This window comes from Synechococcus sp. UW140, from assembly GCF_900474295.1.
In the GTDB taxonomy this organism is placed as follows: Bacteria; Cyanobacteriota; Cyanobacteriia; order PCC-6307; family Cyanobiaceae; genus Synechococcus_C.
Window position 1 is genome coordinate 1 of record NZ_UCOB01000014.1, and the last position, 54,460, is coordinate 54,460.

65 protein-coding genes, 1 pseudogene and 2 riboswitches (1 of these 68 cut by a window edge) are annotated in these 54,460 nt (G+C 55.1%); of the genes and pseudogenes, 26 read left to right on the forward strand and 40 right to left on the reverse strand.

What is annotated here, in order from left to right:
- The first annotated feature begins 525 nt into the window (after positions 1-525).
- The 5 genes and pseudogenes from DXY10_RS04830 (at position 526) to DXY10_RS04840 (ending at position 8,779) form a co-directional block, all read left to right on the forward strand.
- Positions 526-3,966, forward strand: a complete 3,441-nt coding sequence (locus DXY10_RS04830) for an Ig-like domain-containing protein (RefSeq protein WP_115016744.1) — start codon at positions 526-528, stop codon at positions 3,964-3,966.
- A gap of 700 nt (positions 3,967-4,666) precedes the next feature.
- Positions 4,667-4,843 (forward strand): annotated as a pseudogene (locus DXY10_RS15120) (hypothetical protein); the annotation flags it as partial.
- 1,086 nt (positions 4,844-5,929) lie between these two features.
- Positions 5,930-8,170, forward strand: a complete 2,241-nt coding sequence (locus DXY10_RS14840; RefSeq protein ID WP_244281938.1) for a DUF4114 domain-containing protein — start codon at positions 5,930-5,932, stop codon at positions 8,168-8,170.
- 57 nt (positions 8,171-8,227) lie between these two features.
- Entirely contained in the window at positions 8,228-8,380 is a 153-nt protein-coding gene (locus DXY10_RS14465) for a hypothetical protein (protein WP_170955704.1), read from the forward strand.
- Between the two features lie 9 nt (positions 8,381-8,389).
- Complete coding sequence (locus tag DXY10_RS04840; RefSeq protein ID WP_115016748.1) at positions 8,390-8,779, forward strand: putative quinol monooxygenase; 390 nt, start codon at positions 8,390-8,392, stop codon at positions 8,777-8,779.
- Between the two features lie 57 nt (positions 8,780-8,836).
- Here DXY10_RS04840 and DXY10_RS04845 read toward each other — a convergent pair whose 3' ends face one another.
- From DXY10_RS04845 to DXY10_RS04865, 5 genes are all read right to left on the reverse strand, one after another.
- Entirely contained in the window at positions 8,837-9,682 is an 846-nt protein-coding gene (locus DXY10_RS04845; RefSeq protein ID WP_115017316.1) for a metal ABC transporter permease, read from the reverse strand.
- Positions 9,683-9,690: 8 nt separating this feature from the next.
- Entirely contained in the window at positions 9,691-10,443 is a 753-nt protein-coding gene (locus DXY10_RS04850) for a metal ABC transporter ATP-binding protein (RefSeq protein WP_115016750.1), read from the reverse strand.
- A 6-nt stretch (positions 10,444-10,449) separates the two neighbouring features.
- Positions 10,450-11,445, reverse strand: coding sequence for a metal ABC transporter solute-binding protein, Zn/Mn family (locus DXY10_RS04855; RefSeq protein WP_115016752.1), 996 nt, complete (start codon positions 11,443-11,445; stop codon positions 10,450-10,452).
- A 36-nt stretch (positions 11,446-11,481) separates the two neighbouring features.
- Entirely contained in the window at positions 11,482-13,104 is a 1,623-nt protein-coding gene (locus DXY10_RS04860) for an iron uptake porin (RefSeq protein ID WP_115017318.1), read from the reverse strand.
- An 11-nt stretch (positions 13,105-13,115) separates the two neighbouring features.
- Positions 13,116-13,263, reverse strand: a riboswitch (cobalamin riboswitch).
- A gap of 128 nt (positions 13,264-13,391) precedes the next feature.
- Complete coding sequence (locus DXY10_RS04865) at positions 13,392-13,574, reverse strand: hypothetical protein (protein WP_115016754.1); 183 nt, start codon at positions 13,572-13,574, stop codon at positions 13,392-13,394.
- A 630-nt stretch (positions 13,575-14,204) separates the two neighbouring features.
- On the opposite strand from DXY10_RS04865, the gene DXY10_RS04870 reads away from it, so the two are divergent.
- The 6 genes from DXY10_RS04870 to DXY10_RS04900 all read left to right on the forward strand — a co-directional run bounded on the left by DXY10_RS04870 (position 14,205) and on the right by DXY10_RS04900 (position 22,318).
- Positions 14,205-15,512: a YegS/Rv2252/BmrU family lipid kinase gene (locus DXY10_RS04870; RefSeq protein ID WP_115016756.1), complete on the forward strand. Its 1,308-nt coding sequence runs from the start codon at positions 14,205-14,207 to the stop codon at positions 15,510-15,512.
- Positions 15,509-17,053, forward strand: a complete 1,545-nt coding sequence (locus DXY10_RS04875) for a metallophosphoesterase (protein ID WP_244281939.1) — start codon at positions 15,509-15,511, stop codon at positions 17,051-17,053. Before DXY10_RS04870 ends, DXY10_RS04875 begins: the two co-directional genes overlap by 4 nt.
- A gap of 290 nt (positions 17,054-17,343) precedes the next feature.
- Positions 17,344-19,650 (forward strand): hypothetical protein, encoded by a 2,307-nt coding sequence (locus DXY10_RS04880; RefSeq protein WP_115016758.1) that lies wholly within the window; start codon positions 17,344-17,346, stop codon positions 19,648-19,650.
- 351 nt (positions 19,651-20,001) lie between these two features.
- The gene (locus tag DXY10_RS04890; protein ID WP_115016761.1) at positions 20,002-20,790 is read left to right on the forward strand and encodes a GTP-binding protein; all 789 of its coding nucleotides are present in this window, start codon (positions 20,002-20,004) and stop codon (positions 20,788-20,790) included.
- Positions 20,791-20,792: 2 nt separating this feature from the next.
- On the forward strand, positions 20,793-21,608 hold the full coding sequence (locus DXY10_RS04895) for a metallophosphoesterase (protein ID WP_115016762.1): 816 nt from the start codon (positions 20,793-20,795) through the stop codon (positions 21,606-21,608).
- On the forward strand, positions 21,608-22,318 hold the full coding sequence (locus tag DXY10_RS04900; RefSeq protein ID WP_115016764.1) for a phosphoesterase: 711 nt from the start codon (positions 21,608-21,610) through the stop codon (positions 22,316-22,318). Before DXY10_RS04895 ends, DXY10_RS04900 begins: the two co-directional genes overlap by 1 nt.
- 464 nt (positions 22,319-22,782) lie before the next feature.
- Here DXY10_RS04900 and DXY10_RS04910 read toward each other — a convergent pair whose 3' ends face one another.
- From DXY10_RS04910 to DXY10_RS04935, 5 genes are all read right to left on the reverse strand, one after another.
- On the reverse strand, positions 22,783-23,028 hold the full coding sequence (locus DXY10_RS04910) for an RNA-binding protein (protein WP_115017323.1): 246 nt from the start codon (positions 23,026-23,028) through the stop codon (positions 22,783-22,785).
- Between the two features lie 93 nt (positions 23,029-23,121).
- Positions 23,122-23,331, reverse strand: a complete 210-nt coding sequence (locus DXY10_RS04915; RefSeq protein WP_115016768.1) for a hypothetical protein — start codon at positions 23,329-23,331, stop codon at positions 23,122-23,124.
- Positions 23,332-23,748: 417 nt separating this feature from the next.
- The gene (locus tag DXY10_RS04920) at positions 23,749-24,249 is read right to left on the reverse strand and encodes a hypothetical protein (RefSeq protein ID WP_244281940.1); all 501 of its coding nucleotides are present in this window, start codon (positions 24,247-24,249) and stop codon (positions 23,749-23,751) included.
- Between the two features lie 859 nt (positions 24,250-25,108).
- A complete protein-coding gene (locus tag DXY10_RS04925; protein ID WP_115016770.1) occupies positions 25,109-25,744 on the reverse strand; it encodes a HupE/UreJ family protein in 636 nt (211 codons plus the stop codon).
- An 8-nt stretch (positions 25,745-25,752) separates the two neighbouring features.
- Positions 25,753-25,902: riboswitch (cobalamin riboswitch) on the reverse strand.
- A 545-nt stretch (positions 25,903-26,447) separates the two neighbouring features.
- Positions 26,448-26,789 (reverse strand): c-type cytochrome, encoded by a 342-nt coding sequence (locus tag DXY10_RS04935; protein WP_115017334.1) that lies wholly within the window; start codon positions 26,787-26,789, stop codon positions 26,448-26,450.
- 218 nt (positions 26,790-27,007) lie between these two features.
- Between DXY10_RS04935 and DXY10_RS04940 the strand changes: the two genes are divergently transcribed.
- Complete coding sequence (locus DXY10_RS04940) at positions 27,008-27,409, forward strand: hypothetical protein (RefSeq protein ID WP_244281941.1); 402 nt, start codon at positions 27,008-27,010, stop codon at positions 27,407-27,409.
- A 407-nt stretch (positions 27,410-27,816) separates the two neighbouring features.
- On the opposite strand, the gene DXY10_RS04945 is transcribed toward DXY10_RS04940, so the two are convergent.
- Genes DXY10_RS04945 through DXY10_RS04955 form a run of 3 tightly spaced genes read right to left on the reverse strand, consistent with a single transcriptional unit; the run spans position 27,817 to position 29,109 of the window.
- Positions 27,817-28,047: a hypothetical protein gene (locus tag DXY10_RS04945; protein WP_115016776.1), complete on the reverse strand. Its 231-nt coding sequence runs from the start codon at positions 28,045-28,047 to the stop codon at positions 27,817-27,819.
- Positions 28,034-28,360 (reverse strand): hypothetical protein, encoded by a 327-nt coding sequence (locus DXY10_RS04950; RefSeq protein WP_115016778.1) that lies wholly within the window; start codon positions 28,358-28,360, stop codon positions 28,034-28,036. Before DXY10_RS04950 ends, DXY10_RS04945 begins: the two co-directional genes overlap by 14 nt.
- 14 nt (positions 28,361-28,374) lie before the next feature.
- Positions 28,375-29,109 (reverse strand): 16S rRNA (uracil(1498)-N(3))-methyltransferase, encoded by a 735-nt coding sequence (locus DXY10_RS04955; protein WP_115016780.1) that lies wholly within the window; start codon positions 29,107-29,109, stop codon positions 28,375-28,377.
- A gap of 149 nt (positions 29,110-29,258) precedes the next feature.
- Here DXY10_RS04955 and DXY10_RS04960 point away from each other — a divergent pair, with 149 nt between their 5' ends.
- Positions 29,259-29,660, forward strand: a complete 402-nt coding sequence (locus DXY10_RS04960; protein ID WP_115016782.1) for an OsmC family protein — start codon at positions 29,259-29,261, stop codon at positions 29,658-29,660.
- Positions 29,661-29,714: 54 nt separating this feature from the next.
- Here the strand turns inward: DXY10_RS04960 and DXY10_RS04965 are convergent, their stop codons facing one another.
- From DXY10_RS04965 to DXY10_RS04990, 6 genes are all read right to left on the reverse strand, one after another.
- Positions 29,715-30,056 carry a c-type cytochrome gene (locus DXY10_RS04965; RefSeq protein WP_115016784.1) on the reverse strand — a complete coding sequence of 114 codons (342 nt, stop codon included), beginning with the start codon at positions 30,054-30,056 and terminating at the stop codon, positions 29,715-29,717.
- Positions 30,057-30,172: 116 nt separating this feature from the next.
- On the reverse strand, positions 30,173-30,493 hold the full coding sequence (locus DXY10_RS14845; protein ID WP_244281942.1) for a DUF3721 domain-containing protein: 321 nt from the start codon (positions 30,491-30,493) through the stop codon (positions 30,173-30,175).
- 81 nt (positions 30,494-30,574) lie between these two features.
- Positions 30,575-31,414: a metal ABC transporter permease gene (locus DXY10_RS04975; protein ID WP_115017339.1), complete on the reverse strand. Its 840-nt coding sequence runs from the start codon at positions 31,412-31,414 to the stop codon at positions 30,575-30,577.
- A gap of 613 nt (positions 31,415-32,027) precedes the next feature.
- A complete protein-coding gene (locus tag DXY10_RS04980) occupies positions 32,028-32,789 on the reverse strand; it encodes a metal ABC transporter ATP-binding protein (protein WP_115017342.1) in 762 nt (253 codons plus the stop codon).
- Between the two features lie 8 nt (positions 32,790-32,797).
- Positions 32,798-33,706 carry a metal ABC transporter substrate-binding protein gene (locus DXY10_RS04985; protein ID WP_305791062.1) on the reverse strand — a complete coding sequence of 303 codons (909 nt, stop codon included), beginning with the start codon at positions 33,704-33,706 and terminating at the stop codon, positions 32,798-32,800.
- A gap of 249 nt (positions 33,707-33,955) precedes the next feature.
- Positions 33,956-34,624, reverse strand: a complete 669-nt coding sequence (locus DXY10_RS04990) for a hypothetical protein (protein WP_115016786.1) — start codon at positions 34,622-34,624, stop codon at positions 33,956-33,958.
- An 835-nt stretch (positions 34,625-35,459) separates the two neighbouring features.
- On the opposite strand from DXY10_RS04990, the gene DXY10_RS05000 reads away from it, so the two are divergent.
- A complete protein-coding gene (locus DXY10_RS05000) occupies positions 35,460-35,990 on the forward strand; it encodes a hypothetical protein (RefSeq protein ID WP_115017348.1) in 531 nt (176 codons plus the stop codon).
- 40 nt (positions 35,991-36,030) lie between these two features.
- Here the strand turns inward: DXY10_RS05000 and DXY10_RS05005 are convergent, their stop codons facing one another.
- On the reverse strand, positions 36,031-36,675 hold the full coding sequence (locus DXY10_RS05005; protein ID WP_115016790.1) for an SOS response-associated peptidase: 645 nt from the start codon (positions 36,673-36,675) through the stop codon (positions 36,031-36,033).
- 172 nt (positions 36,676-36,847) lie between these two features.
- Here DXY10_RS05005 and DXY10_RS14470 point away from each other — a divergent pair, with 172 nt between their 5' ends.
- Entirely contained in the window at positions 36,848-37,024 is a 177-nt protein-coding gene (locus tag DXY10_RS14470) for a hypothetical protein (protein WP_170953906.1), read from the forward strand.
- Between the two features lie 68 nt (positions 37,025-37,092).
- On the opposite strand, the gene DXY10_RS05010 is transcribed toward DXY10_RS14470, so the two are convergent.
- Together DXY10_RS05010 and DXY10_RS14475 are read right to left on the reverse strand one after the other, a co-directional pair.
- Positions 37,093-37,314 (reverse strand): hypothetical protein, encoded by a 222-nt coding sequence (locus tag DXY10_RS05010; RefSeq protein ID WP_115016792.1) that lies wholly within the window; start codon positions 37,312-37,314, stop codon positions 37,093-37,095.
- Positions 37,314-37,487, reverse strand: coding sequence for a hypothetical protein (locus DXY10_RS14475; RefSeq protein ID WP_170955705.1), 174 nt, complete (start codon positions 37,485-37,487; stop codon positions 37,314-37,316). The genes DXY10_RS05010 and DXY10_RS14475 overlap by 1 nt, the downstream gene beginning before the upstream one ends.
- A gap of 155 nt (positions 37,488-37,642) precedes the next feature.
- On the opposite strand from DXY10_RS14475, the gene DXY10_RS05015 reads away from it, so the two are divergent.
- On the forward strand, positions 37,643-37,870 hold the full coding sequence (locus DXY10_RS05015; RefSeq protein ID WP_115016794.1) for a hypothetical protein: 228 nt from the start codon (positions 37,643-37,645) through the stop codon (positions 37,868-37,870).
- Here the strand turns inward: DXY10_RS05015 and DXY10_RS05020 are convergent.
- Positions 37,867-38,064, reverse strand: coding sequence for a hypothetical protein (locus DXY10_RS05020; RefSeq protein WP_170955706.1), 198 nt, complete (start codon positions 38,062-38,064; stop codon positions 37,867-37,869). The two genes, DXY10_RS05015 and DXY10_RS05020, sit on opposite strands and share 4 nt — an antisense overlap.
- A gap of 24 nt (positions 38,065-38,088) precedes the next feature.
- Positions 38,089-38,496, reverse strand: coding sequence for a hypothetical protein (locus DXY10_RS05025; RefSeq protein WP_244281943.1), 408 nt, complete (start codon positions 38,494-38,496; stop codon positions 38,089-38,091).
- Between the two features lie 111 nt (positions 38,497-38,607).
- Between DXY10_RS05025 and DXY10_RS05030 the strand changes: the two genes are divergently transcribed.
- A complete protein-coding gene (locus DXY10_RS05030) occupies positions 38,608-38,910 on the forward strand; it encodes a thioredoxin family protein (RefSeq protein WP_115016796.1) in 303 nt (100 codons plus the stop codon).
- Positions 38,911-38,991: 81 nt separating this feature from the next.
- On the opposite strand, the gene DXY10_RS05035 is transcribed toward DXY10_RS05030, so the two are convergent.
- The 5 genes from DXY10_RS05035 to DXY10_RS14480 all read right to left on the reverse strand — a co-directional run bounded on the left by DXY10_RS05035 (position 38,992) and on the right by DXY10_RS14480 (position 41,570).
- Positions 38,992-39,474 (reverse strand): hypothetical protein, encoded by a 483-nt coding sequence (locus tag DXY10_RS05035; protein ID WP_244281944.1) that lies wholly within the window; start codon positions 39,472-39,474, stop codon positions 38,992-38,994.
- A gap of 144 nt (positions 39,475-39,618) precedes the next feature.
- On the reverse strand, positions 39,619-39,828 hold the full coding sequence (locus DXY10_RS05040) for a Nif11-like leader peptide family natural product precursor (protein ID WP_115016800.1): 210 nt from the start codon (positions 39,826-39,828) through the stop codon (positions 39,619-39,621).
- 58 nt (positions 39,829-39,886) lie between these two features.
- Complete coding sequence (locus DXY10_RS05045) at positions 39,887-40,240, reverse strand: hypothetical protein (RefSeq protein ID WP_115016802.1); 354 nt, start codon at positions 40,238-40,240, stop codon at positions 39,887-39,889.
- Between the two features lie 165 nt (positions 40,241-40,405).
- Positions 40,406-41,290, reverse strand: coding sequence for a GNAT family N-acetyltransferase (locus tag DXY10_RS05050; protein ID WP_115016805.1), 885 nt, complete (start codon positions 41,288-41,290; stop codon positions 40,406-40,408).
- A 139-nt stretch (positions 41,291-41,429) separates the two neighbouring features.
- On the reverse strand, positions 41,430-41,570 hold the full coding sequence (locus DXY10_RS14480) for a hypothetical protein (RefSeq protein WP_170955707.1): 141 nt from the start codon (positions 41,568-41,570) through the stop codon (positions 41,430-41,432).
- A gap of 56 nt (positions 41,571-41,626) precedes the next feature.
- On the opposite strand from DXY10_RS14480, the gene DXY10_RS14485 reads away from it, so the two are divergent.
- Complete coding sequence (locus tag DXY10_RS14485) at positions 41,627-41,782, forward strand: hypothetical protein (RefSeq protein ID WP_170955708.1); 156 nt, start codon at positions 41,627-41,629, stop codon at positions 41,780-41,782.
- A 57-nt stretch (positions 41,783-41,839) separates the two neighbouring features.
- Here DXY10_RS14485 and DXY10_RS05060 read toward each other — a convergent pair whose 3' ends face one another.
- The 4 genes from DXY10_RS05060 to DXY10_RS05075 form a co-directional block, all read right to left on the reverse strand.
- Positions 41,840-42,022, reverse strand: a complete 183-nt coding sequence (locus DXY10_RS05060) for a hypothetical protein (RefSeq protein ID WP_115016809.1) — start codon at positions 42,020-42,022, stop codon at positions 41,840-41,842.
- A 144-nt stretch (positions 42,023-42,166) separates the two neighbouring features.
- Positions 42,167-42,805 carry an alpha/beta fold hydrolase gene (locus tag DXY10_RS05065; RefSeq protein ID WP_115016811.1) on the reverse strand — a complete coding sequence of 213 codons (639 nt, stop codon included), beginning with the start codon at positions 42,803-42,805 and terminating at the stop codon, positions 42,167-42,169.
- 50 nt (positions 42,806-42,855) lie between these two features.
- Positions 42,856-43,101 carry a DUF1830 domain-containing protein gene (locus DXY10_RS05070; protein ID WP_115016813.1) on the reverse strand — a complete coding sequence of 82 codons (246 nt, stop codon included), beginning with the start codon at positions 43,099-43,101 and terminating at the stop codon, positions 42,856-42,858.
- 121 nt (positions 43,102-43,222) lie between these two features.
- Positions 43,223-43,642: a nuclear transport factor 2 family protein gene (locus DXY10_RS05075; protein ID WP_371411119.1), complete on the reverse strand. Its 420-nt coding sequence runs from the start codon at positions 43,640-43,642 to the stop codon at positions 43,223-43,225.
- A gap of 86 nt (positions 43,643-43,728) precedes the next feature.
- Between DXY10_RS05075 and DXY10_RS05080 the strand changes: the two genes are divergently transcribed.
- A complete protein-coding gene (locus DXY10_RS05080; protein WP_115017355.1) occupies positions 43,729-43,947 on the forward strand; it encodes a chlorophyll a/b-binding protein in 219 nt (72 codons plus the stop codon).
- A 553-nt stretch (positions 43,948-44,500) separates the two neighbouring features.
- Here DXY10_RS05080 and DXY10_RS05085 read toward each other — a convergent pair.
- The 3 genes from DXY10_RS05085 to DXY10_RS05095 all read right to left on the reverse strand — a co-directional run bounded on the left by DXY10_RS05085 (position 44,501) and on the right by DXY10_RS05095 (position 47,103).
- Positions 44,501-45,385 carry an NAD(P)-dependent oxidoreductase gene (locus tag DXY10_RS05085; protein WP_115016817.1) on the reverse strand — a complete coding sequence of 295 codons (885 nt, stop codon included), beginning with the start codon at positions 45,383-45,385 and terminating at the stop codon, positions 44,501-44,503.
- A gap of 70 nt (positions 45,386-45,455) precedes the next feature.
- Complete coding sequence (locus DXY10_RS05090) at positions 45,456-45,773, reverse strand: hypothetical protein (RefSeq protein ID WP_115016819.1); 318 nt, start codon at positions 45,771-45,773, stop codon at positions 45,456-45,458.
- Positions 45,774-45,855: 82 nt separating this feature from the next.
- Entirely contained in the window at positions 45,856-47,103 is a 1,248-nt protein-coding gene (locus DXY10_RS05095) for a glutathione S-transferase family protein (RefSeq protein ID WP_115017357.1), read from the reverse strand.
- A gap of 214 nt (positions 47,104-47,317) precedes the next feature.
- On the opposite strand from DXY10_RS05095, the gene DXY10_RS05100 reads away from it, so the two are divergent.
- Positions 47,318-47,566 carry a DUF1651 domain-containing protein gene (locus DXY10_RS05100; RefSeq protein WP_115016821.1) on the forward strand — a complete coding sequence of 83 codons (249 nt, stop codon included), beginning with the start codon at positions 47,318-47,320 and terminating at the stop codon, positions 47,564-47,566.
- A 15-nt stretch (positions 47,567-47,581) separates the two neighbouring features.
- Here the strand turns inward: DXY10_RS05100 and DXY10_RS05105 are convergent, their stop codons facing one another.
- Together DXY10_RS05105 and DXY10_RS05110 are read right to left on the reverse strand one after the other, a co-directional pair.
- Positions 47,582-47,887 carry a cupin domain-containing protein gene (locus DXY10_RS05105; RefSeq protein ID WP_115016823.1) on the reverse strand — a complete coding sequence of 102 codons (306 nt, stop codon included), beginning with the start codon at positions 47,885-47,887 and terminating at the stop codon, positions 47,582-47,584.
- Positions 47,874-49,151, reverse strand: a complete 1,278-nt coding sequence (locus tag DXY10_RS05110; protein ID WP_371411120.1) for a Rieske 2Fe-2S domain-containing protein — start codon at positions 49,149-49,151, stop codon at positions 47,874-47,876. Before DXY10_RS05110 ends, DXY10_RS05105 begins: the two co-directional genes overlap by 14 nt.
- 1,146 nt (positions 49,152-50,297) lie before the next feature.
- On the opposite strand from DXY10_RS05110, the gene DXY10_RS05120 reads away from it, so the two are divergent.
- Both DXY10_RS05120 and DXY10_RS05125 read left to right on the forward strand, forming a co-directional pair.
- Positions 50,298-50,654, forward strand: coding sequence for a hypothetical protein (locus DXY10_RS05120; RefSeq protein WP_115016827.1), 357 nt, complete (start codon positions 50,298-50,300; stop codon positions 50,652-50,654).
- The gene (locus tag DXY10_RS05125) at positions 50,654-50,932 is read left to right on the forward strand and encodes a hypothetical protein (RefSeq protein ID WP_115016829.1); all 279 of its coding nucleotides are present in this window, start codon (positions 50,654-50,656) and stop codon (positions 50,930-50,932) included. Before DXY10_RS05120 ends, DXY10_RS05125 begins: the two co-directional genes overlap by 1 nt.
- A 78-nt stretch (positions 50,933-51,010) precedes the next feature.
- Here the strand turns inward: DXY10_RS05125 and DXY10_RS05130 are convergent, their stop codons facing one another.
- Positions 51,011-51,310, reverse strand: coding sequence for a hypothetical protein (locus tag DXY10_RS05130; protein WP_206749691.1), 300 nt, complete (start codon positions 51,308-51,310; stop codon positions 51,011-51,013).
- 250 nt (positions 51,311-51,560) lie between these two features.
- Between DXY10_RS05130 and DXY10_RS14490 the strand changes: the two genes are divergently transcribed.
- From DXY10_RS14490 to DXY10_RS05140, 3 genes are all read left to right on the forward strand, one after another.
- Positions 51,561-51,758 (forward strand): hypothetical protein, encoded by a 198-nt coding sequence (locus DXY10_RS14490; RefSeq protein ID WP_170955709.1) that lies wholly within the window; start codon positions 51,561-51,563, stop codon positions 51,756-51,758.
- 359 nt (positions 51,759-52,117) lie between these two features.
- The gene (locus DXY10_RS05135) at positions 52,118-52,618 is read left to right on the forward strand and encodes a hypothetical protein (protein ID WP_115016832.1); all 501 of its coding nucleotides are present in this window, start codon (positions 52,118-52,120) and stop codon (positions 52,616-52,618) included.
- 16 nt (positions 52,619-52,634) lie between these two features.
- Complete coding sequence (locus DXY10_RS05140) at positions 52,635-53,570, forward strand: bestrophin family ion channel (protein WP_115016834.1); 936 nt, start codon at positions 52,635-52,637, stop codon at positions 53,568-53,570.
- An 11-nt stretch (positions 53,571-53,581) separates the two neighbouring features.
- On the opposite strand, the gene DXY10_RS05145 is transcribed toward DXY10_RS05140, so the two are convergent.
- Entirely contained in the window at positions 53,582-54,271 is a 690-nt protein-coding gene (locus DXY10_RS05145) for a peroxiredoxin-like family protein (protein WP_115017362.1), read from the reverse strand.
- 56 nt (positions 54,272-54,327) lie between these two features.
- Here DXY10_RS05145 and DXY10_RS05150 point away from each other — a divergent pair, with 56 nt between their 5' ends.
- Positions 54,328-54,460, forward strand: partial view of a DUF1499 domain-containing protein gene (locus DXY10_RS05150; RefSeq protein ID WP_115016837.1) — the beginning only. 275 nt of this gene lie beyond the right edge of the window; 133 of the gene's 408 nt are visible here — the first part of the coding sequence; the start codon lies at positions 54,328-54,330; its stop codon lies off the right edge, out of view.

Genomic DNA, 54,460 nt, shown 5'->3' on the forward strand with positions numbered 1-54,460 from the left:
CTCACGCGTCCTTCCCTCTACGCCAGCAACCTTCTGGCCCATCCCAGTTGCACACAAGCCGCTCCACTTGCACAAAAAAGCAGGGACAGCTCAGGGACCACCCACTCAAACTCATTGCAATTAAACACTCCTGAGTGGCAGCAGCGGCCACCAGGGCCAGCTCTGATCCTCAGATTGGATGCTGCTCGCAGCCACGCAATTCAGGTTCCGTACCCACGATTCTGCCTAGATGCGGTGCGTGCAGCTGCCGGTTTGAAACCGCCCGGCAGCCAGTGGCATCGAACAGACCTCTAAAGCCGGAATCAAATCGTGCACCAATGGAACCACATGCCAGTAGCTGCATTGCGATGCCGCTTCGATAATGATTGAAAGATCAAGCCTCCACTTGCTTATTCCCTCGCGCGCATTGACAAGGCGAATCCCTTGGAACAGGGAGTTTAACGCTGGCGTCTGGGCAGTTCCAGTGGAGCCTGGTAGCTGGCTCAATTTGAGAGATCAGCACGCTCATCCGGCTGAGTCGTAGCGGTGGCATGGCCTCAGAAGACCAACGGAGTGCTGACAAGTGCGGGGTTGAGCGTCAGCACGCCGTGGGCCTCAGGCTCCAAAAGACGCGTTGATCATGCTGGTGGTCTTGAAGGCAAAGAGCTGCTTGTCGCCGATGGGTCATGCCCCCACATCCGCGAGTTGCTGGCAACGTGCCGCGTTCCGGTGTTGTGGCTCACAGGCCAACAAGACCCGCTGATCGTTGTTGGTCGAGCCTTAGCCCAAAGAAGAGCAGAAGGAACGCCCGTTCAAACACTCCACTGGGTCAGCCATGGAGCGCCTGGTGCTGTTTTTGTTGGCCCAAAAAAGATCAACACAACGGCTTTGCTGAATGCCCAGCAGGAGCTCGCTGCTTGGCAACTCAAAACAATCAATCTTTGGAGCTGCTCAACTGGGGCAGACCAGGATTTTGTCAGTGTTTTAGAAGAACTTTCTGGCGCCTCAGTATGGGCCAGTCCTGGGATATTGGGCCGTCAGGCTGATGGCAGCAGTCATTGGCAGCTCACAAAACCATCAAAAAACAAGAGGCCTGATTTACCCATCAACAAAAGCCAAAAACTGGCATGGAATTATTCACTCGTTGCAGGAGCAGATTTTGAGGGTCCCCAGTCGCTATCAGGAACGGTTGCCACTGGCCGCGCCTGGTACTCATTAGAAGAGACAATCAGCTCAGGAGAACGTCTTCTTCTTAACCAAGATTTCTTTGGCAGCGTCTTCGCCGCCATGGGCAACGGTGATACTGTCCACATCGGAGTCAAATCCAGTAATTGGGCCAGTTCTGACAACCCATTCACAGCTGATTCTGCAGCAGGGTTCGCAGGAAACTTCGCAATCAGACTTACAACAGAGCGATCTGGGCAATGGACTGGAACAAAACGGAGCCGTATCTATAAAGATGGCGCAGAAGTTGCCAGATCATATGGATACAGTCGTGGAACCACATGGGGACCTCAATATTTTTTAGAGCTATCACATGACGGCGACAATGTACGTATTGCCCAAAGTAAATCGGGCAGCTCCGAGCGGGCGCTGCACATATCAACAACGCCGTATTCCTGGTGGGATGTTGATGGGATCATAACAAACAAAGATCAAACAGGCGATCAAAATTTTAACTTTACGTCGACTGACATTCTTCTCCATTGGAACGGCTGGGATGCAAACAGCACCTTTGATTATGCAACAGTCGATTGGTCAGAGCTGACTGAATCTGCTGTTCCGACTGATGAAACTGCTCCCATTTTCTCTTCAGCTGCCACATCCACCGACGGCACCAAAGTTGTCCTCACCTACAACGAGTCACTCTCTGTAACCACCCCCTACGGAGATAGCGCCGTAAATTGGACGCGCTTCACGGTCACAACGGATGGTGACGCAAATGCCGTCACTGGCGTCTCCGTCTCTGGGGCAACGGTCGAGCTCACGCTCACCAACACCGTCAAAAACGATCAGACCGTCACCGTTGCTTACACCGATAGCACCAACGACAACGACTACATCGCTATTCAAGATTTGGGTGGCTGTGACGCTGCATCGCTGAGCAGCACTGCAGCCATCAATAACTCCAGCATTGCTGGTACTCCTCCCACCATCGCCGTTAGCTCCGATGTCGCCTCCCTAAAAGCAGGAGAGACCGCATCCCTCAGCTTTGCACTCTCAGAAGCATCCTCCAACTTCGCTGAATCCGACGTCACCTTCTCCGGCGGTGCTCTCTCCAACTGGAATGCGGCATCCGCAACCTCCTATTCCGCCACCTTCACTCCAACAGCGGACAGCACCACCAACGCTGTGATCTCCGTTGCCTCCTCCAAGTTCTCCGACGCCGCAGGCAATACCAACAACGACGGTTCTGATGACAACAACTCCGTCACCCTCTCCGTCGACACCGTCAGGCCCACCATTGCCGTCAGCTCTGATGTCGCCTCTCTCAAAGCTGGAGAAACGGCAAGCCTCACTTTCACACTCTCAGAGGCCTCCTCCAACTTCGTTCAATCCGACGTTTCCGTTTCCGGCGGCACTCTCTCCAACTGGAGCACAGCATCGGCAACCTCCTATTCCGCCACCTTCACACCAACAGCTGACAGCACCACCAACGGTGTGATCTCTGTTGCCTCCTCCAAGTTCTCCGATTCCGCAGGCAATACCAACGCCGACGGGTCCGATAGCAACAACTCCGTCACCCTCTCCGTCGACACCGTCAGGCCCACCTTCCAATCCGCTGCCACCAACAAAAGCGGCACCAAAATCATCCTCACCTACAGCGAAACACTCTCCTCCACAACCGCTGCCATCGGCACCTTCTCTGCCACCACTGCTTCTAAAAACAACCCCATCACCGACGTTGCCATCGCTGGCTCCACCGCTGAACTCACACTCACCAACACCATCAAAAGCGGTCAAGCCGTCACCGTTGCTTACACAGACCCATCCAGCTCCGACGATGCCAATGCCATCCAAGATTCAACTGGCAATGACGCCGCATCACTGAGCAGCACCTCTGTCACCAACAACTCCACCGTTGCCTCTGACTCCTCAGACAAGGGCTCCTCAGACACCAACGCCCTCGTTCTCAACAGCGACAACTCCTTCATCGTCACCGATGGTGACACCAAAGGCCTCTGGCTCAAATTCAACGTCAAGGCAGCCAGCACCAAACGCCAAAACTGCCTCAAAATCCTCGATCAACATGGTTCCGTCCTCGGTGCCATTGGCGCCACGCAAAACTCCAAAAACCTCGGTAGCCACGCCATCTTTATCCCAGAAGGCTCAACCATTGCCTTCCATCAGTTCAGCAACAACCAAGCCATCAACAGCTCGCCGCAGCTCAACATCATCGAGCAAGCTGACGGCAGCTTCCAGCTAAAACTCAACGATGGAGCCGATGACAGCGATCACGACGATCTCACCATCGACATCACCGCATTCTCAAGCTCTCCCAACGCAAGCGCAACCTCCATCGCAACAGAGCAAACCGGCATCCATGACTCCATCCTGGATCTCTCCTCCATCCCCGCAGCTGGCAAAACACTCCAACTCACCATCAACAGCGATTGCTCCTTTAACAACCGCATCGCCATGGTCAAACTCACAGAGGAAACAGACGGCAGCTTCTCCGTCAACGGAAAGACCAATGCCGATGCCACAGCCTTTGATCAAGCCGTCAAAGACCACCTCATCAACCCAAACGGCACCTCCATCACGGCCACTGGGGTACAAACACAAACCATTGACTGGACCCTCGCCTCAGCAGATGCCGGCTTCTACTCGCCCGTTCTGATCAACCCCGACGGTGAGCTCTACACCTACGGCTCTAGCTACGTCAAAATCCTCGGCTGCAACTTTTTTAGCTTTGAGGACACCCACCAAAACAACAGCTCAGACTTCGATTACAACGACGTCTCCATCCTCTTTCAAGTGATCTAAACCGCGCTCGCAGCACAAGCAGGGCAACAGACACGGGTGCTCTGAATGATCAGGCCTCAACAAAGCAGCCAAACGTCGCGGCAGAGCTGATCACACCACTGAGCCGCAAAAGATCTCGCTCGTTCTTGGCAGCGAACAATCATCGGCTCCAGTTGCACATAAGCCGCTCCACTTGCACAAAAAAGCAGGGACAACTCAGGGACGAGCCCCTCAGACCCATTCCCGTAACTAGAAGCTCAGTGGCAGCAGCGGCCACCAGGGCCAGCTTTGCTCCTTTGACGAGATGCCCTCAGTTGCACTCAGATCGCCTGCCATTACTCAAGTCAGCTGTTCCAGGGACTCCTTTTGTGCAGGTGGGAAAACCTTGTGCGAGTGGTTTTAGGGTCATTTCAGGGATGAAATTGGCATGCATGGCAGCAATCGCTGAACTCATGTTGGTCGCTCTAAACCAATACGCACACCAACCCTGATCAATGTCTAGATCTGACCGGTGTCCTTAGCGTGCGTGCAGCAAAGGACGGTTTGAACGCGATGTTTCGGGACCGACAAAGGCTCTTTAACGGGGTCTGCGCTGCGGCGATTTTCTGCTTTGCCACGGTACCCCTCGCCATGCCCACTGAGGCGGCACCGTCCATGGTGAGCTGCAGCCGCAGATCGAGGCGGTCAAACTAGCACCTACTCAAATTGCTGAATGAGTCTGATGCCAGTCACACTCCATGCGAAAGGATCCACTGGCCAAGACTTAATTCCCAAAGCCTACCGGGCTTCTGTATTTCAGTATGCATCAAAAACCTATGCCGTCGTTACAAAAAATCAAACAGATCAGACCTCAGGAGGATTTGTTGTTGTTGACATCTCTAATCCGAGCAACCCAACTAAAATTGCCGAAAAAACTGATGTAGAGACAGGTGATAATGACAACCCTGACAGTAACTGGGAATTATTAAACGGTTCATTTGATGTCGCAACGGCGATTGTAGACACCGTCCCCTATGCCGTTATTTCTCAGAATCTTGGTACGACTAACAGCCCAGGTGGAATCACGATTGTCAAGCTTACGAACAACGATGGAAATATAACGTCCACATCACCCAGCGTCGTTCGGCAGATTCAGGATGGGGATGATTCTTTTCACGGTTCTGACAAAACACAATTTAAAAACGCGAGAGGACTCTCTCTACAGCAGTTAGGCGAAAAAACGTATTTATTTACAACTGGTAGTCGCAATACTGACGACAAAGGCTTCCTACAAGTTTACGACTTCGATAATCTCATTGATGGCAATAATGGCAACGATATATCTGCGCTGGTTTCCGAGATTGAGGATAGCACTTCTGCAACATTGGGCGAGTCTTGGGACATCAAAACATTCTCTGAGAGTGGCAAGGCCTATGCTCTTATTACATCTCAAGAAGTTGAAAGTTATGGCGGTGGAAATTCAACATTTCATGATGCTTTTGAATTTAATCCTTCAGAAAATTCACTTCAAAAAGTACAAAATCCAGTTTATTGGCTTGGTCGTGTAACTTCAGGCGTTGCTGTTGGAACCTTAGGCGCAAAGCGGTATGTGGCTGTTGTCTCAAAAGATGATGACCCCGGTCACACACAATCCCAACCTGTCGTTGCAATTTATGACTATACGGACCCTTCCAATCCTTCTCAATATCTAGATGCTTTGTTGCCGGATGACAGCAGCTCGTTCCTTGAAGGGGTGAGTCAGATTGCGTTAACTGAGGTTGATGGCAAATATTACGTGATTCTACCCAACAGCAAAAGTGGATCGAATCGCGTTGAATTCATCGAATTCAAGCCAACAGAATTGAATCCTGACACAGGGCGATTAGGGAAATTTTATTATGACAGCAGCATTGTTGATGGCAGTATTGATTCAGAGGGCGCAACTTTTTCAAGACTTGCCACAGCAGTTGATGCAATTCCTTTCACAATTGATTCAAAATCGTATGTGCTAATCACCTCCAATGCAGATCAAGACATCCAAATCATAAAGCTATCTAACCCACCCACACTCACCTCCGCCACCTACAACGCTTCCAACGGTGCACTCGTTATCACGGGGACCAACCTTCCGGCTAATTCCGCAGCAACGAACGATATTGACATCTCCAAACTCACCCTCACCGGTGAAGGCAGCAGCACTTATACCCTAACCTCCGATGACGTTGAACTCACCTCTTCAACTGAGTTCTCGCTCAACCTCAATGCGGCCGATCAACTCCAACTGGCTGGCCTCTTAAATAAAAACGGCACCTCCTCTGGCGGAGGTACCACCTACAACATTGCCGCAGCAGAGGACTGGGCGCCGGGGGCTGATGCATCCACCGATATCGCTGACCTCACCGGCAACGCCATCACCGTCTCCAACGTCGCCGCTCCAACCCTCAGCTCCGCCACGTACAACAACTCCACAGGGGTTCTCACCCTCAGCGGCAGCAACCTGCCCGCCCATCCCGGCTCCAGCAACGACATCGACGTCTCCAAGCTCACCATCACCGGTGGCTCCGGCAGCACCTACACCCTCACCACTGGTGACGTTGAACTGACATCGGCGACGGCTGTGAGCATCACCCTCAACAGCACCGACCAGAGCAATCTCGACTCCCTGCTCAATAAAAACGGCACTGCCTCCAGCCAAGGCACCACATACAACATCGCCGCTGCAGATGACTGGGCACCCGGTGCAGACAGCAGCACCGACATTGCCGATCTCACCGGTAACGCCATCACCGTCTCCAACGTAGTGGCCACAGAAGACCTCCTTCTCTATCTCCAATCCAAGCTCAAAAAAACGCAGGTCACGGCCTCTCTCACCCTCGCTGCTGACACCCTCTCCCAATCCATACGCTCAAACCTCAACAGCAAAGGCATCAGTCTCGCCAGCAAAGTTCTTGAACTCACCCAGAGCCTTCCTGAGAAACAAACAGAAGCCAACCTCAACCTCAAACTCGCCACCGTTGCGCCCAACCTCAACCTTGCCGGCAGCAATGGCGAACGCAGCAAAGATAAAAAGTTCCTCTACTACAACATCGACGATCAAGGCGCTCTCTCCTCCTTTAACTACAACCCCATCACCAGAACTGGGGCTCGCCTTTACGACACCGATGGTGATGGCCTTGGTGATCTCGTCTCCGTCGCACACCGTGATGGCCAAACAGGTGACCTCGATGGCAAAAGCAATGGCTCCCTCAGCCTGAAAACCACCGCTGCAACCATCGACCTCAATCCTGTCTTCTCAGGCCAAGACAACGGCTTGCTTACTCTCGCTGATCCAACTGACAGCACCACGGCTGCTGCTCTCAACCTCCAGGCCTCACTGAGCTCCAGCAGCAATGCCGCCAACGCCATCGGCTACATCATCCTCTCCGCTGAGGAAGCCGCTGATGCAGACACCATCCTCAAAGACCTTGATCAGCTCAAGCAACGTGCCGTCAGTCTCTTCTCCAGCCTCGAGGCCTCCGATGTCACTCTCCACGACGCCTTTCGCTTTAGCCGTTCACTCCAACTGCTCAACGGCCAATCCATTCGCTTCTTCTCAACAGCTGATTCAATTCTCAGTGATCTCACCAGCCTCAGTGATTCACGCTTCTCCTGGCTTGATCACACCATCAACTCTGATGGCAGCCTCGCCGTCTCAGGCAACAACAACATCGCCTTCTCCCTCTCACAGCAAGACACCGATCCAGGTTTAGCTGCACTCATCGCTCAACAGCAGCACATCGCAGCCAGCCTCGATTTCTCCGCCTTTACAGAAGGGCAAACCGTCTCTGGCACTCTCTACACCGCCAGAGAAGCAAGCTTTGATTCACTCACCGGCTTCTATCGCACCGTTGACAGCCAAGGCAGGGTTCTTGCTGCTGATGGCTCCCTCATCGCTCCAGGGGAAGCCGGTTACACCAAAGCTGCCTTACTCGACTCCAATCGCGTCACTGCACTCGACAATCTCTCCGTTGACGACAACAAAACCAAAGACGCCGACGTCTCACTCACTGAATTCTGTTGTCTTGCTCCCTTTGCAAAAGTGAACGACAACACCTTCTTTGCCTTTGATGCGGCCAATGCTGATGGGCTCTCACACTTCCAAGCTTTAGGCGACAACCTCTTTGGCCTAGAAGACACCCTCGGTGGTGGTGATCTCGATTACGACGACTTCATCCTCGGCTTTAATTTCAAAGCCCTCACCACCTGAGCTCGGGTCGTAGATCGCAGCTCTTAAGAGGCCAACGCAAGATTGCGTTCCAGCGTCATGGCGATCAAACAGGCACTCCGGGGCTACGCACAAGCCCTGGTTTTGATTTGGAGCGAGATGGGCTGGGCTCCCGATGGCGACAAGACAACTGTTGAGCTGCACTGCTCAATAGACATGCAGGCAGATGCACGCCATAGTCAGACCGTTTAGCAGCTCGGAATGGCAACCTTCAACACAACCACCCCGTTCATGCTCTTGGCACGCATTCATGTGAAGCCAGACTGTGTGGATCAGTATCTGGAGCTTGCGCGCGTGACTGATGCGGCTGTTCAAGCATCCGAGCCAGGCATGCTCCATCACACTTTTGATCAAGATCCCGAGGACCCTCAAGCTTTTGTTTGGTCAGAGGTCTATGCCAATGACGCAGCATTTGCCGCCCATGTATCCAACCCTCCGGTTCTGGAGTATCTCGAAAAGCATGCCGAGCTTGGTGATGGCTTCAGCATCGAGGTCTATGGCACGGTTGGCGATGAGTGCCGCTCGCTGATGCAATCCTTCGGGCTGCCACTCAAGATCTTCGAAACAAAGCTCGGATACAGCAGGGTTTAACGGATCCAGGCAAACAGTGAAGGCACCATCATTCGACCTGGATCGAGATGACTGGTCTCAAGTGCGGCTGGAAAGCCTGGGCGTTTGAGCAAGCCAACAACGACCGAGCAATGCCAACAGGAAGCCAATGAACTGGATAATCACCACTGAGGGACCTGAAGGCAGATTGATCGCTCCCGAGACCAATATTCCACCCAAAGCACATCCACCACCGAGGGCTGCCGATAGAGCCACATAGGCAGGAAAACTGCGGCTGAGAAGACGACCAGCACAAGCGGGAATGACAACAAAAGCCGAAATGAGAAGGACACCAACGGCCTTGATCGAGACCGCCACAACAACAGCCAGCAACAGAGTGAATCCCAAGCGATGCAAGCGCGTGTTAACACCAACCGCACCAGCCAAGTCTTGATTCAAGGTGAGCAGCACTTGGGCACGCAAACTGATACCCAAATAAATTAAAGTTGTCACGAGCAGCCCTCCAATCACAACAAGATCAAGGGAACTAATGCCAAGGATGTCACCGAAAAGCAACTGCTGAATACCACCCCGATAGGATTTAACTTGGCTGAGCAAAAGTATCGCCGCAGCGAGCGAACTTGAGTAGACAATATTGAGCAACGCATCGGTAGGTAGAGAACTGCGCTCAACCAGATAGCTCACCAGAAGAGCAAAGAGAACGGCAAATGGGATCAGTACCAAAATGGGATTCACGCCGATAATGATGCCAAAGCTGATACCGAGCAAGGCAGAATGCCCCAAGGCATCACTGAAAAAAGAAAGCTTGCGTAGCACGGCAAAACTGCCAAGCACGCCGCCTAGAGCACCAGTCAACATCCCACCAAGCAGTGCGCGCTGCATAAACGGTTCTGCCAAAAGACTCATCAGGGAAGCTTCAGTCATGGCGGCAATCACTGGGCAATGATGTTGGGGCCGTAAAGCTCAACAAGCCGTTCAGGCCTCAGCATCTGTTCAGGACTGCCGCTGCAACGTAATCGTCGATTCAGACAAAGCACCTGGTCGCTGCTGCGGCGGACCATCTCCAAATCATGCGAAACCTGAAGCACGGTCCAACCCTCCTGACGACGTAGATCCAGCAGCAACTGCTGAAACTGCTCAGTGGATGGAGCATCGAGACCCGCCTGTGCCTCATCCAGCACCAACAACCGACGTGGACGCACCAGACAAAACGCCAACAGAACACGTTTGAGCTGACCGCCAGACAATTCGCTCAACAAACGCCGGCGCAGATCAGCACAATTGGTTCGCTCTAGGGCGATCTCAACGGCTTGACGTCGTTGTTGCCAGCCATGCCACGGCAGACAAAGGCCTGGCCGATCGAAACCGAGATCAACGAACTCAGCAACACTGAGAGGGAAAAGACCTTGGAACATCAAGGTCTGGGGAACGTAGGCAATCTGAGAACGCAGCGATCGGGGCAGGCGACCGTCGGCGCTCATGGGCTGGCCAAGAAGCTTGATCTGCCCGGAACAACGGGGCAACAAGCCCAGTACCGCTGCCACAAGAGTGCTCTTGCCAGCCCCGTTGGGACCGACAAGAGCGGTGTCACTTTCAGGCTGGAGAACAAAAGAAACGTCCTCAACGGCCAGGCGTCCGCCACGCTCCACGCTGAGATCGTGAATTTGCAAGACGGACTGTTCCATCAGTCGTCAGCCTCCGAACGCCCGAAGGAGCGCCACCACATTGCGGCGCATCACCTCTAGATAGGTCTCAGGGTTCTGTGCTGCTTGCTCAGATCCGGTTTCCAGGGGGTCGAATGGAATCACAGTCACCCCAAGATCCTCAGCCAGAGCATTGAACGAGCTTGCACCCTCCTGAGGCTCGCTCAATAAGGCCTTCAGTTGAGTGCGCTTGACCTTGTCAGAAACACGCTGTAAATCCGCTGGGGTGGGATTGATCTCCGGCACATCCACTACGTAATCAGCCTTGAGGTCATAACGCTCGGCGAAGTAAGGCGCAAAGTCGTGGAAGGCGATAAAGGTCTTGCCTTGGTAAGGCTTGAGTTGATCAGCGATCTCGCTGTTCAGTTGCTTGAGTTGGGTCGTGTAGGCCGCCGCCCTCGAGGTGTAGCCCTCTTTGCAACTGGGGTCAGCAGCCACGAGCCCGTCGCGAATCGTCTCAACCTGTTGGACGGCCCGTAGAGGATCAAGCCAAATGTGGGGATTCACGTCTCCATAATCGTGCCCCTCACTTTGGCCATGATCTTCATGATGGTCGTCGTGGTGATCGTCATGGTGATCGTCTTCCTCATCAGATTCGATCACAGCAATGCCAGCACTGGAATCGATGATGGTTAGGTCGTCATTGCCTGCAGACTCGGTCAATTTGGCGAGAAAGTACTCCATCTCCAAGCCATTTTTGACCAGCACAGAAGCCTTGCTGAGCATGGCGATATCTCCAGGTCGGGCCTGAAAATCGTGAGGGCCAAGATTCGGAGGGATGAGCGCCGTCACGGTGGCGCACTCACCAGCGACAGCCCTGGTGAACAAGGTGATCGGCAGGAACGTAGTCACAACGTTGAGGTTCGCTACTGCACTACCACTGGATTCTGCTTGCGGTCGAGGAGAACCACAGGCCACAAGCGCAGCTGTGAGCAGGATGGCGCCGGGGAGACGGCACATTGATTGGAGGCGAAAGTTGTTCATGGGGGACAACAAAAGACTAAATAGATCGCAGCCTGATCAGAAGCTGAATGAAGTCTTCACAAGGGCACCCAACTGACTAAAACTCTTACCTTCCGATGTTTCCTGACCCAAAGGTCGGCTCAAATAGAACAATCCAGGGGTGACACTGATATTATCTGAGACCATAAACTGATACCACCATTCCCAGACATAATTGCCATCGCGAGGAACAGAATCATCAACAAGAGCGGTCGCAAAGATAGGCTGCCCCACCGCCATGCCGGCATGATTACCCTGAAGGAACACATCACTCCAGTTCAGACCAACACTCCACGACTGGCTGGTGCTAACCAACAGATCGGCAGCAATCTTCTTATCTTGATAAACACTCTTATCATAGGTTGTTTGATTGATTCCCCATCCCAAACTGATGGAAGGAATCAAGCCGCTTTCTTCTGGTTGCCAATAACCACTGAGCCCAAACGCTGAAGTTGATCCGGCATGCTCGTAGCTATCACTCACAAACTGCGTGCCGGAGGCGATAAGACCGTTGGCCTCACCCTTACCGTTGGTGTTTTGAATCGAGGAATAGATCGCCGCGATCCCCCACTGCTCCTGCTCAAAACCGAGCTGAACAGTGCCACTACCGGCAGAACCATCTGTGGCCATTCCTCCCTCGCGTGCATTGGAAGAATTGCCATTGGCGGCGACGTAATTGGCGGTCACACTGACCCCTCCCCGACTCCAAGTGAGGCCAGCACCAGCGCCAAGAGTCTTGTTGTATGCACCGGGCGCGCCATTCAAAGTGAGCACATCAAGAATGGGATCACTGGGATAAACACTGGGCCAAAAACCCAGCATGTCCTCCTGCCCCACAAGACCACCTGCTGTAACAACGAAGTCGCTGCCAATCGGGAACGTATAAAAGAGCTTATTGATCACCAGATAGTTCGGCGTCTCACCTTCCTGAAAGGCTGTTTCCAGTGTCGAGACGGGCAGGAAGGCTCCACCAAATGCATTCAGATCGCCGTCAAAGTTGCCAGACCGCAAAACGGCAATCAGATTGTCTTTGCCAGTAAAACTGGTGTTGAGTGCCAATAAAGCATCGTAGTTGAAGGTCGTTGCTCCATATTCGCGATTGGCATTGTCAACATTCGGCCTGGCAGCCAAGGCTTGATCGTTACCGCCAAACCTGTTGGCACCAATCACAAAAGTGACCAGACCTTCGAGCTTGGTGGTGGTGGCGAACTGGGTGGCTTCCAGTTCGCCAACGCGGGCTTCCAAACCGTCAACACGGCCCTTGAGGATGGCGAGTTCAGGCTCGAACTCTTTCATCAGGCGCTTCAGTTCGTCGGTCACTTCAGTGATCCGGTCGAGGCAAGCATTCAGTAGTGCGGCCGCTTCAAAGCGGGTCATCGCACGGTTGCCGCGGTAGGTGCCGTTCGGGTAGCCGGCGACGCAGCCGTAGCGCTCGATCAGGTTCGACAGAGCCTGATAGGCCCAGTCAGTCGGAACCACATCCGAGAACTGGGTGATGCTGGTGACCTGCTCGCCACTGCTTAAATAAGAGTGAGCTGCGTAGTCAGAGACGCCAGTAATGCTGAGCGGATTGGCATAGACGCCAACAGCCAGTGAGCCAATGCCAGCGGGAGCCAGCAGAAGCCGCTTGAAAAGCTTCAAGAGTTCGATCCTCGTCGAGTTGTAGGCCTGGCGGGCGTTCTGACTGACTCTTCAAAACGAAGAGCTTCACAGCTGCGGGACAGCGTCGGAATTACACCGATCTTTCCCCGTTTCCTTCAGCGGCTGATCCCCGCTGAAACCAGAGCGCAACACTACAGGCACTCACGAGCATTCACCACACGCAGGATCAATTGATACGGCGCCGTGAGCGGACATCACCTCCCCTCAGGGCCGATTGCCACCTTGAGCAGGATCATCGGAGCGAGCAGAGCCCAGCTTGCAGCTGCTTAAGACTCCTCAGCCTCAGCGATGCAATTCTCCTCAGAGTCCGTCGCTTGGTCGTCATCAGCCACCGCTTCATCGCAGTCTTGCTCGATTTGCGCCACAACGAAATCGGGAGCAACTGGAGCCGCGAAAGCCACAAAAGGGGCTGCCAGGGCAACAACAAGTGCAGCGAGTGTTGTTTTCATTGGATGGGTAGAGCACTCTCAAGGTTTAGCCATCAGGTAAACGCTTGTCAGCGGCTGATCAAACTCTTGCAAGGCGATCCAATCATCAGGCTGATTGCAATAAGATGAATGCAGCTCAAATAAAGACTGCCGCAACAGCAAGAGTCAGTCTTCAGCCAGGCCTGGTTGGAAAATCATCTCAAGAGAAGCTGATGTAGAGCGCACAGGCGTGGAACACAAATAGCCGAGAGAGGAACTGCTAAATCAACGAAACAGGCCGAAAGTCCTGATCAGATGCAAGCACCATCAAGGTATGCAGCTAAAGCAATTTAAACGGATGCAATTCCCGTAGATGGACAAACAGGTTCACCTGCATCTTTAGAGACGATGAAGGAAGCTGACGTCATCAACGATGGCACTCCAGCCAGGCAGAGAATGCCAACCCAGGGAAAAAGGTATGCCCATGAAAGAGAAACAAATTTTGGCCTGGCTGACAATCACCACATGAACCACTAACAAGAAGAAGGGAACCCACGGTTGACCGAGCATCGGGGAATCCAGCCAACTGCATCAGGAGTGCTGGGACGCCGAACGCCGGGATGTCAGTGGCTTCACTCAGTGGCTTCACTTTCGCGCTTTCCCTCTGCCGCAATGCCATCCACCCTGGTTCTCAACGCCGACCCTGGTGTGTGCCCAGCCTTACGCACCTGGATCGAGAACAACGCAGACCTTCTCGTTGGCTTCAGTTTGCAGGTGGCGGAGGATGTCGAAGCCGAACTCGAGCTGCGCCACACAGCGCTGGCCCTGAATATCTCATCGAGCCGAGCCATCAAAGAGGGAGGCGACATCGCCTTAGCGTCGGCAATCCTCCAGGGTGAAATCAGTGGTCTGATTCACTTTCCATCACCCACCAGTGAACGTTCAGCCTCAGTGCTCTCCGAGCCTTTGGTGCGGGCCGCCCTGCTCAGCGATCTTCCCATCGCCCTCAACCCAGCATCAGCGTCCGCACTGGTGCGAGGGATCAAGGGCAGCCGACGCGGGTATCTGATTTTTAACCCCGTTGCAGGCCAGGGCAATTCAGAAGCGGAGCTGGCAGAGATCCGCGCCTATCTGGAACCGCAGATCATGCTGCAGATCTGGATGACCAAACAAGGTGTTGATCCTGCTGAGCAAGCTCGGGATCTGATCAAAGAGATCAAGGCGTTCGATCAAACTGGAGACGGGGAATCCATTGTGATCGCCTCGGGTGGCGATGGAACCGTCGGCGCCGTGGCCAGTGCCCTCCAGGGCAGTGGGATTCCGCTTGGCATCATCCCCAGGGGGACAGCCAATGCCTTTTCCGTGGCCCTCGGCATCCCAACCAGCGTCAAAGCCGCCTGCACAAACCTCTTACTCGGCAACACCCGTCGGGTGGATGTGGCGCTGTGCAACAACAAACCGATGATCCTGCTCAGCGGCCTTGGCTTTGAGGCAGGGATGGTGAATAAAGCAAGCAGAGAACTGAAAAACATTCTGGGCCCGATGGCTTACATCTTTTCGGGTGCACGCCAGATGGTGGACCAAAAGCCCTTCTCGGCCACCTTGCGCATGGAAGGCAAGGAACACAAAGTCGAGGCCAGTGCTATCACCGTGGCCAATGCTGCGCCAGCCACGTCAGTGATGGCTCAGGGATTTGGTCAGGTCATCCCAGACGATGGTCTATTGGAGGTGATTGTTGCGTCCCCAAAAGACAGAATTGGGGGTTTGTCCGTGCTCACAAGTCTGGCTTGGTCGGCCATCCTCAATAATGCATCCCACCATGACAACATCGTCTGTTTTCGAACCAAGGCTCTGGACGTGGAGCTGAATGAAAACCAGAAATTGGTGGTGGATGGAGAAATCACTGAAACGCGCTCCCTTTCGATCTCCGTAGAACCGGGTGCGCTGGTCGTCGTGGCACCGATCCGGCTCAATCCTTGAATCTCGCCAGCGATCCTTCCATCCAAATCAAAATCCAACGGATGCAAGAACGGATCCGTTGGGGGCAACCCGCCCTGCAGGCACGCGGCATCGACCAAACCCAGTTCGTACTGGACCACGACCAGCAGCCATCAGAACAAGACGGGGCGTTTCATTTTCTTGTCGTTGGCGACAGCGGAACCGGTCGTCATCGCCTTCACAGCCCGCCGCGTCGCATCGCTGAACGGCTACTGGAGCACAAACAGGATGCCGCCTTTCTGCTGCATACCGGTGATGTCGTGTATTTGGTGGGCGCAACGGCCCAGTACCAACGCAATTTCATCCGCCCCTATCGCGAGTGGTTGGTGGACGGAATGCAGTGGGAAACCGTCAGCCCGAAACAGCTGACCTTCAATCAGCCCTTCCTGCCTGTTCCCGGCAATCATGATTACTACGATCTGGCCTTTCCGATCAGACTGGTCGCAGGTTTAACGCTCCCGTTTCGCCAGCATCTGCAATGGTTCCATGATGTGGATGCCGGTTGGCGTGGCTCCCGTCAGGGAGAGGCGTATGCCCGCGCGTTTCTGGATGTGCTTCACGACATTCCGGCAGCGAGGTTGGCACACCATTTAGACAAGGTTTACAGCGCCGAGTGGAACGGACGGCGCTGCCTTCGCTACCGGCCGGGAGTTCAGACGTCTCTTCCCAACCGCTACTACCGCTTCCGCCATGCAGGAGTGGATGTTTTTGCCATCGACTCCAACACACTGATCGCTCCACTGAAGCAGTCTGGAAATCACCCGGAGCTCATCAAGGAACTGAAAGCCCTGAAGCAGGAACAAGCCCAACGCTTCCAGGAACTGGCGAGTCTCCGCAATGAAGAATCGCGAGATGGGGTGATGGACGAACTCGAAACACTTCAGGAGGAGTTACTGGATCGTCAGCGACGGCTGAACACACAGGCAACGGTCGACCACGAACAATTGCAGTGGCTGCGGGATGGGTTGATCGAATCACACCAAGACCCATCCAGCCGAGGACGAATTGCCATGCTTCACCACCCGCCCTACGTCAGCGAAAAAACGAAATGGAATCAGGCCGACACCCAGGCGATCCGCCACCGCCTGCGAGAGGTGCTCGACGATGTGGCCAAGACCATCGGCCAAACCACGCAACCCCTGATCGATGTGGTGATGAGCGGCCATGCCCATTGCCTGGAAGTGCTGCGTAGCCATGAAACGGGTCATGCCGATCGCAACCTCCATTGGGTGATCTGCGGAGGAAGCGGCTATGGACTCAGGCCCCAACGTCGCGACGGAGCAGTACTGGAAGAGCGCAATCGATCAGATCAGCTGAGGCCTGTTGCCAGCAGCGAACTGTTCATCGGCAGGAACTGGAGGAATGGAATGAGTGCTTACAGCGGACTTCGCGTTGACGTCTCAGCAGGTCGACCACTCCGGATTCAATTAACACCACTGGTGTCCTACCGAGACAACGGCTGCTGGCACGATGCCGAGCTGGCCACGATTAATTTACCGATGCACTCAAACAGAACCAACTAAAAGCACCGCCAAAAGGCACAACCAAAAGGCATCAGCAAAAGGTATCGCCATTCATTGCGACAAGACATTCTCACATTGGCGGACAAGGAAAGATTAATTGGCGCCGATAGAAGCAGGGCCCGTCAATTCCACAAAGGGAAGCAACACAAAACAGACAAAGATTAACAATCATCAAATTCATTCTCGATTCCAGCAAACAGCGACCGACCAACAGACACACGCAGAAGCGGCCATCTCAACTTGCAAATGTCTCCCTATCGAGTAGAAGCCAAGAAGCAGCAAAATGAAACATGGCTTTCCCGATCAGCCACGGTGGAACCGAAAACGACAATGGACAAGACGTTACATTTTTACCGGATGGCTCTGCGGCTCTGTTTGGCCATTTCCAAGGAAAGATCAGTTTTGGTGGCACAACGATAACGAGCAAGGGAGAAGACGACGGGTTCATCCTCAAAAGCGATCAAGATGGTAATCGCGAATGGGGGTTGCATTTATCCAACTCTGCCGATATTTACACCAACGCAATTGAGAGCCTGCCAGACGGGTCAATCATTGTTTATGGCGAGTACGAACAAACACTCAAGATAGGAGGCACGACGCTAAAAACTGGAGCAAAAGACAGCGATTCTGATGACGATATATTCGTCGCTCGTGTCAGCAGCGAAGGCAAAGTTGTATGGGCGAAAAGCTTTGGAGGTCTTGGCGACATTGACTCTGGTGACCTTGGCGTTTCCTATGACGAGGATACCGATAAGGCCCATGTTGTCATCGTAGGTGCCTTCGAAAAGTCGATCACATTTGGCAAAACAACATTAACAAGCAAAGGTGATGATGACGCCTTCACAGCCAAGCTCGATGTTGATACAGGGGAAGCAGTCTGGGCCAAAAGATTGGGCGGAGATGAAGAAGATGATCACTATGGGGTGGCCGTGCTTGAAGATGGCTCATCTGTTGTTTTTGGAGAGTTCTCCAAAGAGATTGACATTCAGGGATATAGCAAAAAGCTCACCACAAGAGGGTATGCAGACGAAGACGACGAAGACGACGACGACCTTTTAGTCATTCGATACGACGCTGACGGAAAGGTTGAGCAGGTTAAAACCTTTGGATTCCATAAGGACTCTGATGCCAAAGCAATCGCAGCAACTGAGGATGGTTCTGCTATTTATCTCGCGGGCCATTTTGTAGACATCCTCGAAGACGAGGATGGCAATCGTCTGACACGAGACAGTGAAGCGGGAGACGGTAGCAGGGATGCTTTCCTCATCAAGCTTGATCAGTCTCTTGACTTGAATTGGTGGAGAGCATATGGCAATAACAGAGATCAACAAATCAACTCAGTGGCTCTGCTGGATGATGGATCTCCAATTATCCTCGGTGATTTCGCTGAAACGATCAGACTAGGTTCAGTCACCCTCACCAGCACAGGGGATCAATTGCCAGGCGATGCCGACGAAGGCGATGATCCCGCAGACACAGAAGATACTTTCATAGCCAAGCTCAACTCGAATGGAGTTGTGCAATGGGTCAAACACATCAAAACAACCAGCGACTCAGATGCAGAAAATATTGCGATATCCAATAACGGAGAAATAGTATTCACCGGCGAGAGTTACGGCGACATCACAATGGGAGGAAAGACTTTTAAAAACAAAGGCGAACAAGACATCTTTTTGGGATTACTTGATTCCAACGGCAATTGGCTTTCACAGTTAAACATAGAGGAAGACAATGAGCTTACCCTCAACGACGACAACTCCTTCAATATCACAGACGGCCTACATGACGGCCTGTGGCTTCAATTCAATGTGACCGGAGCCAACACAAAGTTTCAGAATAGCCTTAAGATAGTAGATTCTAATAACAATATTCTTGGCTCGATTGGCGCAACGAGCTTTTCAAAAAACCTAGGCAACCTAATGGTATTCATCCCAGAAGGCACAACATTTTCATTCCAGCAATACAGCAACAACCAAAGAGACATCACATCACCAGATCTCACAATTTCAGAACTAGAAGATGGCGGCTTCCGGCTCAACCTCAACGACAGCGGTTACGACACAGATCAGAATGATCTAATAATCGACATCACCACGTCAATAACGTCGCCAAACGCAGAAGCCACAACAATGGCAGTGGAGCAACAAGATATCCACGACGCCATTCTGGACCTCTCCTCAATCTCCGCTGATGGCCAACAACTCAAACTAACAATCAACTGTGATTGCGCCTTTGAAAACCGTGTGGCCATGGTCAAACTCACAGAAGAAACCGATGGCAGTTTTAGCGTCAACGGCTTCACTGAATCTGCAGGTGCAGAGTTTGATCAAGCCGTCAAAGACAACCTCATCAACCCTGGCGATGCCACGATCCAGGCAACTGGAGTCACACAACAAACCGTGAATTGGACACTCTCAGAATCTGATGCGGGCTACTACGCACCCGTCGTCATCAATCCCTCTGGCGATGTGTTTTCCGTTGGATCAATGTACGTGAAGAACCTGGGCACGAACTTCTTTACCTTTGAAGACAAGCACACAACCGACAACTCCGACTGGGATTACAACGACGTGAGCCTTCTTGTGGAAATGGTCTGATCGACAGCCAATCAGATCCATTGGCCTATCGAGCTGGCGATCCCAATCCCCAGCTCGATAGGTTGAAAGGCTGATGCAAGACGAAAGAGGTCAGCCACGCGCTGAAGCATCGGCGACCACGTCGCCATCAGCCTCGGAGCCCCTGAGTGTCATTCCCGTCACTGGAGTGGACAGCCAGCAACCCACAGGCTCAGAATGAGAATGATTCCCGCTTGCGACTCGAAGCTGTTCCAGCTGTCGATCAAAGGGGCGGAGTGAATCGCAGTGCCTTTCTGGGCAGGAGGTTGGACCAAACGCCATGACCAACAAGCCAATCCCGTGCGCAGGCCTGATGGCCTGCCTCCCAGCACCATGAGCCAGACCTGGTTGATCTCAGGCCCTCCAGGCTGTGGAAAAACCAGTTGGATTCTGACGACGATCCGGAGCCACCCGGGTTCCTGTGGCTACTTACGCCTCTCAGGACTGTCAGAAGACGGGCTGGAGCAGGGCCACGATGCAGGCATCGATCTGGCCTGGCTGAAGGATCAGTGCCCACAGCTGCAAGACCTTTCCAAACCAGATCAGCAGTGTGCAGACCGCATAGACGACCAACTCAATCTGATTGAGCTGCAGCAATATCGCCCACCGGCTCATCCTGGTGTCGATGAAATCGATCCACGCATCAGCAACCAACTCAAAGCGCTTCAGCTCCAACCTGATCGCGCCCTCCACTTCGGGAGGGAACCAGAACTTCCTGAACAGGACACCTTGGAGTTCAACAGACTGGAAGCGTGGAGTGTCAGTCTTCACGACAGCGTCTGGGACCCCAACAGCCTCAGCAGCTTCTGGTTTGAGTTGGTCAATGGAGCCTACGGAGATGTTTATCGCGCCAAAGCGCTGATGAACCTCCCGGATGGTCGTGCCTTTTTCTGCAATTGGATCGTCAGTCAACAGGGATCGCAGTTCTTGCCTCTCGAGGTTGTGGAACCGCCAACGGGACGCCCCAATCGAGCCTCAGAACTTGTTGTTCAAGGCAAGGCTCTTGATGGCATGGGGATGCAATCCACCATCAATGACTGTCTGCTGAGTGATGCAGTTTTAGACATGCATCAAGCCCCGCTCCGAGAACAACAACCAGACCTATCCCAAGCCAAGAGGTAACCATGGCTCACGCGGTCATTTCCTGTCTCCACGCCAACCTTGCAGCCGTTGAGGCTGTGCTGGCTGATATTGACCAGCAAGGAATTAACACCATCACATGCCTCGGTGACCTCGTGGGCTATGGCCCCCAACCCAACGAAGTCGTTGAGCTAATGCGCCAACGCGCCATCCCCACCTGCCAAGGCTGCTGGGATGAAGACATCATCGATGGCCTCAATGCATGCGAATGCAGCTATCCCTCACAACTGGCAGAGCGGCGCGGCCATCTGGCCCACCAATGGACTGACGCCGAAATGACAGCTGAAAACAAGCGCTTTCTGGCCAGCCTGCCGACCTCACTACGGCGAGACAAACTGCTGTTCGTTCATGGCAGCCCCAACAGTCAGCACGAATATCTCTTGCCTGACATGAATGCATTTGCTGCCTTGGAACGGGTTGAAACAGCAGGTGCAGAAACCCTGTTTTGCGGCCATACCCATCAGCCCTATGTGCGTGAACTGCGGGGCGGCTCCATTCGGGTGCGCGTGCAACACAACGACAGCAGCAGCTCAGAGGAGCAGGACATGACGCTGCCAATGCGACGGATCGTCAATGCAGGATCGGTGGGCGAGCCACGCCACGGAAACACCCAAGCCACCTACGTCATTCACGATGAAGCAACGAACGATTTGACAATCAGAGAGGTGAGCTACGACGTGGCAAAAACATGCCAGGCCATCATCGATGCCGGCTTGCCTGAAGTGTTTGCCTGGCGATTAAGCCACGGCTTTGAATATGCAGAACGGGCTGACGATGCCAGCCATGTGTGTGAGCGCTGATGGAACGCTGGGCACTGGTGAGTGGATTGGGCGGAGACCTCGAGGTCTACGAACAGATCCAACGTGAGCTGAAAACCAAACGCGGGCTGGATCGTCTGTTTGTGCTTGGAGATCTAATCGGACCAAAGCACAACAATGATGCGCTGCTTAAGAGACTGCAGCAGCCACAACGTGGCGATTTGCCGCCGGAATGCATCTACGGATGGTGGGAGGAGCAATTACTGGCCGAACGGGGATACCGCGGTGACAGAACAGCAGAGGCACTACGCATCAACCATGGCAATGATGCGGTCGAGGCGTTATTAGCGTCGGTGGATACAGGCCACATGGCCTGGCTGGCATCGCTGCAGTTCGGTTTTATTGAGCTGGATTGTGCTCTATTACACGGCAGCTCAGCCGACGTGGGCGACGAGCTGATGCCATCCAGCTCTCCGTTAATCCTGCTCGATCGCCTCACCCGTTTGGATGTCAACCGATTGTTCACTGCGAGGAGCACGCAGCAGTTTCGTCTTGATCTGAATGGGGGAGCAATCGATTCCCACATCAAGGATCTCAATGGTGAACACAATCAGCAACAGGAGGTACCCAAACGAAGCGTGATCGGAATCGGTTCTGGCGAGATGTTCAGCTTGTATGCCCCAGGCAGTGATCACATTGAATTCGTAAAAGTCGGCGTTAAACCAGTGTCACGCGGGCTGGGTTTCGGCTGAGAGAGAAGATCTTGCCATGAACCAATCAGCGGCTTTCCATCCTGCACCCTGTCGAAAAGGCCAGGACAGAACAGTGCAATCGACCGGCCTTGGCGAGCGGCAACAAGCCTTCGCCAGGGTTGGATGCAGACAGACAGCGTTGCTGTGCTGCCTGCTCAACGAAGCAAGCCACTTGACTGCACTGAAATGGTGTGGCGACAGCGCAGCGATGCCCTGAAGGCTGGGGTGATAGGCCTCCAAGGTCAGGAGCCAGTTCAGCCGCTCCGCCGTCTCTTGAGAGGCTCAACCGGCTCCCTGAAGCTGCTCGCAGCACATCGAGACACCATCTAGGCGAGCATCAGATCCGGCGCACTAGACATGGTGCACGCAAGCTGCGCACGCGATGCCCAAAGGTCCCCAGTCGATCCTTGAAGGGGGATGGGCCTCTCAACCGGCCGAGGGCCTGGTTGAGACTGTCAATCAAGTCAACGGCGGGGTTCGGCCTTGCGCACACCGATCTGGCGGCCCATCCACTCAACGTCTTGCAGATCGTTGATGGCGGCCTGTTCGTCGGCCTCATTACGCATGTCCACGAAACCGAAACCACGCTTACGGCCTGTCTCGCGATCCAGGGGTAATGAGCACTTGGTCACCTCGCCGTACTGGGAGAAGAGATCCTCAAGGTCTTCCCGTTCAGCATCCCAAGAGAGGTTCCCGATGAAAATCGTCAAAAAACTGGCCCGTTTGAGTTCCTGAGAAGCCTGCCACAGCATCGATACCGCTGTGGCAGTGCCCAGCAGATGAACAGGCAACGCAACAACCCACTACCCCTTCGCATCGGGCAAGACACTCTCTTCTGCGTTCGGATGCATGGTTTTGGCCAGCATCAGAAGGGCAGAAGCCATACTGTGATCGCCCTCTTGGCTCAGCAGTTGGCTGAGAAGAAGTAAATCGGCGTAATCGGCGGTGGCGGTGCCATTGAGCAAACCCCGTGCAGTGCCACGGGCCACAATCAATTCCAGGGTCATACTCATGGGGTCAAGCTGACACCGGTGAGGATGTAACCGCCAAAACAGCAGAGTTTTACTCGCTATTGGCGGCAAGGCGTCAGCGCATCAACAAAATTGGCCTTTTGGGTTTAGGACTAAAGCACCAGGCTTCAGGGCATTGCGTGGTCTACAGGGAGCTGTGGGCAACACAGCAAAGCCATAAAACAGTGCCCACCTTAGATCAAACATACTGACATCAGAACTTAATCAAGCAGCCCCAAAACAGTCAACCATTCTTACTAAAATTCGACGATAACAAGAGTTTAAGATTGAAAGAAAAATCACGACAAGCCCCCTATAGGCTTGAACTTGTCGTGATTTGAACACGCATCAACTTGAGAACCAGTAACGGCAATCACCGCCAAGTTCTCTGCAAATAATCAGCATCAAATAAAACAATAATCAAAAGCCTGAGAAGGGCAGGGAAGAGTGGTGGAGAATGATGCGGAGCGATCCATCATCATCACGCACATAACCAAATGTTTTGTCGACCATGCTCTTCGACCCATCAGCAGCCACAAAATGGACCCACCCCATCGCATTGGCCGTATTGCCGAAGGATTGAATCACAACAATCTCTGGCGTGCACTCCACCCAAGGGCTGCGTTGGCTATTCGGGAATCCGATTGCAAAGCCAGGGTCAGCGAAAGCACTATCGTCACCGACGAAATAAGACAATGCCCCCGAACGTGTTTCGCGGAAGGTGGTGTCACCTTTCGTCCAAGTAGGCTTGAAGGACACAGGTCCAAACTGGTAGCCATAGGCCGCATCAATCACCTCACCAGCTAAAGGCTTCGATTTTTCGATCCCCCCCTCAGTATGGGCCTTGCTGATGGCAAGAAGAGCATCACACCAACCTTGTTGCGCTGCCTGAACCTCACTGATCTGAATGGTTTCATTCATCACGGCAGGCTTGGCCTCAGCCGCCAATGGAGCGATACAACAAACAGCTGCAGAAAGCGAACCAGCAAGAGCAAAGGATCGAAACATAATCAAAAGATGCATCGACTTGTCTATAGCAAGCAGCAGGCATCGGAACAGTAAAAATATGCAACTCCTCACCAAGGAAAGTGCAGGGTGAACAGTTGACCAAAAAGATCTTCAAGCGAAGCCTCCAATCAATCTGACGGAACTCCACACCAAGATGGAAACAGGGGGAAAACATAATTAGAGCAAGTGATCTGATCTTGGAAGCGCGGTCGAACCTTATCGGCAATGAACAGAGCAGAAGAAGCGACACCATCGCATCAGAGTGAACTGTCCAAGGAATAAAGAAACAGTCCACAGGCAGAATGGGAAGCACCTTCAGCCTGAGGCAAGGCATGAATGGCAACCAGCTGTAAGTATCCCTTCCCAACAATCAGAACCAGACGCTCGATGACAGACAACCGAGCAGCTGGTTGAACCTTTCAGCTGTTGGGGTGGTCTGACCGTAAGGAGGAGACAACGAGAAAAGGGCTGGCGCCACACTGATTTGTTCGTTTCCTGGAACTAATACCACCAATCCAAGGCAGAGTTGCCATCGTGTGGCGCTCCTCCATTCTTGAGGCTACTAGCGAGCAATTCTAAGGCCAGTGTTGGTATTGACGCTCAACGTAGCGGCAGCAGAAACCCCTAAAACTATTGAAGCGATTGCGCAACAAAAGGCACTACAAAGCCCAATTTATTTGAATTCACACCAATAAAAAAGGCGGAATTGAATTCCGCCACAAAAGAAACTTTTAACGAGTCTTTTCAATCAGCATCAACCGGCAAGGGTTTCTCAATCAACGAGGGCGACCCAAGCAAAAGCGAGGCCAATCCCAATCCAAATTCCAGCACCCACGCGCTGGCCCTGTTCACCCAACCAGTTGATCACACCTTTGGACGCCGTTGTGACAAGCAGCAGCAATGCACCCTGGCCAATCAGGAGGCCCAAGAAATAAGTAGCAAGGGGTGTGGGTTCGGCACCAACAATGGTGTTTCCCAGAAGGAAACCATGCAGGCCAATCAAAGGAAGCAGCCACTGCACCGGTACCAGCGCCAGGGCCATCAGCCCCTCGACCACCAGCGAGAGTGAAACGAGAGCTTCCGCCCAAGGGGCGATGGCATCGGGCAGGGGAATGAACTGGGAGAGGGCACTACCGGCCAAGCCCACAGACAGCAAAGGGAGCACCCAGTTGAGCGGACGACGCAGGCCAATGAAGGCGATCGCGACCAGGAACAAAAGATGGTCTGGGCCCAGCAGTGGATGTCCGATACCGCTCAGCAGTCCTTGCCATGCCGTCAGGCCGGTGCTTTCGCCCATCCCAAAGGGATGGTGGGCATAGGCAGGAACGGCAATGGAAGCCGCCACAACCAGGGGTGCCGACAAGAGCCCAGCCTTCTGCACGGCCAGCAAGGGTCGTGATGACGTCATAATCGATCCTCGTCGAGTGGAAACCTGGCGGGCGTTCTGACTGGCACCATCAAGGAAGAGGTGCATCACAGCTGCGGGACAGCGACGGATTCGCACCGTTCTTTCCCCGTTTCCTTCAGTGGCTGATCCCAACTGAAACCAGGTGATCAACTTATCAAATCACGGCCTTTTCCTAACCAAGGCACACCAGCCCTGCTTGTGACCATTCACCGCTGCCAGACAAGTGATCAAAGATTCAAGATGGACTGCCAGAGTGAGTTGGTGATCCTTAAGCCAAGGCAGCCAAATACCTTAAGAGCAAACTCAGAATGATATTGATTAGCCTAGAAATGTGCCATCCAAACTGATCGACGAATCAGAACAAAACTGAGCTGAACCACTGACACACAGCTGGTATTTTGATATTGATTAACTGATCAAACTGAAACCTAAATCAATCCATCAATCAATCCATCAATCTCAAGATAACGCACAAGTCTGTGATGGCATTCCCCAATTGATCGCGATTGGCATGGCATCCAGAGGGATCTTGCAGGCCGAGGGTTCGTGGCCATTGGCATCGTGGCGATGGGGTACTGGTGTTCAGCTCATGGGCCTTTAAAACCAAGGGCGATGAGACATCAAAAAGCCCCTGACCAACGATCAGGGGCATCATGCTGAGAAGGATCGATCATCGCCAAGGGCGACGCAGATCAATCAAGAATCAAGCCCAACCCTTGGAGGACTGTGACTCAACATAAGCTGCAACATCAGCAATATCGTCAGCACTCAGCTTGCCGCCAAAAGCAGGCATACCGTTCTTGCCGTTGGTCACCTGATAAGCGATGGCTTCTTCGTGGCCCTCGTTGTAGCTGGTGAGATAAGACTTGAGGTCGTCTTGCTGAAGGGTGCGCTGGCCGTTAACGACGTTGCCTCCACCAATGTGGCAAGCAGCGCAGTTAGCCGAGAAGATCTGCTGTCCATGAGCAGCATCGGCAGCCATTGCAAAAGAAGGCGCCACAAGAGCGATCAGAGCAGCAAGGGCGATCGAGAACAGGTGTCTCATCATCTAGGTAGGAAGACCTACCTTCTTTAATCGCCAATGTCCCAAAAAGCACAACCACCACTCGCATTCTTTACTTTCCTTTTGTGTCAAAAGAGCAAGCCTGCACCAGACTGAGGGGTCAATGAACTGCACCAACCGTGAAGTGGCTCCATGCAGTTCTGATCGGGATTTTTGCCTTTGCCCTGATCTGCTGGCCAGCTCAAAGGGTTGAGGCATGCGTGGAGGGCCTTTCCTGGGGCATGCCCTTGGAACAAGTACGTGACCACCTCGGCCCTAGCCAACCAGTCGATGACGAGCAGACCCATCGCTTTGTTGCCAGCAATGTGCTGCTTGATCGTCTTCCCGTCTCCAGCGTCACGTTTGACCTCGACGAGACCCATGGCCTGCAGTCCCTGGCCTACGAGTTCGCCATTGATGACATGAGCGAAGTGTTGGCTGGTCTTCGCGCAAGGCATGGCCAACCGCTCAGCACCAGTTCAGAAGACCAAGACCAAAGCGATCAGGTCTGGGTCTGGAATACAGGCGAAGACCTGATCACAGCCGTCAAGCACAGAAGTGCAGAACAGGAAAAGTTCCTGATCTCGTACCGACAAAGCAGGCTTCGCCCAGAAACGCTCTAAAGCCACCATTGCTAATGCAAAGCAAGTGATGCTGCCCAGCAAGCATCGATAGGTCGAACAAGATGCCTCAAGCGCATGGCAATCATGCTGATAGGCAGCAACAAATCCGCAGGAGCACACCAAACAGGGGTATCGGCATTGCGTCTGTGATGTCGATCAACGATTGATCACTGTTCCAATGGAGATTTCGAAGCCAACCGCGAAAACTCCTAGTTCAATAGATTGAGACTAAATACAGTCAACACGAAGTGATTAGGCAGGGATGCCAACACAACTCAAGACCAAGTCATCAGGCGCCAGTGCACCATTGCAGTACACTGGGATTCTGCAAGTGGCCCAGACTTGATCCACGTGAAGTTGACGAGCCGGATCCCACCTCCCTCTTCTGATTTGCACCAATCAGGACATCAATCCAAAAGAGGTTTCGCCTGGAAATTCCAGTGTTCCTCATCCTCAAGCCAAAGCTCCCACACAAATTGTTTGCCCCTGCGGGTGGAAAGCTTGCCGCCGAAACCAGCAGGAGAGGCGCAATAGAGATCGGTGATGGCGTTAGCAGGCTCACCCTCTCGGGTGAACAGGTCAGTCACCCGATGCCCTAACCGTTCGGATAGATCGGCTTTGAGGTCATCCAACGTCATCAGGTTTTACCGAAAAATCCAGAATGAGATCACCGTGGTCATCCCGGCTGATCACAAAGCCGAAACCATCGAGACTGCCACTCCATACACCCTGGTCAGGGTCGCAATCAAGCCCCTGCTGTTGCTCCACGGTGTGATCAAACAGCTGTTGAAAACAATGGCCGGCAACAACCGCCGCCTGCTGCTCATCCATCTCGTCAAGCTCGTGTGACGCGACCGAACACCCCTCCAGGAGCTCGGCATCAATCACATTGCCAACGCCCAAATCGGCAACGAGGGCCTCCAGGGCTGCGAGGTTCTTCGTTTCAAGCATGGGTTAATCATCGCTTAGCGGCAGCCACAAACGCGACCAGGAAGCACCTGGGCAAGCACCGTGGTGAGCGCAGTATCCACACTGAAGGTGCGAACACCAAGGTGAACTGGCTTGGCCACCACCGATTGGGCGAGGTCAAGCTCAAAAGGCACAAATCCACCTTCGGGGCCGATCATCACAACCGCCGGTTGAGCCAAGTGATCTGCCAGAGAGATTGGAGCCCCCATCTCAGCGATCCAACAGGGGCGGCCTGCACACAGATCCACCAGTTCATCTTCCACAAAGGGGCGGAAACGCTGATGCAAATGCACCCGAGGGGGCTGGGTGTCACGTGCGCGTTCCAAGCCAGACAGCAACGCCTGTTCGATTTTTTTAGGCCTCAACAGTGGGCTTTGCCAGTAACTCTTATCCACCCTGGCGCTGTTGATCAGATGCAGGTTCTCCACCCCAAACTCGGCAACCGTGCGAAGGATTCGTCGCAACATCTTCGGCCTGGGCAACGCCAGAACAATGTCGAAACAATGACGTGGCGGGGGTAACCCTTCGAGCTGCACCGTCAAGATCACGGCGTTCTGCTCAATGGACTGAACCACAGCCTCGCCGACCCGCCCATCTAGAATGCCAACCCTGAAGGCATCACCAACGCTGGCCCTGAGCACACCAATCAGATGGGCAGCGCGATGATCAGAAATCAGCACCCGCTCGGCGTCGAGCCAATGGTCTCGCTGATGCAGCAGAACAATGTTCATGCGAGCACGAGAAGACTGCTGGGAGCAGCAGCCAGGCTAGGTGGCCTCGATGCTTGCTCGAACTAAAACCAAGGTCAAACCTGGACGCAATCGAAGCTGGCTGGCGAGGGGCCAACGACACTGAAGAGAGCCCCTCAAAGCCAAGGCGCATGACCACAATCGAATGCCGCTATACCGGCAATCTGCATTGCGATGCCCGACACGGCCCATCAGGCCAGCAGCTGCAGACCGATGCACCAAAGGATCACGACGGCCTGGGGCAAACGTTTTCTCCCACGGACTTGTTGGCCACAGCCTTGGGAACTTGCGTGCTCACGGTGATCGGCATCACCGCGAAACGTCGTCAATGGAATGTGGAGGGAGCTAGCGCCAGGGTGACCAAAATGATGACCTCAGAGGGGCCGCGCAAGATTGCATGCCTCAAGGTCGACGTGCACCTACCCCAGCATTGTTCCCCGGATCAACGTCGATTGATGATGCGCATGGCCGAAGACTGTCCGGTCAAACGCAATCTGGAGGGAGCGCTGAACATCGAGCTGAACTGGACTTGACCAGCACTCCATCATCGGCATTGGCTTGATCCCAATGGCTCTGAAGGCAAGCCGTCAGCTCCAGCCGTTGCTGGCCTGATCTTCTACGTAAGCCGCCACATCCGAGATCTGGTTCTCGGTGAGGGTGTCGATGAAGGCAGGCATTTCGTTCAGGCCGTAGGTGACCTGAGCCACAATGGCGCTCTCATGGCCGTTGTTGTATTGAGCGAGATACGACTTGAGGTCTTCCTGCTTCAGGGTGTGCTCAGCATTAATAATGTTGCCGCCGCCAGCGTGACAAGCGGCGCAATTGGCTGAAAACACTCTGGCCCCACTCGCAGCATCACCAGCGAAGGCATACGTGGGTGCCCAGATCAAAACGAAAAGAGCAGCGACGACAGACAAAAGAGCTCGCATCGGCAACTTTTAATCACACGATCCATTCTCATCGTCATCGGCGATTGGAGTCAGCCTGGCGTGCAGATCGTCATATCCCCCTTGCATCAGCCAAGAGGACCCTGCTTCGGATCAGATCAGTGACTGGTGTGGCTCCCATGATTGTGGGCCGAACAAGGCATCCACTGATCACCCATCTGATGCGCACCTTTGCAGCCGAAGTGAACAGCCGCGGCCTCCGCTTCTTCACGGGTGGGATACATGGCCTTGATACCGGTGGCAGAGGGGCTCACCTCAGCCTGGGGATCCATGGAAAGCTCCACACCACTGTGGTCGTCACCGGAAACGTGATGGGCGAATGCCCCACCACCGAGAGCGGACAGTGCTGTTAAGGCCGCAACACAGCCCAAATGCTTCCAGGTGGTTCGATTGAGGAAAACAGGCACAGATCGATCCACGTTGATAGAAGGTGATAGCGGCGGTCATGCTGACTGCCAGGGCCCAGAGGCCACCGATATCCACATTCTAATGGCGCAGCCTCAACCTGGCAAAGAGGGCTGACGGCGAAGAATGCCGTGATGCGGTGCGAACAGAAAAGCCAGCACAAACAAACCGGTCTGAACCAGCACGATGCATCCCGCTGGAGAACGATCGCTCCAATAGCTAACGAACACTCCCACAACACTGGAAATCACACTGCTGGCAACGGCCAAAAGCGTCATGCGATCGAAGCGATCAGTGAGCAGATAGGCGGTGGCGCCTGGTGTTACGAGCATGGCCACCACAAGGATGATCCCGACTGTTTGCAGACCTGCGACCGCCGCCAGAGACAGAATGGACAACAACAGGTAGTGAAGCAAGCCGGTATTGATCCCAATGGAGCGCGCATGGGTGGGATCAAAACAAAACATCAGCAGATCTCGACGGAACAGCAGCAACACCGCAAACACCACCATCGAAATCAGCAGGGTCTGCTGAATGTCGGCATTGGAAATACCCAGCACGTTGCCGAACAGGATGTGGAAGAGGTCGATATTGCTCCGCACGTTTGACACCAAGACGAGTCCGAGCGCGAAGAAACCGGTAAAGACAAGGCCGATCACGGTGTCTTCCTTGATGCGCGATTTCTGTTGGACAAAGCCGATTGTGGCCACAGAGCCCACCCCGAACACAAACGCCCCTAGGGAGAAGGGAAGCCCAAGGGCATAGGCCAGCACCACCCCAGGAAGCACCGCATGGGAGACGGCATCACCCATGAGGGCCCACCCCTTCAGGGTCATGTAGCAGGAGAGCAAGCCGCACACCGAGCCAACCAAGGCACTGATGCACAGGGCACGCACCATGAATTCATGGCGGAGAGGCTCCAGCACCCAATCGATCAGCACCCACCACTCCAGGACACCTGGCAAGTCTCTCAGGACGAAGCAACAATGCCGTCAAGCAATAGCGACAAGCAATGGCAGGGCGACAAACCCGCCACAGCTCGAACCAATCAGTCGGCCACGCCCACCGAGCCGCGCTCTGTTGCAGGCCTGAAATCGGGCCGCTGGCGACGCTGCTCAACGCAGCCGCAGCCAAGAGATTCAGAAAGGAGTCATCACGCAATACGAGCAAGAGCTCCGCTCACCACGGGCCTCATCATTCCGAACTGCACAACAGCAGAACATCGCAACGCGAAAAAAGACAAGCCACTAGCACGCATCAAGCAACCTTGAATGAGTACTTTGACCTAACTTTGGACGCCTAACGAAATTTCATGAAGTTGTGTGCTTTTATATTTAAGCCGTCCGCCTATGCATCAATGATCTTCTTTGCGGGAACTTTAGTAGCCACAACTACCGTCGCATTTGTATTTGTCATGCGCTCGATTTTAAAAGAGCTTGATATAAAGCTTTCTCTTCCATCCCTTCCTTCAATCAGCCTTCCTTTCACGAAGCGTTCAGTTCAGTCCGCCAATATCTGAGCAGCCCATCCCCACGCCATCAGTTCTATCTAAGGACGACTATCAGAGTCAGCCTTGCTGTTGCCGGTGAGCAGATCAGGGGGAACACCACCAAAGGTGAGTGAGAGATTTTCGGAGGTAAAAACCTCCGAAGTCTCGCCGTAGGCAAGAACGGTTTTGTTGATCAACACCACCAGATCACAAAACTCACGCACATGGCTGAGGTCATGGGTGGAGATCAGAATGGTGCGCCCCTCACTGCGAAACTGCAGGAAAAGATCAGCCATCAACTTCTCGGTGCGCACATCCACGCCGTTGAAGGGCTCATCAAGCAGGAGCACCGAGGCCCCCTGAGCGATGGCACGGGCAAGAAACGCTCGCTTGCGCTGACCACCAGACAACGCCCCGATGGGACGATCACGGAGAGGGAGCAAGTCCACTTGGGAGAGGGCCTCCCGCACGGCAACGCGGTCCGCACGGGCTGGAATCCGCAGCAGATTCATGGCGCCATAGCGACCCATCATCACAACGTCCCACACCGAGACCGGGAAGTTGTTATCGATGCCTTCGCTCTGAGGAACGTAGGCAACGGCCTGCTCCCGCTGAGCCTCCGCCACAGTCAAGCCATTGATGCGAATTCGACCACGGGATGGGCGCACGAATCCTGTCAGTGCCTTGAACAAGGTGGATTTACCTGAACCATTCATTCCCACCAAGCCACAGATGCAACCGGCGGGCAGCACCAGCGACGCGTCGTGAAGCGCCACCGTGGCGTTGTAGTTCACGCAAAGGTGGTCGGCCTCGATTCGCATCGTCATGGCTACTGACCCTGCGGACTGAGACCCTTGCGGATGAGTCTCACATTGTGCCGCTGCAATTCCAGCAGCGTGGGGGCCGGTCCGTTGTGTTCCGAAAGAGAGTCGACGTAAAAGGTGCCTCCGAAGCGGACTCCGGCAGCGGACGCAACCTGCCGCTGAACTTTGTCGCTGACAGTGCTTTCACAGAACACCGCAGGCACCTCGGACGTCCGCACCGTTTCGATCAGCCTGGCCATGCGCTTGGGAGTGGCCTGGGTCTCGGCATTAACGGGCCAGAGATAGGCCTCTTCCAGGCCATAGTCTTTGGCCAGATAACTAAAGGCGCCTTCACAGGTCACCAGCAAACGTTGACGCTCGGGCAGTGCATCTAAGGAGGATCGCAGCTCGCGATCAAGCTGTTGCAACTGCTGCTTATAGACCTCACCATTGCGACGGAAGCTCTCTTCCCCGGCGGGATCCAATCCGGAAAAGGCGGCAACAATCCGATCCACGTACTGCTGGGCCCGTTGGGGAGACATCCAGGCGTGGGGATTGGGACGACCTGCATAGGCATCCCCTTCAATCAACAAGGGCTCAATCCCCTGGGTGAGCGTGACGGTGGGAACATCTCCAGCGGCGGCGGTGAATCGTTTGGCCCAAAGTTCAAGACCCAAACCATTCTCGAGAATCAGCTGCGCTGAAGCTGCCTTCTCCAGATCACTGGGAGTGGGTTCATAGCCATGAATTTCAGCACCCTGCTTGGTGATGGAATGCACCTGCAGTCGGTCTCCGGCCACATTGCGGGCCATGTCGGCAAGAACGGTGAACGTGGTCAGCACCACCGGCCGGCTATCAGCAGGTCCACTCTGCTGACCCTGAGGAGAGCGGCAAGCGGTAGTGACCAGAAAGGCCAGCAGCGAAAGAGCCGTCAACGACCTCGCAAACCTCAGAGCAGGGATGGTTAGCACCGAGTCCAAAATGGATACTAGAAGACCGAGAACCGCTTGGCGAGCGCGGACGAGACGCTTACGACACGGATTCGTAACGCAATAGTGTTACAACCGTGCCACTATTGCAAACCTCAGGCCAGGCCTGGCCTGAGGTTTGCGAGTCGGAGGAGGTTTGCGAGTCGGAGACGGTCATCAAGGCTTGAGTTTCAAGTTGAGATCGCGCTTCGGATCTCAGCCTTGCCCAGCCTCACCGGACTGCTTCAGCAATTGCTGATAGGCGGCCGCCACCATGCAATAACCAGCTGGAACCGACACAAATCCACCCACCAGACAAGCCAAATAGCCCAGAGCGATCACCCCTGCCACAACGAGCAGAAACAGGGTCACATCAAACCAATGGGGCGTGACCAAGCGTCGACTGAGATTGAGCGCATCCGGGAAGGAGCGCGGCCCGTCGACCAGGGCCACACCCGAGAACACATAGGCCACCGCCAGATAAAGACCTGGGATGAAAAAAGCCATCAATCCCAACAGCACCGCCAATGCCGCAAACAGCTGCAGTCCAATCAGGTTGGGTACTTCGCCCACCTTGGCAAACAGATCCCCCAGCGACACCGACTCACCCCGCACGGAACGAAGGCCGCCATCCAGCAAAGCGATCGAGACCACAAGCCCAAGAATGGCGTGAAGAATGAGCAGGCCCAGCAGCAGCAGCAAAACTCCGGCCGAGGCTTCCTGATCGGACGTGGCAGATAGGAGCCCAGCCTGAAGGGCACTAAGCAAGGCCCAGACAAGGGCTGCCAGAACCGTAAATCCGACAAGGGTTCCTGCGTTGCGACTAAAGCCCTGCCATCCTTCGCGCAAGGCCAGACCAGCGTGAAATGGTGCTCGAGTTGACATCAACTTGAAGCCGTTGAACCAACCCTAGAACGAACTCAGAATCAACACACAAGCTTTGATCGGCCCCTCTCCATCACGTCCAAACAGAGCTCCGAACAGGCCCCCAAAGAGACAATCGATCTTGATCGCATTGACGTTGAATCCTGTTGATCATTGACGCTGCTCATTGGCACCACAACTGCAATCGCATCTCGCCCACAATGAACGCGAACGAGCTGAGGCACGCCAATCGCAACCACCAACTGACCCCGCAGCCGCCCTTTCAGCGATGAGACTGGCCAGTCAAGGAAGCGTCCTACCTCAACTGGCACAGTGCCAGTTGAGGCGCGATTGTTCCATTGTGTGAGGAGAAGGATCAAGAGACGGAGTCGAAACAAGGACAGACGCCCGTCTCTCTGATCTGAATCCCAACTCCGCCCTCGGCGGAGTTTTTTTTTGGCAAAGCAAAAACTTCCCCGGCGCACACACACCAGATCTGGTGGCCACACATGCGCCAAAGTCACCGCAAAACAAAATCAGCGGCGACTGCTGATTTCGGCGCCAAACCACGCCATATCTGGGACTTGCGCCAGAGCAACCACCCCGACTATCTCTAAGCCAAGGCCGGGTGATGGGGACAATCACCGGCCGCAACACAGCCCTGGCCCGAGCGTCGGGGCTTTTTCATCGCTGAGAGGCAGTTCTTGAGGGGTCGTTCCTGAACAGATTCGAGCCCAGCGCCACCGATCCGCAATCAACCACCAGACTGGTGTGGCTTGATGCTGAGCGATGGGCTTCCACAAGTCCTGCCAGCAAGGGCCAAGACACCACCACTGTTCAGACACATGAGCCGCTGATGGAGAAGCGCCGCATCCAGGCTCTGGTCAAAGAGTGTTCAGCAGGACTATTTGAGCTCGCATGCCAGGTGAGTGCATATCGAGACTGGGATCTCAACCTTCCCGTGGGCGTGATCGACGCCCGTCATGACAAAGCCAATCTGATCGTGACCTCCGTCGGCACGATCAACTCCGTGCTTCGCAGCTCGTCCACGATCGGCAACCCTCTCATGAAGCGTTTTTTCGAACGTTTCAGCCGTGTTGGCTTGGAGCAAGCAAGACAGGAGTTCAGCCATGGCGATCAGGCGGAGGCCTTTGCCGAACTCTGGGAGACCTACCTCGAGGAACGTCGCAGCGGCGGCCAGCCAATGTGGAGCGTCGAAGACTCCACCGCCTTTGTGATGCAGAGTCGGTGCAGCCATCGCGACCGGGAGGTGGCCTGTGTGGCTGTCCTGTGCGGCGATCCCCACGCCATCGTCACCTTCAGTGTTCCAATTCGGTTTCTCACCTCTGCGGCGGAAGATGATGGCAGCGCAGGCTCCTCTGTCTGAGTCACGACGTGACAGAGAGAAGCCAGCAACGCGGCTGCAACTAAAACAACGAGTCTTGGCGCACCACTGAGGGAGCCACTGAGGGAGCGGGGCCTTCATGCCACCAACCGTCGCTGAGCCACGGCAGCAGAAGCCCCTCCAACGCCTGAAGCTCGGCACCATGCACTGAAGCGAGCCAGGCCTCCTCAAGACCATCAGGAATCAGCACTGGCATCCGTGGATGCCAAGGAGCGACAAGCGAGTTTGCTGACGTGGTCAACACAGCACAGGTCTCCACTTCACTGCCATCAGCCCCCAGCCAGCGCTCCCAGATCCCACCCATCCAGAACGGTCGTCGGTCATCACGACCAAAACGATGCCGGCCTTCGAAAAAGGCGGTGGCAGGGATCAGGCAGCGACGGTGGCGCCAGGCACCACGAAAACTGGGTTTCACTGCAACCGTTTCCGAACGGGCATTGATCGGTCGCGGGCCTGGGCCGGGATCCTTGACCCAGCCAGGCAGAAAACCCCAAAGCATCAAGGCCTCCTTGCGCGCCCCCTCCTCCTGGACCAGGGCCAAAAGAGGCTCAGAAGGCCGAACTAGAGGTCGAGGCCGATAGTGAAGGCGATGCTCATCGGACAACGCGGCCTGCAAAGGAAGAGGCAGTTGGTCCGCTGTGCAATCCAGGCAGAAACGACCACACATCGGCAGATCAGCGCTGCCTCAGAGGATGGCGCACCCCCAGCCAGGAGCCAAATGACAGTTTGGTAGCAACAGCTACAGAAATGCCCTATAGTGAAAGCACGTTGAGCCCCATCTGGGGCTGCAGTTCGAGCTACGCCAAGCAACGGGGGCGTAGGCACTGTGGAGTTCAACCATGAACACCCTCGAAATCACCCGCAACCGGATGCGCAAGCAGGCTGCCCTGAGCGAAGCTCAGCGGCTGATGGCCAAGGCCTATCGCGGCGTTGAATACATCGACGCCCATCACACCGCCCTCAAGCCCGAAAAGGCCACGGAACTGCGCTATCGCGGCATCCGTTACAGCATCTGATCGCCCAAGCGAAAAGAGGCACCAGGCCCCGCAAGGGGCTTTTTCATGCAGAAAACTGGCCGAAGCGGTTAGGACCCATCCGCCAACTGACGGCTCCAGCGACGCTCAACCTGCACAAACAAGAGCCAAGCCAGAGAGGCACTCACCCCTCCAGCCCAATCCGAGCGCAGCAACTCGACAAGAGCAATGGTGCTGGCAGCAATGCGCAGACCAGCCAAAGCGAACTTGACCCATCGTCTCCAGCTCTCTGAGCCAGGCGATGGAACACCAGATCCAGCCTGATCAGCCATCAGCAGTCGGAGCAGGAGAACTGCTGCTGCAAGCGATTCTCCAGTTCCACCAGATCTTCAGCCAGCATCAGCAGTGCCATTCCCATCAGACACAGGCTTCCAGCCAGGTCTGCATCCCCATGCACCTCAAGGGTGCGCGCTGCCTGCAAGTGCTGAGCCCAGGTCAACCGCATGAAGAAGTGGATGCTTAGCTTCAATCTGAATGAGGCCCAGGGCAGCAGCGAACAGAGTTACAACTTGAAATACTGACACAACGCCTCAGCGGTAGAGATCGCTACAACCCCAAGGATTCAGGCCGATACCTTCACTGCATCTTCTGGAGGGATTCATGTCGTCAGGAATCGAACTGAGCACAGAACAGCTCTTCCACCTGGAACATTTCAATCGCGCTCTCGACGCCACCAGCGACCCTGCCCAGCTGCGGCATCTGGCCAAGCAGCTGCTTCAGGCATGGCAGACCCAGAAAGCAGCAACCAAGTGGATCATCCACCAACGCAGCTTTGAACCGGCCCGTGCGACCGAAATGATCAAAAGCCTGCCTGATCCTGAGCCTTAAAGCTGTCCTCGCAGGGATTCAGGAGCACAGTGGTGAAGCTCCATCTCCCGAACCATCTCACCGGCCAACCACAGACCAACAACCTCCGCACACCGATGGTCGCCATCGCAGACCCGATAGCGACCATCACCAAGGGCTTCGATCGACGAGCCCATCGGCGTCGACACCACTGACTGAACAGGCACGAGTCTCATGCGTCCAGGACCAGTTCTATCAGGTCAAATCCCCTCGAAGCGAATGTTGAGATTGACCCGGTCCGGACCCAAAGCCGTTGCCTGAGTGACAAGGACAGCCGTCTTCCCTGATGGCGTGGCATCAACGCTGATACCGGCAGGGACTGCCCAAGTAGCGGAAAAACCCCAACCAGCTTTGGTCGTACGAATCGGTTGTTCGCTGTAACCAGCTTTGACCAATGCCTGTTTGACCACCGAGAAGACGGAGTCGGGAGTTCCCTGAAGCTGGCCATTCAAACCGGCCTGACCAATGGCATTGCCGCTGAACAGGGGAGAAAGTCCTGTTTTCACGGCTTTCGGCAAAGCGCCCAAAAGCTCAGCAGCCGGCTCGGCCATGGCCGCTGGCGACAACGCCGACAGCGCAATCGCAGCGGCGATCAACAACCCACGCATGCGTTCCAGATAGAGCTTCTTTGGTCTTACTCGACCCCTTCTCAACCGACAACATCCTCCGGAACCACCCGTCCATCTCTGGCTAGCTTTGTGCTGCAAAGCAGGATCAGAATGCATCTTCTCAAGTTCAGCTCAGAAGATTGCGGCACGTGTCATCGCATGAGCCATTACGACGCCAAAGTGGCTGAAGAGCTTGGCTGTGATTTCGTTTCGGTGATGCTGCAAGACACGGACGCTTATCGCAAATATCGCAAAGTGCTGCTGGCTCAATATCCAAATAAGGAAGGAATGGGATGGCCGACCTATTTACTCGTGAGCAATCCAGAGGCGGATTTCACGATTCACGGAGAACTCAAAGGCGGCATGCCAAAGGGTGACTTTCGAACCAAACTGCAGGCCTTACTGGACGCATGAAGAGGTTCCTCACCTGGTGACCTTTGAGCCGAACGGCAACAAGGTGAAAAGCAAGGAGGAGCGACCCGTAGCGGATCCAGCTCAAAGAGCGTTGATCCCCGGGTCCTCGATGTCCATCACCTGTTTCTCGAGGGGCAACAACTCGTCCTCGTCGGCAGCGCGGGTGCGCACCGGCGCACCAAAGCCTCGGGCACGGGCATTGGAGACCTCAAAGGGGCCTGGGGTTCCTGACGGGACCGCAAGGCGCAAGGCAAAGGGATGGACTCCAGGCTCGACATCTCCAATCGATCCCACCCGGGTACGGTTCTGAAGCACCGGCTCACCGCTGGCATCGAGAATGCGGGCATAGACATCGGTGTCATACACAAAACGTCGACCCGGATTGGTCACCATGCCGGAGAGCACATAACAGCTGGCACCGGCAGTACGACTCACCCCGGAACGTCGTGGATCTCCACTTGGCGCAGGCTGGGCGCCAGGGTCGGCCTGATCACAAGCAGCAAGGGCGACTGACGTGAGCTTCAGATCGGCGGCCCAGGCAGGCTGCACAGGGGCGGCCAGCATCGCCAAGACGAGGATCACACTGAACAACAAGCGCACCATTCGCAAGCCTCAAACCGACGCGTCAAATCACATTCTGATCGATTTCAGTCCCGTGCAGTGATGGGAGCCGGTGCTTGCAGTACTGCTTCAACTACCTGGTTGTAGTCACAAGACCAAGAGCTGATCATCGCCCTTGCGTTGTTCAAGTTGCTCCTCCTCTAAGGCCAATTGCAGATCAATCCGTGTGATGCGATAGCCAAGCCTGCGAGCAGCAAGCACGAATTCATGACGGGAGCGGCAGCATTTCATCGCCCGTCGAATCACCCCATCAGTTTCAACATCGCTCACCAAACGCTCGAGCTCATGCCAGCTCATGGTTGTGCATTGCCTGAACGCCCACCATGCCCTGGGGGCAACAGCTCCGCCAGCCCCCTCAGAAGAAAAGCATCACCAACCAGAACACCAGCAGAGCGGAGAGTCCAAGCACCGCCAACACCAAAACGGTTGCGCCTAAGCCAGCCGCCACAAACAGCCTCGATGCACTTCGGGGAAAAAGCAGATAAAGGGTGAGGGCGAAGGCAACCGGCCAAAGAGGCGGAATTAGAAGGCAAACGACGGTGACGACCCCGAGCCGGATCCGCAAGGAAGTCTGAAGTTTGTGCTGCGCAAGGCTTTCTCGTTCGGCCTGAGCTTCAGCATCGCGTTCCTCATCAGACTGCCAGCGGCCGAGCTCCTGAGCTTTAGCCAGCTCTTGTTCAATTTTGAGTCGGCTGGCAGAGTCGCTCATACCCCAGCTTAATCAGCCCGAAACAGGCTCTAGAGGTGCTACCCAGCATGGGGGCCAACAAGAACTGAGGGCGCCCATTCATGCCAAAAACCTGGTAATGGTCGACTGGATCTGAACAGTGAACGGGCAGCGACCAAGCTTTTAAGCGTGATGGACTAAGCGCCTTTAGCCCAGCTCAAGGCAAGCCAGACCATACACATCCTCCAAACCTTGATTAGGGATGCACCCCCGATACATGCGAAGCGTACGGGCGAAGGGTTCAAACCCAATCCGTTCCATCAACGGAGATGCGAACGGATTGCCCCCCGGCGAATCGATGATCACAACACCAGGATGATCTTGGAGTAACGCGCGGATGAGCAACTCCGCGAGTTCTGGCGAATCGGCCAGCAACGGGCCGATTCGCCAGCCTTCGCCGTCAATCAGCAGACAGGGACGGATCCGAGCAAAGCCATGACAAGCCTGATGCTGATCAAGCAAGGCCACAACGGAGCCGGCTGGGTGGTGCAACCAGTCCGAGAGAAAATGCGGCCTCGGGCTCAGCTCCCGCTGAGCGTCATAGAGCTGGAGGGCTGGCTCAGGGATCGCATCTCCACTGAACAGTCGCAAGCCATCAGGCATCGGTAGGACTGGGCTGTTCCCATGCGTTGGCGCCGCGGTGGTGCGCCAACGCATGGTTGGCGAAGCCGCCTTAAAACCCCAGCGGGAGTAATCATCAATGCGATCCTCCGCCGCTTCTAGACCGACACAGGCCACACTCTCAAGGTGATCCAGAGCGTGCTGCCAGAGCTCCTTGCCGTAGCCCTGCCCCCTGTGATCAGGCCGAACGATATAAAGCCCGATGAAGCCATAAACAAGGTTGTAGCGAACGCCGGCAATGCAGCCGATCGGCTCACCGCCGAGGCATCCCACCCAGAGGCCCTGGCGATCCGTATGCCGATAAATCCCAACATCACCCTTGCCTGGAGCAAAGCCCTCCTGTCTCGCCCAGCTGGTTATCACCGGCACATCGGCCCGATTGATGGTGCGGATCTTGAGAAAAGACGCCATCTCTTCAGGCTGAAGTCAGGCCAACCTGTCGGCAAGCCATACAGCGGCCTTCCACACAACAGTGTGATGATCAGACCAGGGGTAGACGCGATCCGAACCAGCCTTTTCGAAGAGGCTTTGGAACGATGCGGTTCAAGTGTTAATGGACGACGTGGGCCCTGAGAAGATCAGCCAACGTGTTGGGCTGATGGCGTCGCAATCGCACTCCGATCCACCAGATCAGCAGCATGGCAATAAGCCCGATGGTGACCAGCACGCTGAACGTGGCTGAATTCGGCATCAAAGCAGCTGGTAAGACGCAGGATCGTGCAGGATGAGATCTCCTGTCGAGCCGCCGTGAAAAATGTCAGCCTGGTTGAGATCCTGCTGCGCAACATCGCCAAGGTGGCGGCTGGCTCAGGCATTGCGGCACTGCTGCTCTGGCTCACCTACGTGATGCTTGATGTGCAACATATGCAGAGTAGTTTCACCCTGCCCCAGAGCAGCTATTGAGCTCCACGAGCAATGACTGCCAGCGAGCCATGGCTGAACAGCTGAACAACACTCAACTCATTCCTTCTTCCTGAGCACGCACCCAGCGACACCGCAAACCACTTCATAGGCTTCTTCGGTTGTTTCGGTGATCACCCGCTTGGTGTAATCGCGCTTGGTCTCGCCAGCGGATCGGTCAGGAAGGGCATTCAGCAACCCCTTCTTGATCAACCGCACAGCCTCCTGCAGGCTGCTAGCCATCGCTCCTCCTGGCGTAAGCCCCCGTTTGCTGCAATCTCCTTCGGCAAGGGCACCACTAGCGAGTCGGGCAACCGTGACTGAAACAAAAAAAGGGGAAATCTTCTTGTCTCGTTACCCCAAACCGTCAGCCAACCAGGGTTGGGCTCAAGCCAGCAGCTGCTTGGCGAAGCCATCCATCCGATCAATCGCCATTGCAAGATTCTGCTCGAGCGAGCGTCCTGAGCTTTTCCTCGGTTTGAAGCTGTGGTCACCATCTGGAATCCAGGCAACGCTGATCGCGGCGGGAAGCTGATAGCCATCCACCTCCTTGGGTTTGCCGAACGTATCGCGTTCGCCTTGAAGCACGAGCAGCGGCGATGCAAGCGCCATCAAATGATCCGTACGTAGCTTCTCCGGTTTGCCTGGAGGATGAAAGGGGTAGCCCAGGCAAACGCAGCCTCGAACGTTGCTGGAAGGACCAAGCCTCTCCAGAAGCTGGCTGGCCACACGTCCCCCCATGGACTTGCCACCAATGATCAGCCCAGGACGATCGACGAGCGCAGTGATCCGTTCCAGGAAGCAAGCCTCGAGAACGGGAAAGCGATCAGGAGCAGCCTTCTTGCCTGTCTGACGGGCATGCTGCATATAAGGGAATTCAAAACGCACCACACCCCAGGCCCTCTGGGATAAGCCCGCAGCCATTGCCTCCATGAAGGGACTGTCCATCGGGGCACCAGCACCGTGGGCCAAAAGGAAGGTGAGCGGTGCATCAGACGCACCGTCGAGAAGGAGAGGTGAGCTCATGGGCTCGATTCTCCTGCTCGAGTCACCTCAATGGCGCCAGCAGAAGTGGCTCAGGCCACCATCGGGTTAGGGAGTGGTGCCCTGGCTTTAGACAAAAAATCGCGCACGTCACCGCGCACACTCAGCAGCTGTCCATTAACAGCCATCTGCCAGATCTCAACTTTGGCATCGATCGGTGCTCTGAAGCCAAAGATTTCGCTTGGCATCACAACTTTCTCCAAGTAAAAGTTGTTCGCACCGATACACTTCAACACCACCATTTTGGGTGATTCGTTCCAGTAAAGACAGTCCTCCATCAGAAAGAGTGCGAGTCGTGTTGCGAGAATCTCCGAAATCAGAAGGAATTTTTGTCAGATCAGCCACAACAAACAAAAGTCTTCCATTTTTCTCCAGAAACCTGATCTCAGCCTGCAGGACTCAGTCCACAAAACGCTTGTAAAGCCAGCGGACGAATCCACCAACCAGAGGCACCGGAGCAAATGTGGGGCCGACGAAATCGAAATAGTCACGATGGTCACAGATTTTCCCGTCGCCATTGAGACGGAGGCGACTTGCGCCTGGGTAGACGAATTCGATGCCCTTGATCTTCAGGCCCATCTCCCACTCCACAAACGCAAGATCGGCGTCTACCGCTACAGCTGTCGGCAACAGGTAGACGTCATCGCAGCGCCTGATCAATCCATCCTGAGCAGCGATGTAAGCATCGATACCGTCACGCTCCTGGGTGGGATCCTGAAAATGCACATCGTTGGCATAGAGCTCTCGCCACTGCTCCTCGGACGGGGCAGGCAAGCCATAGGGCTTGGTAAACAGCTCTCTGAGCCGATCAGCAGACACGGCTGGCATGGGGCATCCAACAACAGTTGGCTCAGATCCTGACGGATCCGCATAGGCTCTTGGCGTTCTATCGGCAGATTCGATCCGTGCCCGACGTTGGCTACAGCTATGAACCCCACGAACCCTTTGGCGAGGGCCTCACCACGCGTCGCCCCTGGAACACAGGTGCTCTAACCATGGTGGAGCTGATCAATGGACGCGTGGCCATGCTGGGCTTCGCAGCAGCTTTGATCGGCGAACTCGTAAGCGGCCAGGGTCCCGCAGGTCAAGTGATGGCGATGGTGCGCTGGTATCTCTCGTTGTGAATCAAAACCTGATCAAAAACTGATCAAAAACTGACCAGAGACTGCCTCAATTCGAGGCCCCCTTAATGAGATGCTGCTGGGAAGACAACACAAACGATTGAATCAGAACAGCAAAAACAAAGTGATCACATCAACAGATACAGATATGTATAGAGATACAGAGAGAGAGTTCATCCCCAAGAATTGCGCCTAAGGCGAAAAATCGGCGCATTCATCGATCAACAGTCGATCGCGCACTCTGGGATGAAACGCAACGAAGGCGCCAGGGCCCAAACAGCGGCGTCGCTGCTGCCACCCCAGGCCCGACCTTGCAATTGCGCAACAGCAGAACTCATATTCCAGCTGCCGCGCTACCTTTTTCGCAGGGAGTGGAGGCTCCCTGTCGATGGTTGGTTAGGACGATGCTCCCTGACCTTCACTCGGAGTCGGGATGGAGCCTGTTTCGCTCGGGACAGGCTCCACTCCTGCTTGCCTCCTCGTCAGGCCATAGTGCTCTGAACCGGTAGCGCCTGCCTCTACCTGGCCTGGCCGTCACGAGTCCCCAAGCGCATGATCAACGTGTTGCCTTTGGTTCTTTGAGATCAGGCTGTGGAGCGGTGAGCTCATGCAGAGCTGAATAGTCATCCCCATCCAGCGACGATCCCTCTGCTCGCTCAAGCAAGGTCATCAAGCTCTGGAGTCCGCTGGCATCAAGACCGATCAAACCCGCCTCACGCAAGAACAGGGCAAGATCCTTGCGCAACAGGGCTGCACTGAAATTGGGATTGGCGTAGTCGTGGGCAAGCATCCGCACGAGTTTCTTGTCCACGGTCGGTGCATACAACGCTGACGGCCTCAACACTTCCATAAACCGCTCAACATCGAGCCCAGAGGCCTGAACCAGGCGCAGCGCCAAGGAATAACCGTGGGTGAGGCTGGCAATCAGCTGATTCAGGGCCAGCTTGCTGGCGGCCCCACTGCCGGTAGCCCCCATTAACTTCGGATCTTGACTCAGCTTTCGCAACAGCGGCAGCTGAGCCTCAAACAGAGCCCCATCCCCCCCCGCCATCACTAACAGCCTTCCCTCCAGAGCCTCCGGCTTGCTGCCGAGCACCGGTGCTTCCAGGTAGCGGCCGTTCTGCGCCTGCACCTGGGCTTCCAGCTGGCGTGATTCGCTGATCCCCATCGTGCCCATCGGCAGACAACAGGCACCGCCAAGGTCGCCAAGGCCAGCAACCACGTCCGCAGTCACCGGCCCATCACGCAACACCGTGATCACGGCATCACAGCTCTTCGCTGCACCAGCCAAGCTCTCAATCGGCTGTGCACCTGCTGCCACGAGCGTGGAACATTTGTCAGAGCGACGGTTCCAGACGTGAAGGTTCACACCCTGGTGCAACAAACGGCACCCGATCGCCTCGCCCAGCAAACCCGTACCGAGAAGAGCAATCTTGAGCATCGAAACAGAGCGACTCCGTGCTGCCGATCATCCCCTGCCTCGCGGCAGCCTGTGAAATATGGCGCGTTAGTCAGAAAGGATGGGGGGGCATCCGAGTCACTACCTCCTCTGGGCTTGAAGGCGATGGCATTGGATCGGGCCCCAGTGCAGGCAGGAAAGTGACAGCGAGCACAAGGCCCGCCATCAGCTTCAACGGCACCCCCATGCCCTGCTTTGCCCTGATCGCCGAACGGCGGTGAGGGTTTGGATTGGTGACGTAGTAGGCAGGCGCAAGATCGGCTGGCAGTGGCTTGAAACAACTCGGACAGGTCCTGCCAAGATCAGCCACCTGGGCATGAATGCTCAAACAATGGGGACAGCGATAAATAGCCTGGGGAGTGCGAGCCATCGATAGCGGAGCGATTGCTCACAGCTTCACGGCAGCCTCAGCCAACGTTGCTGATCATGATCACCTGCCGTTTTGATCCTGGTCACTCAGTCAAAAAAGGACGTGGATCCTGATCAAATCGATGCTGGGAAGGAATCGCCTCGGGCTGCACATCGCTATCGAAAGCAGCGGTTTGCTCAAGGGCCTGGCGCAGCAATCGTCCGCTGAGCAGGGGCATATCGCGAGGAACGCAAATGCGATCTCGCAAGTAACGCAAGCCCAAGGCGGAGCCGGCCATCGGCAGAACCGGAGTGCCCTGCACCAGCAGTGTGAGGGCAGCGCGCAGGGGCTGATCAAACGCGACGCCAAGGGGATTGCGGGCCATCAGGGTGAGGCGGTGGCGAAGCACGGGCTCCAGCGCAAGCAGGGCAGCAGCACCGGCATCGATGTCATCGTCGACGCGATTGCGCTCCCAGCAAGCCAAACCTTCGCCAACATCGATCGCAGCAGCACAGCGACGCTGCTCGGCCGTGCCGTTCTCCCAGCAGCCCCCCATCTGAGGCGGAAGGTCATGGGCGTGGGTATGGAAATCGCTTTGGGTGCCGCGATAGGTCGTCAACTGCTCAAGAGACGTCAACCAAGAATCGATGCCTGGATGTTCGTTGCGTAGGCCGAAGCCTTTGAAGTAAGCCAACGACGCGTTCATCCGCTCCACATAGGGAACAAACACCAAGTCAGCACTGCCGGGTTCCTCTGCGAGCGGGGCGTCTGGATCGAGCCAACGCCCTCCCCCCCGAGCCAGAGCCGCCTCCATCCGCCGCGCGATCACCTGGAATTGCTCGCGAGCTTTGTGGTCCTGACGTTCGGTCAATCCAGGGGAGCAAAGCCAAATGCACCAGGCACGAAACAGCAGCCGTTCCAATTGCCGCAGGTCCCGCACACGCCGGTCCAGCATGGATGCTCCAAGCGGACCAAAGGCCTGCTCCAGGGCAAGAAGGATGTCATCGCTTTCTGTAATCAACCTGCCATCCAGCTCCAGGGCGGGAAGCATCCCGGATGGGATTTTGGCGGTGAACCAACGCTCCTTCGGGCCGTAGCAGCGCATGGTGACCTTACGGATCCGGTAGGGAATTCGCCGGAACTCAAGCCAGAGCCAAACCTTCTGGCAGTAAGGGCACCAAGCATGGTGATCCCGATACAGCGTCACTCTCACGGACGCTTCGGGCTGATCGAAGAGGCGAAGGTTGGCCTGGGCATTGGTCGGACCGTTGATCCGGTCGATCAAGGCTGGGGCCATCGCCGCAAGTGCATCCCAGCGCAGGGCCTGATCGGATGAAGCGACATCAGGCATCACGAAGGCGTTCGATTCGCTCGCCATGATGGCGCCCAGAGATTGCAGCCTGCCCAGCAGGCAAGCCGAGGCCAACCACGATCGGGATTGACACATTTGTACTACTGAACTAGAACAGGCGTACCAGCAGCAGGCCCATGGCGCCCAGCTCCCCTTACGCCCCATTCAAAGCCGAGGAGTGGATGCGCACCTCTGCCATCACCCCACGAAAGCGATGCCAAGGCATGGTTGGATCCAGGATCCCCGCACCAGCGAAACCAAACGGTTCCATGCCGACGAAAAAAGTTGGGGCCACGATCCTCGCGTGTTCGTGGATTCAGGGCGACCTGTTCCTGGAGAAGCCCCCCTACTGAAAACGAGGGTGCACCTGCGCCGCGAAACGGCTGAGTTGCTTTGGCAGGAATTGCTGCGGGTGGGTTGGCGCACCTGCATTCCCCAATGGGGAGCCGATGTCGACATTTGAACAAGCCACCCAGCCTCAACCGAAGCGGTAGTGCTTACGCACTGGCTGGGTGACATGCCAAGTGCAACAAAGGCCTGCGGAAAATTCCACCAGGTCTCCAGCGCCGAATCGCACCGGCTCTCCACCGTCAGGCGTCACCGTCACTTCCCCTTCCAACAGCAAGCAGGTTTCCCGCTGGTCGTATTGCCAGGGGAAGGTGCTCACCTCACAAGCCCAGATCGGCCAATCACGTGCACCCAAAGCAACGATCACGCTCTCCGAGCATGGCGAGATCACATTGATCGCCACAGATCCGACACCGGAACAATCAAACTCCATCATTGCGCGGAGCCTGCCCGTCACCGGCGATCAAGCCCCGCTCCCAGCGCCTGCACTGACGCATCAGCAATCCAGTGAACAGGCCAAGCAAAAGGCCACACCAGCTCAGAGGCCCGAACTGCCCCAGTCCCACCAGGGCTGCAGACAGCCAGAGCGTGCCCCAGAACCAAGGACGAAGAGAACGAAGCCGTCGCAAGGCCGTTGAGCAACTGCGGCAATGGCGAGTGTGGCTGTGATAGCGATCCATCAAGAGGTCGAGGTTCTGGCGCGGCGGCAGCGGAACGCCAACAAAAGGCTCTCCGCCATGGTCCGTCAGCCAACGGTGCAGAGCGGCCACGTACACATCGGCCTCACAGGGCATAAAAAAGGCACGGGCTGCTGCAGCACTGCCCCCTGCAGCCGCAAGAACCCGCTCCTGATGGTGCAGAAACACCTGATCGTCTTCCAGCACCTTGTGATTGGCGATGTGCTGCAACCAGCGAGGTCTGGCACCAACCAACAACCGCGGCAACCACGAATGAAATTGAAAGGGGAAACGGGCAAATAAACGACATTCACCACGGCGTGTCGGCACTGCATACACCACAGTGAGGATGCGGGCGAAGCCCTTGGCTTCCAAGTCATGCCAGATCAGCTGGGGGGCGCGAAAGGTTGTGAACTGCGACCCCAGCGACCCCAGACGAGGCCCCTCGTCCCAGACGGCTGAAAAGCCATCAGCATCTTCATGGCTGATCCTTGCCCGTACTGGAGAAGCGTTGCTGCGTCGTCCAACAGTGCGATGGTGCGTGAAGGGCACATGGCTCACATCCAGCACGTTTTCCAGCAAGGTGAGCGCATCCATCGGCAGGTCCCGAAAGGTGTCCTGGATGGTCCAGGTGTCCGCTGCTGTTTCCAGTGCGGGCACCAACGGCACTGCCCCCGGATCGACTGAGCTGGGATCACCGCTCCAAACGAACAACAACCCCTGGCCGCTTGTGCAAGGGAGGCTGGTGCAACGGGCGCGAACGCTGTCGCTTCTTGTCCCTTGCTCGGCCTGAGGGATCCGCTGACACCGCCCTTCGCCATCAAAGCTCCAACCGTGATAAGGGCACTCGAGCTGGCCATCCGCATTCAGCCGTCCTTCACTCAAAGGCACCAGACGATGGGGACAGACATCGGGGAAGGCGCGCCATTGCTCTTCCGAACGATCCCACCAAAGCACCAGATCTTGATCAAGCAGGGTGAAACGATGCGGCTTTGCAGGATCGAGATCGCGCAAATAAGCCACTGGCCACCACTGTTCTGTCCAAGAAGGGAGATCAGTTCCCCACAGGCTTTTAGATGGATTAATTGAGGGCTTGTCTGGTTGCAATCTAGTTTCTGATGCCAAAGCTCCACACGACAACCAAGGCCTTAGACGGTAGAGGGCAAGTGCTCTGTGACGAGAGACATCCTTCTGTGTGGTTCTGCCGGTAGTGCAACGGGAAGAACGAAGACCACAGCCAACAACTCGACGCAAAAACCATGCCAATGCCTGTGTTGAGGCGGTCGACCTTGACACGATGGATCGACGACTGGAGAGCAAGGCTCAACTTTCTCGACAAGCCAATTGAGGTAAAGAAGAGAGGAATAAAGAAAGCCTTTGATGAATGGGCAACTGAAGATCAGCACCGGTTGAACCGCCAACCCTGTGGAGATTAATTCCAATCAATCCAATTACAGTAAAACTCGACATACATACGAGCAGCACGTGCATCCATCGTCCTCTTAGTTGGCAGTTTGCTCGTCTTATCACAGGGGCCAATTGCATAGGACTCAGGAGTGTCATGGGGCCAATAAACACCTAAATGCTTATTGCCATCTTGATCAATTGCCCGACACACGGTCACGTCTGGACCAAGAGTTGCAGCCTGTGGACCGCACTGTGCCTTTAGGAATGGGTCTCCTGGCTGCCAGGCCAAAGCCGAACCCGCTGAACCAAGGCTGACAAGGAGTCCAACGAGATACTTCATACCGGGATACCGAATTTGACCTGGACAATCACTATGAGACATTAATGAATGGATGCGCTGAAGTGGTACGTATTAGCAACGGAGATGTGTGATAAAGGTGGGGGCTGCAAAGACCGCATCCAGCTCGGCTCAGGTGCATCTGGGCTGAAAGTCGTCAACCGCAGTGGCGATGCCTTCCTCTACCAACACGGTGACCTCATGGCCGTTGTCGAAGACGCCGCTGGTGACCTCCAGCGCAGGGGTAGCCATCTAGTTTGACTTCACCCAAGGCTCTTCAAGCACTGCACTGGTGGTGTGGTTTTTCTCCTGCTTGATGAGTTCGTATCGGCAGCAATGGATCCAACCCTGAAATAACGAAGCTTGTTGGCAGACGGTCTCCATTAACAACTGCTTTTACGCTGCAGTTGGAGCAGAGGACAGCGATGCCAACTCTTGAGGACTTCCGCCAGTTGCGGGCTGGTGTGCCGCTTGAAACTCAAAGTGAGCTGATCACGCTCATGAGCCAAAACCCTCAGTTGATGTTTGAGCGGATTGTGGAGCTTGCGGCAGAGAAGGGCATGACCACCAGCGTTGAGGAAGTCAAAGGGTTCCTGGCGCAAATGGATGAAGAGGAAGAATTTGACGACATCGAGCTTGATGCCATCGCCCTGACTGCCATTGCTGGTGGTTATAACGGTGGTCGTAAGGGTTGCTGTCAAGAGGAAGCGCACGACGAGCCTTGGGGTCGCTGCCCCGGCATGAGACCCATGCGCAAGTGGTTGTTCGGGAGGAACGCCTGATGACAACGCTCAACGACTTCAAAACACTCCGTGTCTCGGTCTCTCCTGAGGTTGAACAGGAGCTTTATTCACTCTTCTACTCAGACCCTGCTGCTGCTGCTCGGCTGAAGATTGTGGAGATAGCAGCAGAGAAAGGTGTCACCCTCTCTGTTGATGAAATTCAAAGTTTCCTTCAGCAGATGGATGCTGATGATGAGTTCGATGATTTTGCTCTCGATGCCGTGGCATTAGCCGCTATTGCTGGTGGACGCAATGGCGGGAAGAGGTTGGCCTGCTGAACCGATGACCAGGCCTGAGGGAGACTAGCGGCCTAGACATAGGAATCAAGGCAGGCACAATTCCTTTAATGCCAACGACTAATTGCCGCCGTCTAGACTCATAACAAAAGAGCTAACCCCAAGTAATTTCTGATTGAACTCAGATGTAGATGATTTCAATCCACTTTCGCCGCCTGCACCCTTTTGCCCCCCAGAAACACCCTTAAGTTCTTCGGCAGACATTTCTTCATCGATGTCGTCAATCCTTTTGTCGGGCATAGGCTTACTCACCTCTAGCAACATTCTAGCAAATTGGGTCAAAATTGTCTGTGCACAAGGTGGCTGGCGAAGGATCACCAGCCGTTGCATTAATCCCCTGAAATTCGGATAACGAAGCACCTGAAGGCTTAGGAGAGCTGCGGGATAGTGATATCCCTCTGCAATGGCTACATGGTTTAGCCCACTTTCATGGCGAGGATCACACACCAGCCCATCAAGGAACCACTCGGAAGATGGATCGAAAAATCTTCAAGAGTCAGTGGCATGACCCTTGGGGCAAGTGATATGGATGAGAATTTGAGATCAGGCAAGCTCTCAAATTAAAAATGATTTTTACCATAAGTGGTGGAATAATGGCAACTGGATGTGCATGCTGACCGATCTCGGCAGACGTGTTGACCAGGAGCCGACAAAAATCCCCCAAATGGGGGATGCACCAAGTGGCCGATACGCCCTAGAAGATGGAATACGCCGCAATCCATCAACAAATGAACGAAGAACAAGAGAAGATTTATCTGTTAGCCAAAGAACGGCTCAGGGAACTCAGGCAAAAGTGGCTGATGGCTGACTGCCACTCAGCACGTCATCAAATCGGTCTACAGATGGGGCGACTGGAGACATTCATCGAATGCTTTGAGGCAACTGTATGAATTCAATAGAAAACTCGCCATAACAATGAAAGCCGCATTACTTGCACCTGAACAAATGGCTGGGCGCTGCTCAAAGCGACTGCCACCCATTCTTTCTAGTGTTCGCTGTATTTTCACTTCACGATTCGTGTGCGAATCGTGAAGTTGTAATCTTGTTAAGCACACAGCTGCAAACACCCATCATTGAATCCAAAGACCGACTGTTTGGTCCGGGTGGAGTGCATGCCAGCTCAGGAGGAAGAGTCATGATCGCGACCATGGCCCGTCATCTGCAGTGATGACTCGGCACGATGCGCAGAGGCTCCTGGAGATGGAGCGCCACGTTCGTCAGCACGGCACAAGCATTAAGGCAGCAGACCTTGATGGCCGCTGGATGCTGCAGAACGTTTGGCCGAAAGGCAGTCTGACGACGTCGGCTCTGAGCAACTGGAGCCTGCGGGGTCTCCAGGCCAGGCTGGACATCAAAGCGATGTCGTCACAATGCCTCCAAATCAGAAATGCGGTCACGCTTGGACCACTCGAACTGCGCTTCGAGGGAGAGGGATGCCTGGAAGGTCGACGCCCCTTATTGAGCTTCAGCTTCAACCGGTTGGAGTTGCACGCTTGGGATCGCCCCGTCATCCAGCGCAAGCTCGAAGCGCCGGCACCAGGCCGACGGCCCTTCTTTGCATTAATCAACCGCGACCCAAAGGGCTGGTTGGCAGCAAGGGGCCGTGGGGGCGGGCTTGCGCTCTGGAGCCTGGATCAGACGCTAGACAATGACGAATCAACCAGCTGAAAGACCGCGCAAATCCATGCGAGTCGATGAGGGACCGTTCGGCCATCCACCTAAAACACGCCGACGGGACTACTCGATGGTCATCGCCCAGCTGTTCTGGCGCATGCGCTTCGATCTGCTGCTGGTACTGGGGTTCTGTGGCCTCGTGCTGAGCAACCTGCTGCCGGATGAGTGGTTCCAAAGCGAAAGCATCATTCGCACGCTTGGCATTGCTGTATCGATCTTCATCGGCTTCCGCAATACCCAAGCGATCAATCGTTGGTGGGAAGCCCGCAAACTCTGGGGATCAGTCGTCAATCACAGCCGCAACTGGAATGACAACCTGACGTCCTTACTAAGCCGTCAGCAACTCCGATCCCAGAACGGACAGAAACTGATCACGCTGCAGGTGGCGATGGTATGGCAGCTCAACTTCCAGCTGCGCAACTTCTGGCACAGGGACCTAAGGCGTCTACAGGATGAGTTGCTCGAAAAGCTCAAGCTGCCGGCCACAGCAACGCTGCGTGAGTTGTCGGAGACCCGAGCCAAAGCTGTTCAAAACCTGCATCAAGATGGATGGATCGATGGCTGGGGTCGCCAACAATTGATGACTGTGGCCAACGCCTGTACCGATGCCATTGGAGGGCTAGAGCGCATCCGCAATACTCCGCTACCAGCCTCGTATGACGTGTTTGTGCGCCTAATCAACTGGGTCTTTGGTTGGGAGCTTTTGGTGGAGTTCCACCGCCAGGAGAGTGGTTGGGCGAGCATCTTGGTCGGCGTTGCCATCTTCAGTTGCTTTCTGATGGCCGAACGCATTGGCGCCTATGTGGAAGGGCCTTTCGATGCTGATGGCAGCAGTTTTTCGCTCCCGTTGAACACCATCTGCTTGACCATCAGTCGCGATCTACTTGGGGACCAGTTCGATCATCTGATCCACCATGATTCCAGCGATCCCGTCCGCTGGAGCTGAGCATCAAGGCTTCAATCCTGAGTCAAAAAGGGCTGCAAAAACTGCAGCGGCCTCGCCATCGTTTCCGAGAAGCCGAGGATGCCCCGATCGCGATGCTCGTAAAGCAAGCTGTCGTCACCCTCAAGCAGAAAGGTTCCACCCCGCTGGGTAAGCCAATCATCACAAGGGACGTAGGTGCGCCAATGACCAAGCACTTCGACCATGTTCTGCAAGCGAACACTGGCGAGCTCAAAGGGCCGCTGAAACCCCTCACCACCGGCCAATCGGAACCATGGGGCAGCGAGTCGCTGGGGGGCGGAACGGTCGCCCGTATAGCCACGCAACACCTCGGCCAACGTGCCCGGCGAGCCAATTCCGGCGCACATCATCAGCAAGTTGGGCCACGCACCTCCAGTCACCTGAAGTCCTGAATAAAGCCCAAGCTGCCGATGCAGACGGTTGTCAGCCTCCACCTGAAGATGGGGTCGCGGCAGCTTGGTGTAGGAGCAGAAACGGTCAGCACTGCCCTGATCGCCGATGCCGATCAGCAGCAGGTTTAGCCCTGACTGATGCAACACAGGCAACAGTGGAACGAGAGCCTGGGCGTACTCAATCGAATCAAAGTCGCCAAGCTGGCCAAAGACAAGAACAAGCCTGCGGTTGCCGGGCTCCATGCCCTCAACCGGCGCCAACCGCTTCAGCAATGCTTGAGGTGCCTGCATCACCACCGGTGATCGAATCCAGGCATGATCGCTGATCCAGCTCAAGACCGACAGCGATGACCGCTCTGCTTGCCATCACCCTGCCCTGGCTTCTGGCCTTACTGCACCTGGTTGGGCCGGTTCCTGCGGATTTAGGTCTCCAGGGAGACAGCCTGCGGCCATGCCCGAGCCCAGCTCACTGTGCCCAGA

Coding starts and splice junctions, on each gene's coding strand:
- DXY10_RS14465 (WP_170955704.1), top strand. CDS start 8,228: ATGGCGATCAAACAGGCACTCCGGGGCTACGCACAAGCCCTGGTTTTG.
- DXY10_RS04840 (WP_115016748.1), top strand. CDS start 8,390: ATGGCAACCTTCAACACAACCACCCCGTTCATGCTCTTGGCACGCATT.
- DXY10_RS04845 (WP_115017316.1), bottom strand. CDS start 9,682: ATGACTGAAGCTTCCCTGATGAGTCTTTTGGCAGAACCGTTTATGCAG.
- DXY10_RS04850 (WP_115016750.1), bottom strand. CDS start 10,443: ATGGAACAGTCCGTCTTGCAAATTCACGATCTCAGCGTGGAGCGTGGC.
- DXY10_RS04855 (WP_115016752.1), bottom strand. CDS start 11,445: ATGAACAACTTTCGCCTCCAATCAATGTGCCGTCTCCCCGGCGCCATC.
- DXY10_RS04865 (WP_115016754.1), bottom strand. CDS start 13,574: ATGAAAACAACACTCGCTGCACTTGTTGTTGCCCTGGCAGCCCCTTTT.
- DXY10_RS04870 (WP_115016756.1), top strand. CDS start 14,205: ATGCCATCCACCCTGGTTCTCAACGCCGACCCTGGTGTGTGCCCAGCC.
- DXY10_RS04880 (WP_115016758.1), top strand. CDS start 17,344: ATGGCTTTCCCGATCAGCCACGGTGGAACCGAAAACGACAATGGACAA.
- DXY10_RS04890 (WP_115016761.1), top strand. CDS start 20,002: ATGAGCCAGACCTGGTTGATCTCAGGCCCTCCAGGCTGTGGAAAAACC.
- DXY10_RS04895 (WP_115016762.1), top strand. CDS start 20,793: ATGGCTCACGCGGTCATTTCCTGTCTCCACGCCAACCTTGCAGCCGTT.
- DXY10_RS04900 (WP_115016764.1), top strand. CDS start 21,608: ATGGAACGCTGGGCACTGGTGAGTGGATTGGGCGGAGACCTCGAGGTC.
- DXY10_RS04915 (WP_115016768.1), bottom strand. CDS start 23,331: ATGAGTATGACCCTGGAATTGATTGTGGCCCGTGGCACTGCACGGGGT.
- DXY10_RS04920 (WP_244281940.1), bottom strand. CDS start 24,249: ATGAATGAAACCATTCAGATCAGTGAGGTTCAGGCAGCGCAACAAGGT.
- DXY10_RS04925 (WP_115016770.1), bottom strand. CDS start 25,744: ATGACGTCATCACGACCCTTGCTGGCCGTGCAGAAGGCTGGGCTCTTG.
- DXY10_RS04935 (WP_115017334.1), bottom strand. CDS start 26,789: ATGAGACACCTGTTCTCGATCGCCCTTGCTGCTCTGATCGCTCTTGTG.
- DXY10_RS04945 (WP_115016776.1), bottom strand. CDS start 28,047: ATGACGTTGGATGACCTCAAAGCCGATCTATCCGAACGGTTAGGGCAT.
- DXY10_RS04950 (WP_115016778.1), bottom strand. CDS start 28,360: ATGCTTGAAACGAAGAACCTCGCAGCCCTGGAGGCCCTCGTTGCCGAT.
- DXY10_RS04955 (WP_115016780.1), bottom strand. CDS start 29,109: ATGAACATTGTTCTGCTGCATCAGCGAGACCATTGGCTCGACGCCGAG.
- DXY10_RS04960 (WP_115016782.1), top strand. CDS start 29,259: ATGACCACAATCGAATGCCGCTATACCGGCAATCTGCATTGCGATGCC.
- DXY10_RS04965 (WP_115016784.1), bottom strand. CDS start 30,056: ATGCGAGCTCTTTTGTCTGTCGTCGCTGCTCTTTTCGTTTTGATCTGG.
- DXY10_RS04980 (WP_115017342.1), bottom strand. CDS start 32,789: ATGCGAATCGAGGCCGACCACCTTTGCGTGAACTACAACGCCACGGTG.
- DXY10_RS04990 (WP_115016786.1), bottom strand. CDS start 34,624: ATGTCAACTCGAGCACCATTTCACGCTGGTCTGGCCTTGCGCGAAGGA.
- DXY10_RS05000 (WP_115017348.1), top strand. CDS start 35,460: ATGGAGAAGCGCCGCATCCAGGCTCTGGTCAAAGAGTGTTCAGCAGGA.
- DXY10_RS05005 (WP_115016790.1), bottom strand. CDS start 36,675: ATGTGTGGTCGTTTCTGCCTGGATTGCACAGCGGACCAACTGCCTCTT.
- DXY10_RS14470 (WP_170953906.1), top strand. CDS start 36,848: ATGAACACCCTCGAAATCACCCGCAACCGGATGCGCAAGCAGGCTGCC.
- DXY10_RS05010 (WP_115016792.1), bottom strand. CDS start 37,314: ATGGCTGATCAGGCTGGATCTGGTGTTCCATCGCCTGGCTCAGAGAGC.
- DXY10_RS14475 (WP_170955705.1), bottom strand. CDS start 37,487: ATGCGGTTGACCTGGGCTCAGCACTTGCAGGCAGCGCGCACCCTTGAG.
- DXY10_RS05015 (WP_115016794.1), top strand. CDS start 37,643: ATGTCGTCAGGAATCGAACTGAGCACAGAACAGCTCTTCCACCTGGAA.
- DXY10_RS05020 (WP_170955706.1), bottom strand. CDS start 38,064: ATGAGACTCGTGCCTGTTCAGTCAGTGGTGTCGACGCCGATGGGCTCG.
- DXY10_RS05025 (WP_244281943.1), bottom strand. CDS start 38,496: ATGCGTGGGTTGTTGATCGCCGCTGCGATTGCGCTGTCGGCGTTGTCG.
- DXY10_RS05030 (WP_115016796.1), top strand. CDS start 38,608: ATGCATCTTCTCAAGTTCAGCTCAGAAGATTGCGGCACGTGTCATCGC.
- DXY10_RS05035 (WP_244281944.1), bottom strand. CDS start 39,474: ATGCTGGCCGCCCCTGTGCAGCCTGCCTGGGCCGCCGATCTGAAGCTC.
- DXY10_RS05040 (WP_115016800.1), bottom strand. CDS start 39,828: ATGAGCTGGCATGAGCTCGAGCGTTTGGTGAGCGATGTTGAAACTGAT.
- DXY10_RS05045 (WP_115016802.1), bottom strand. CDS start 40,240: ATGAGCGACTCTGCCAGCCGACTCAAAATTGAACAAGAGCTGGCTAAA.
- DXY10_RS05050 (WP_115016805.1), bottom strand. CDS start 41,290: ATGGCGTCTTTTCTCAAGATCCGCACCATCAATCGGGCCGATGTGCCG.
- DXY10_RS14480 (WP_170955707.1), bottom strand. CDS start 41,570: ATGCCGAATTCAGCCACGTTCAGCGTGCTGGTCACCATCGGGCTTATT.
- DXY10_RS05060 (WP_115016809.1), bottom strand. CDS start 42,022: ATGGCTAGCAGCCTGCAGGAGGCTGTGCGGTTGATCAAGAAGGGGTTG.
- DXY10_RS05065 (WP_115016811.1), bottom strand. CDS start 42,805: ATGAGCTCACCTCTCCTTCTCGACGGTGCGTCTGATGCACCGCTCACC.
- DXY10_RS05070 (WP_115016813.1), bottom strand. CDS start 43,101: ATGGAGGACTGTCTTTACTGGAACGAATCACCCAAAATGGTGGTGTTG.
- DXY10_RS05085 (WP_115016817.1), bottom strand. CDS start 45,385: ATGCTCAAGATTGCTCTTCTCGGTACGGGTTTGCTGGGCGAGGCGATC.
- DXY10_RS05090 (WP_115016819.1), bottom strand. CDS start 45,773: ATGGCTCGCACTCCCCAGGCTATTTATCGCTGTCCCCATTGTTTGAGC.
- DXY10_RS05095 (WP_115017357.1), bottom strand. CDS start 47,103: ATGCCTGATGTCGCTTCATCCGATCAGGCCCTGCGCTGGGATGCACTT.
- DXY10_RS05100 (WP_115016821.1), top strand. CDS start 47,318: ATGCCAAGGCATGGTTGGATCCAGGATCCCCGCACCAGCGAAACCAAA.
- DXY10_RS05105 (WP_115016823.1), bottom strand. CDS start 47,887: ATGATGGAGTTTGATTGTTCCGGTGTCGGATCTGTGGCGATCAATGTG.
- DXY10_RS05120 (WP_115016827.1), top strand. CDS start 50,298: ATGCCAACTCTTGAGGACTTCCGCCAGTTGCGGGCTGGTGTGCCGCTT.
- DXY10_RS05125 (WP_115016829.1), top strand. CDS start 50,654: ATGACAACGCTCAACGACTTCAAAACACTCCGTGTCTCGGTCTCTCCT.
- DXY10_RS14490 (WP_170955709.1), top strand. CDS start 51,561: ATGCTGACCGATCTCGGCAGACGTGTTGACCAGGAGCCGACAAAAATC.
- DXY10_RS05135 (WP_115016832.1), top strand. CDS start 52,118: ATGACTCGGCACGATGCGCAGAGGCTCCTGGAGATGGAGCGCCACGTT.
- DXY10_RS05140 (WP_115016834.1), top strand. CDS start 52,635: ATGCGAGTCGATGAGGGACCGTTCGGCCATCCACCTAAAACACGCCGA.
- DXY10_RS05145 (WP_115017362.1), bottom strand. CDS start 54,271: ATGCAGGCACCTCAAGCATTGCTGAAGCGGTTGGCGCCGGTTGAGGGC.